The following is a 56,825-nucleotide window of genomic DNA, read 5'->3' on the forward strand; positions in this document are numbered from 1 at the left end:
TCAAGCGTGGGCCGGTCGGATTGATCGGGCACACCAAGTCCGACGCCTCCGAGACCGTCCGCCACCTCGTCGAGGACCTTGCCGACTCGCGCACGGCCACCCAGCCCGACCCCGACGCGATCATCGAGTTCCTGACCGAGCGCGGCGTGCACCTGGTCCAGTGGTCCGACTGGGAGGTCCTGGACGCCCACGAGCGCGCGCAGGGCGAACCGCACGGTCGCGAGCGCGTCAAGGTCGTGCCCCGTGAGGACATGATCCGCATCGCACGCCGCGAGGACGACGCCACGGCCTGAGGCGGACTCAGCCCCGGCGCCCCGCGAGGGCGAGGAGCCTCGTGAGCTCGGGCGCGTCGTCGGGCACGGGGAGCGGACCCGCGAACAGGCGGCTCGCCGCGAACATGCCCTTGCGGCGCTGGGCGTAGCCCAGCACGAACGCCACGAGCTGCGTGCCCAGGTCTGCGTCGACCCCCAGGCCCTGGGCCAGGTCCCACGCGTGGACCGTGAGGTCGAACGTCATCTGGTGCGCGTACTCGGTCGCCGGGGCGTCGCCGTACGACAGGTGCACCACGCGGTCCAGGGCGCCGGGAGCCAGGAACGCCTCGCGCGACTGCGTCGAGGCGTCGATCCACGCGTCGATCGGGTCGTCGCCCAGGACGTCGCCGTCGAACACCGACCCCACGTCGGCGACGGTCCGGCCCGCGAGCAGCTCGGGGGCCCAGAGCTGCTCCGAGACCAGGTGGTTGACGAGGTCACGGACGGTCCAGTCGTCGTCGGGCGTGGGCAGGTCCCACTGGTCGTCCTGGACCCGCCGGACCAGGTGGTCGAACGCCCCGATCGCGTCACCGTGCGCCGCCAGGAGGTGCTCGTGCGAGGCCACCGCGGTGCTCACGGGTTGCTCAGGATCGCGAGGACGTTGCGTGCCGGGTCCTTGAACCAGGCGATCGCCGGGCCCTCCGGACCGCGCGCGATGCCCTTGGCATCCTGGTCGAACCCCACGTAGCGCTCGAACTCCACGCCCTTGGCGACGAGCTCGTCGACCGCGGCGTCGACGTCGTCGACCCCGAAGTTGAGGAGCGTGAACGACGCCGCGACGTGGTTCGTCTTGGGGTAGACGAACACGTGGCCGCCCGACCCCAGGCGCAGGTCCAGGCCCATGGGGGTCTGGTCGACCTCGATGCCCACGACGTCCGCGTAGAACGTCCGTGCGGCGTCCAGGTCGTTCACCGAGAAGCTGCTGAATGCGTTCGTCGTCGAGACCATCGGGTGCTCCTTGTCCAGGTCGTGCGCAGTGGGGGGAGGCGCCGTGGGCGCCGCTTTCCACGATGGCACGGAACGAGGTCGCTGACGAGGGGAGCGTCAGGCCCGGTACGTGGTCGGGGCGGCCCGCTTGCCCCGCACCCCGCTCTCGCGCGAAGGTACCCGGGTGCCCCATGACCAGCTGATCCGCCATGTCCTGTTCCCGGGGCGCCACCACCTCGTGACCCGCTTCCAGGTGGACTACTTGCGCGCGCTGCGGGCCGGCCTCGTCAGCGACCTCGACGGCGAGCGCGTCCGGTGCTCGCCCGACGCCGTGGTCGTGTGGGCCGTGACGTCCGCGAACCACGCGGGCACGCGCCGCAACCCGGTGCCGGGGCACCGCCGCGAGGCGCTCATCGAGCACGTCACGGCGGTCGAGCACCTGCCGAGCCTCGTCGTGCCGGTCCCGGACGTGGCCCCGCACGCGCGGTTCGCCCACCTCGTGACGACCACGGTCCAGACCGCGACGGGGCACACCGTGACGCTCGACCCGCGTGAGACGGTCGTGGCCTGCTCGACCCCCGAGGTCATCGCGGCGTACCAGGACCTCGGCTACCGGGTCGTGGGCGTCGAGCTCGACGCGACCGACGCGGACGGAGACGTGCCCGCCCGCCCGTGGGACGCCGTCGGGCGCCTCGCTGCGGGCGACCCGACGTGGACCGACGTCGCCCACCCGGCCGTGCCGGGCTTCTTCCGGCGCTACGGCCTCGAGGCGCAGATCGTCCAGGTCTTCGCCGACCCCGTCGTCTCGGGCGACGGCGACCTGACCGCGACCCGCGACTACCGGACGTACGCCGCGGCGTTCGAGGACGCCTCGCGCCGCAAGTGGGAGCAGGTACGCCCGTACGTGCTCCCCGGCCGGATCGTCGACATCGGGTGCGCGACGGGAGGCCTGCTCGAGCTCGTCGCGGCCGAGCCCCGGCTGCACGAGTCGGACCTGTTCGGCGTCGACGTCGCGCGCCACCTCGTGGCCGAGGCCGAGCACAAGAAGACGCAGGGCGTGTTCGCGAACCCGAACGTGTGGTTCGTGCAGGCCAACATCCTGCGCGGCGAGGTCATGCCCGAGCGCAGCGTCGACACGACCGTCACGATCGCGCTCACGCACGAGATCAGTTCGTACGGCGACGGTGTGCCCGACGTCGAGCGGTTCGCTCGCCGCGTGCTCGTCCACACGCGTCCGGGCGGGGTGTGGATCAACAGCGACGTGTGCGGTCCCGCGGACGGTGACCGCCCCGTGCACCTCACGCTCCGCGACGACGACGGCACGCGGCCGGGCGTCGTGACGGATCTCGACGAGTGGGCACGGCCCGACGTCGCCGCGCACGTCCGCGGGCTGTCGACGGCTTCCCGGCTGCGCCAGTTCGCGCACGACTTCCCTCGGTTGTCGGGTGCGTCGTTCACGGTCGAGGAGGTCCTGCCCGGGACGTTCCGCCTCACGCTGCGCGACGCGATGGAGTTCCTCACGACCAAGGACTACGCCGACAACTGGCTGTCCGAGTGCCACGAGCGTTTCTGCGACCTGGACGGCGACGCGTGGACCGGGCTGCTGACGGGCGCGGGCTTCGAGCTGGGGCCCGAGAGCGGGGCGTGGCGCAACGAGTGGCTCGTCGAGCACTCGTTCGCACCGGTGGCGTCGCTGACCGACTCCGTGACGGGCGAGCACGTCGAGTGGCCCGACACGCACGTGCTGACGGTCGCGCGCCGACCGGTGCTCGGGGCGTAGGGACGCTCGATCCGTCGATCGGCACGCCGCCCCGCGCGGGGGACTACGATCCGTGCGTGGCAATGACGCGCACCGGGGCCCTGGGGGCCCGCACCTGGACGTCCCTCGTCCTCCTCGGCTTCGTCGGGCAGCTCGCCTGGACGGTCGAGAACATGTACCTCAACGTGTTCGTCTACGACACCATCACGGACGACCCGAACGTCATCGCGACCATGGTCGCCGTGAGCGCGGTCGCCGCGACGCTCGCGACGCTCCTGGTCGGCGCGCTCTCCGACAGGGTCGGGCGCCGCCGCGTGTTCATCGCGGCCGGGTACGTCCTGTGGGGCATCACCACGGCCGCGTTCGGGTTCCTGAGCCCCGAGTCCGTCTCGGGGTTGGTCCCCGCGGCGAGCGCCGTGGTCGTGGCCGCGGTCGCGGTCGTCGCGCTCGACGCGGTCATGTCGTTGTTCGGCTCGGGAGCCAACGACGCCGCGTTCCAGGCCTGGGTGACCGACTCGACCGAGCCGGCGAACCGGGGCCGGGTCGAGTCGGTGCTCGCGGTCATGCCGCTGCTGTCGATGCTCGTGGTGTTCGGGGCGTTCGACGGCATGACGCGAGCCGGGCAGTGGCGAGGGTTCTTCGTTCTCGTGGGGGCGATCATCGTGGTCGTGGGGGTCGTGTCGTGGTTCCTCGTCCGGGACCGCGAGCTCACGGTCCGCCAGGAGGACGGGTACCTGCGCTCGGTGGTCCACGGCCTGCGGCCCTCGGCGGTCCGCGAGAACCCGGGCTTGTACCTCGCGCTGTCGGCGTGGACGATCTGGGGGATCTCGACCCAGGTGTTCCTGCCGTACCTGATCATCTACCTCCAGCGGTACCTGCGGATCGACGGGTACGCGATCGTCCTGGCCGTGGTGCTGCTCGGCGCCTCGGTCGTGAGCGTGATCGGCGGGCGGATCGTCGACCGGGTCGGCAAGGTCCGCTTCCTCCTGCCTGCGGTCGCGGTCTACGGGACGGGACTGGTCCTCATGGCGTTCGCGCGAGGCATGGTGCCCGCGATCCTCGCCGGGCTCGTCATGATGTCGGGGTTCATGCTGGTCCTCACCCCGATCGGGGCGCTGGTTCGCGACTACTCGCCCCCGGACCGCGCGGGCCACGTCCAGGGGCTGCGCATGGTCTTCGCGATCCTCGTCCCCATGCTCGTGGGACCGTTCATCGGTGCGGCCGTGATCCGTGGGGCCGCCGAGACCTACGAGGAGCTGGGTGTCGTCAAGCAGGTCCCGAGCCCCCTGATCTTCGTCGCGGCCGCCGTCGTGCTACTCCTGATCCTCGTCCCCGTCACTCTTCTCCGTCGCAAGGAAACCGCTGCATGAGCACCCTCCGGCCCACCCGTTGGGCCGCCGCCCTCGACCGCCACGCCCCCCTGCCCGAGCACCCCCGTCCTCAGCTCGTGCGCGACAGCTACCTCAACCTCAACGGGCTGTGGGACTACGCGTTCACGGGCCAGGCGGCGGGCCCGGAGGGGTCGCTGGGTGGGTCCGCGCCCGCGGTCTTCGACGGCGAGATCGTCGTGCCGTTCTCGCCCGAGTCGGTGCTGTCGGGCGTGGGGCGCCAGCTCCAGCCGTACGAGGCGCTCTGGTACCGGCGCGAGGTGTCTCTCCCCGCGGGCTTCGTCCCGCGCGGCGGGCGGGTCCTGCTGCACTTCGGGGCGGTCGACCAGTCGTGCCGTGTCCTGGTCGACGGCGTCGAGGTGGGGCGCCACACGGGCGGCTTCCTGCCGTTCGCGTGCGACGTCACCGACGCGTTCGCCGGTTCCTCCGATGAGCCGCACGAGCTGCTCGTCGAGGTCACCGACGTGAGCGACATGGGCTACCACTCGCGCGGCAAGCAGAAGCTCGACCGGGGCGGCATCTGGTACACCGCGCAGTCGGGCATCTGGCAGACGGTGTGGGTCGAGGCCGTCCCGACGCTGCACGTCGACCGGCTCGTGCTCGTCCCGGACCTCCCGGGCGGCTGCCTCGAGGTGACCGTGCACGCGGGCGGCATGCCCGCGGGGGCGAGCGGCGCCGTCGGGCAGGACGCGCCCACGGCGCGCATCCAGGTGCACGACGGCGGAGCGCTCGTCGCGCAGGTCGACGCACCTGCGGGGACGGTCGCCCGCGTGCCGGTCCCGGACGCCCACCTGTGGACCCCCGAGGACCCGCACCTGTACGACGTGACCGTGACCCTCGGCGACGACGAGGTGCGCGGCTACGCCGGCATGCGGTCGTTCGGCGTCGGCCGGGACGAGCGGGGCGTGCCGCGCCTGCTGCTCAACGGCGAGCCCTACTTCCACGCGGGCGTCCTGGACCAGGGGTACTGGTCCGACGGGCTGCTCACGGCACCGACCGACGAGGCCATGGTCCACGACATCACGACCATGAAGGACCTCGGGTTCACGATGCTGCGCAAGCACATCAAGATCGAACCGCTGCGCTGGTACCACCACTGCGACCGGCTCGGGATCCTCGTGTGGCAGGACATGGTCAACGGCGGCGAGCGGTACCGATCGACGGTCATCACGGCGCCGGTGGCCGTGCCTCTCCGGATCAGCGACCGGTTCCACGGACTGTTCGGACGTGCCGACGTCGCGGGGCGCGCGGAGTTCCTTCGCGAGGTCGACGCGACCGTCGAGCACCTGCGCAGCATCGTGAGCATCGCGGTCTGGGTGCCGTTCAACGAGGGGTGGGGACAGTTCGACGCCGCTCGCGTCGCGGCCCGTGTCAAGGCGCTCGACCCGACGCGGACGGTTGACCACGCGAGCGGCTGGCACGACCAGCGCGCGGGCGACCTCCGGAGCCTCCACGTGTACTTCAAGCCGTTCCGGGTCCCGCGGCGGCGCGACCGGCGGGTGCTCGTGCTCTCGGAGTACGGGGGCTACAACCTGCGCGTCGAGGGGCGCGATTTCAGCGAGAAGGACTTCGGCTACAAGAAGCTCGACGACGCCGCCGCGCTCGGGGAGGCGTTCGCGGCGCTGCACCGCGACCAGATCGTGCCAGCGATCCCGCGCGGGCTCTCCGCGACGGTCTACACCCAGCTCTCGGACGTCGAGGACGAGCTCAACGGCCTGCTGACGTACGACCGCGAGGTCGCGAAGCTCCCGGCGGACCTGGTGCGGTCGGTCAACGCGGGGCTGCGGCTCGGGTGACCCGACGGCTCGGTGCCTGCCCGCTGCTCGACGTGATGCCGGTCCGTCCGGTGCTTCGTACGCTGAGGGCATGCTGCTGACCCGGCAGACGCTCAGCGGGCTCGAGGACGGCACGGTGTCGCTCGCGTTCCGCCGCTGGCTCGCGCCGCGCGTGCGCGCGGGCGGCCGGATGAGGACACGGATCGGGGTCGTGGAGGTCACCTCGATCGACCGGGTCCCGGACGTGGACGGGGTGCCCGTCCTGCCCGATGACGACGCCCGCGCCGCCGGGTTCCGCTCGACCGAGGCCGCGCTCGCCTGGGTGGCCGCGAAGGGCGAGGGGGACCTGTACCGGATCGGGCTGCGGCGCGTGGGGGAGGACCCGCGCATCGCGTTGCGCCAGGAAGCCGACCTGTCGGCCGAGGAGGTCGAGGGGCTGCGCACACGGCTCGCGCGCATGGACCGCGCGGCGCCAGAGCCGTGGACCCGGTCCTACCTGGACCTGATCGTCGCGCGGCCCGAGGTCGTGGCACGCGAGCTCGCGACCTCGATCGGGGTCGAGCGCGACTACTTCAAGGTCCGGGTGCGACGCCTCAAGGAGCTCGGGCTCACCGAGAGCCTGCCCGTGGGGTACCGCATCTCTCCGCGGGGGCGGGCGTACCTCGACGCGACGTGACGGTGCGCCCTGATGCTCTCGTCCCTGCGGGGCGCGTCCACCGGGTGGTCGCACCAGGCCGGGATGAGTACCTGAGCGCCCGCCGGGCTCCACCGGCACGGAGATACACTTCCGCGGACAGCAGGGTACGCCGCGACGAAATGAGCAGTCCGTGAAGATCGTCATCGTCGGTGGATCGAGGGGCACGGGGGCCCGCCTGGCTTCGCTCGCACAGGGAGAAGGACACGAGGTGACAGTCCTGTCGCGGAGCGGCGGCACCGTCACCCCGGGGGTCGAGACCCTGAAGGGGGACGCCGGCGATCCAGAAGTGGCAGCCCGAGCGGTCGCTGGGGCGGACGCCGTCGTGGTGACCGTGGGTGGCGCCAAGGGGACCTCTCGTCAACGGTCTGCGGTCACGCGGGTCGTCGTGGCGGCGATGCAGGAAGCGGGGGTGCGTCGGCTCGTCGTGCAGTCCTCCTTGGGGGCAGGTGGCTCGGCAGCGCAGATGCCCGCACTCGTCCGGGTCCTGACACGGGTCGTCCTTGCCTCGGCGCTGGCCGACCACGACGAGCAGGAGTCGGCCGTCGTGACGTCGGACCTCGACTGGACGATCGTCAGACCGGCCGGCCTGACGAACGGCCCGACGACCGGTGGCTGGACGGCGCGGGAGCTGACCAAGGGCGCCAAGGGATTCGGGTCGATCCCCCGCGGCGACCTCGCCGCCTGCCTGCTCCGCGTCCTGGAGGACGACTCGACCGTCGGCAGGGCGTTCGGGGTCAGCAACAGCTGAACCCTGGACCCAGGGACGTGCGTCGCCGGGGGCTCCAGCGTCCGGTGTGCTCAGGACAGCGGAGAGATGTCCACCCCGGGCAGCCCGTCGATGCTCGTCGCGTTCTTCTTCTGCCAGTACGCGTCGAAGAACTCCGGGTCCCGTCGTTCGTGGTCACGGTCCAGCACGTCGCGGTCGCCCACGAAGTCCATGAACGGCACCGAGTACCCGCACGAGTCCGAGACCCGGTCCACGTCGACCACGACGATGCCGCGCTGGCCGATCTCGCGCTCCTTGGCGAACAGCGGGCGCAGCTCGTCGAACTCGGGCGTCCGGGCGAGCACGTAACGGCCACGACCGTGGAAGCGCACGATGTTGGGCGGTCCCTCGAACGCGCAGAACATGACGATGCGCCCGTTCTCCTGGAGGTGGGCTGCGGCCTCGGCTCCCGAGCCCGTGTAGTCCAGGTACGCGACCCGGTGCGGGTCGAGCACCACGAACGTTCCGCCCATGCCCTTGGGGGAGACGTTGACGTGCCCGTCGCCCGCGAGAGGGGCCGTGCCCACGAAGAACACGGGCTGGGACAGCACGAAGCGGGAGAGCCGGGGAGTGATCTCGTCGTGGACGGTCGCCATGACGGCAGTCTGGCACCGAGGCGGGCGACGCTCAGGTGACGTCCACGCCTCGAGGCGAGCGGCGCCGTCGGGCCTTGCGCCGTGGCTACCAGCGCTGCTGGGCCTCCTCGGCCCACCCGACCAGGCCGTCGAGGTCCACCCACGTGCCCTCGTCGGTGCGAGCGCGGCCCGACCACGTGCCGAAGCACTGGTGCGTCTCCGTGCCGACCACGAGCATCTCGGTGCGTGCGACCTTCTCGTGGAAGGGCGTGAACACGGCCTCGACCTCGTCTCCCGAGATGCGCCACGGGGCGAGCCAGTCGTCGCGGTCGTACTGCCAGTCGAGCTTCTGGCCGATCTTGTGGAGGCGGCCGTCGACGAGCAGGGCGTTCTCGGTCGAGCCCGTGCCGTCCGTCCACTTGTCGCCGAGCTGGATGCCGCGGCCGTGCGCGCTGCCCGCCGCCCAGTTCCACGTCATCGAGTACGGCCAGCGGCCGCGCCCGTGGTCGAGGACCGCGAAAGAGTCCTCGGCGCTGACCTCGTGCCGGGTGCCGTGGACCGTGAGCGAGCCGGAGACGGGCCGGGCCACGTCCTTGACCGTGTACTGGAAGAGCCGGTCGCTCCACGGGACCACGACGCCCAGCGACTCGTGCCCCGGCGGGAGCGGGATCGTCAGGTCGAGGCTCACGTCGTGGGACGCCGCACGGATCCGCGTACCGGCCGGGTCCTGGTCGATGAGGATCGCGAGCTTCTTCGCGCGGGCCTCGGCGCGGCCGGCACCGCTGGTCTCCGGCATCACGACACCGCGGGCCAGGGGCACGACGACGTCGGTCGCGGTCTCCTCGCCCGTCGCCCGGTCGAGGACGTACAGGCCGTGGACCCCCGCGTAGTCGATCGAGGACGCCACGACGCCGATCACGTGCGAGGGCGTCACGACTCCCCAGTACTCCCACCGCTTGGTCCGACCCCACCCGCTCAGGTTGGCGCGGTGCAGCGGGGCGCGCGTCCACCCGACCGCGTCCGGGTTCAGGCGCCCGTCCGGCAGGCACAGGTCGACCGGGGCAGTGATCTCGCGCTCGTGCGTCGTCATGTCAGGAGGCTACTGGTCGGTAGAGGGTCGGTGTGCCGCGGGTTCCTGCGGACGACACTGCGACGTTCGGTGTTCGCAACACGGACGAAACGAGGGAGTCCGAGCATAGGAGGGCAAGGCCCCGGCGACGGGGCCGCGACGACTGGAGGACGACCCGTGACCACACAACGCCCCTACTTCCTCGCCCCGACCAGCCCGCACCGGAGCAACCGCGCGACGCGCTCGGCCGGGGCCAACGGACGCCTGCCCCGTGTCGTCGAGGCGGCCGAGGCCGGCGGCAAGCCCGTCCGGCGCGCCAACCCCGGCGACGAGCGGACGATCGACCCCGCGGACCGCAAGCGGCGTGCACGCGCCGCGCTGGGCGACCTGACGCGCGGCCTCGGGATCTGAACCTCGTCCGGCTGCTGACGGCGGGTGTCAACGGAGACACCGCTGCATCCCGGCGCCCGTACGCCGGGACCTCGCCGTCGCCGACCGGTGATCCGACCTAGGCCGGCTTGCGGGCCTCGATGAGGAACCGCGTCGTCGTCGCGACGAACGGCCCCTCGGCCTGGATCTGCTCGTGCAGGGCCTCGAGCCGGGGGCGGTACGCCTCGACCGTGAACCCCGGGACCATCCAGATCACCTTGCGCAGGAAGTAGACGACCGCGCCGACGTCGAAGAACTCGGTCCGCAGCTCCTCGAAGCGCAGGTCCACGACCTCCAGACCTGCTGCTCGGGCTGCTGCCCGGTCGTCGTCGGGGTGGCGACCGTTGCGGACCTCGTCGGGCTGCGGGCCCAGGAAGAACTCCACGAGCTCGAACACGCTGTACGGGCCGACGTGCTGCGCGAAGTACGTCCCGCCCGGCGCGAGCACCCGGGCGATCTCTTCCCACCACGGCCGGACCGGGTGCCGGCTCACGACGAGGTCGAACGCCTCGTCCGCGAACGGCAGGGGAGGCTCGTCCGGGTCCGCGACGACCGCGACCCCCAAGGGGTGCAGGAGGCGGGTCGCCTTCGCGACGTTCGGAGGCCAGCCCTCGGTCGCGACCGTCAGGCGGGGCAGGCGCGGGACGCTCGCGAGGACCTCGCCGCCGCCCGTCTGCAGGTCGAGCGCCGCGCTCGCAGCGCGCATGCGTTCGCCCATCGAGCGGGCGTAGCCCCATGAGGGGCGCTGCTCGGTCGCGCGCCCGTCGAGCCACGAGAAGTCCCAGCCGTCGACCGGGACGGATGCCGCCTCGGAGACGAGGTCGTCGAAGGTGCGGGTCATGTGGCGAGTCTGACAGGCGGGGTGGCGGGGCCGTCAGTCCTTTCCGGCGTGGTCGGCGACGAGGGCGACGATCACCACGACGGATCCCCAGAACGCGAGGCCGGCACCGAGGGCGATCCCCATGCCGTGGGCGCCGTTGCTCGCGCGCCCGCGCTGCTCACCCGAGCGGACCGACCACGCGGCGCGAGCGGCGAGCGAGACGCCGAGCACCACGAGGACCAGACCGACCAGAACCCATACCATCGCACCACTCTGCACACAGGTCTGAGGCGCCCGCAATCGGAAGAAGAATCCGGTATGTAGTGGTTTACGACAGGCTGAGGCTGCCCCGCACCAGACCCTAGCCGGAGGGCGGAAACCGTGGACGCGGTGCTCACGGGGCGGGATTCCGGTCGGCCGGATCCGCGGCCCGAGGAGCGGACGGGGAGGGCTCGGCGGGGCTGATCCGCGGCGTGGGACGGCCGCTCGCCGAGCCCTCGAAAGAGGCTGCGCGAGGCGAGGACTGGTTGAAATCGGAAGGACTTTCTCCCTTCGCCCGTCAGGCGAGAGCGATTCGTCAACGCCCGGGAGGAGGGGGTAATGTCCTCCTCGGTGGCGCGAAGTACCCCCTGCATCGCGCCACCACCTAACGTTCCACGAAGCCCCCGTTCGGCCCCGGCCGACGGGGGCTTCGTCGTTCGCGGGCACCGGTGCCCGTGCGCAGCGCCCACGGACCGTGATCGCCCAGGACGGCCGTCCTCGCAGGTGAGAGGTCGGAACCGGGCTAGGATCACCGAGGAGTCTGGAAGTAGGCCCGCTCCTTTCCCATGCCTTGGGGGCCTACTTGACCACTTCGTACAACCCGGCTCGACGATTCGACCCCACGCTCGCCGAGGCGCTGCTGCGCGGCGCACCGCAGCCCGTCGGCCAGTTCGTCCTCGACGTGTCGGACCAGTCCTGGTGGTGGTCGGACGAGCTCTACGCCATGCACGGCTTCCGTCCCGGCGACGTCCTGCCCACCACGGCCCTGATGCTCGCGCACAAGCACCCCGAGGATCGAGCGCGCGTCGAGGAGGTGCTGCTCGTCGCCGCGACGACGGGCGAACCCTTCAGCTCGGTCCACCGGATCGTCGACGCGCAGGGACGCACGCGGACGCTCGGCGTGGTGGGGCGCGGGCGGGTCGACCGCCGGACGGGCGAGACGACGCACGTCTCGGGCTACTTCCTCGACCTCACGACGACGCAGCGCGAGCTCGCCCAGCGGGAGGCGACGGCGGCGATCCGGGCGTCGTCCGCGAGCCGTTCGACGATCGAGCAGGCCAAGGGGGCGGTCATGGCGATCTACGGGCTCCCCGCCGACGAGGCGTTCGACCTCATGTGCCACCACTCCAGCGTGACGAACGAGCCGTTGCGCGAGATGTCGCGCCGGCTCGTCGTCGAGCTCACAGCAGGAGGGACAGACGGGGTGCTGCGACGGGCCGACCTGGACCGGTTCTTCGAGGGGAAGAGGCCGGTGCGGTAGCGCGAGACGGTGGGCCCCGTGGGACTCGAACCCACAACCTACGGATTAAAAGTCCGCAGCTCTGCCATTGAGCTAGAGGCCCGGGCACCGTGCGTCACCTCGCAGGAGGCGGCGCCAAGGCCCGCGGAGAGTCTACGCGCCGAGCCCCCGCACGCGGTGACGTGCCCGTGCGTGGTGGGTGGCGCCGTCGGGCACGCTGCGTGACGGGCGCGGAGTCCCCCGGTCAGCGCGGCGCGCGGGCGATCACGTCGAAGACGTGCCAGTGCTTGGGGCCGCTGAACGACGGGCCGTCCTCGTCCTCCTCGCGGAAGGCGAGGACGTCGAGGCCGTCGAGCAGCGCCTCGGCCTCCTCGCGTGTCAGGAAGGTCCCGTCGATCGTCCCGGCGAACGAGTCGTTCGCGCCGAACAGGTTCACGGCCAACCACGCACCCGGCCGCAGGGAGCGGCGGACCGCGGCCCAGACGCGCGGGAAGTCCCGTGGCGACGCGTACGGGAGGGCGTACCCCGAGTACAGGAGGTCGGTGGGCGGCAGGTCGGTCAGCTCTGCGAACGGCACGACGGCGACGCTCAGCCTCGTCTCCTCCTCGCCGCCCGTGGTGGTGCGGACGAGCCGAGGAGTGGTGGGGTCGCCGTCGAGCGCGTGGACGCGCCACCCGGCGCCCAGCAGCGCGGCGGTCTCGACGCCCGCGCCGCAGCCGAGGTCGACCGCCTGCCGGCCCGCGCCCGGGCCCGCGAGGGACAGGACCTCCTGGCAGAGCTCGCGCGCGGCACGGCCGGGCTGGGCAGCGTTGTAGTCGGCCCAGTGGCCGGGGGAGTGGAGAGCGGTCACGGGGCCATGCTCCCACCGACCTCCGTGCTCACCGGTGGCGACCCCACGCCCCCGCGTGCGCGGACCCTAACGCGAGCCCGGCCCACCTGTCGCGCCCGATCCCACTGGGTGAGAGACACGCCGTGGATCGGCCCGCGACCTTGCGATCGCGGCCGATCCTTGTTTGGTTGGAGGCAACCGAAAGGCGCACGTCGGGGATCGTCGCAAGGCGTCCCGTGCGTCCCCAGGCAACCGAGAGGAGCTCTCATGCTCACCCTGACCGACAACGCCCGCGATGCAGTCCAGGACCTCACCACGCGGGCCGGAGTGCCCGACGGTGGCGGCCTCCGGATCGCCGAGTCGGCGCCGCAGTCCGGCGACTTCGAGCTGGCCCTCGTCCCGAGCCCGCTGCCCGACGACACGGTCGTCGAGAGCGGAGACGCACGCGTCTTCGTCGAGCCGACCACCTCGATCGCGCTCGCGAACCTCACCCTGGACACCGATCCTCGTGCGACCGAGGGACCCGGGTTCGTCCTCACGCCGCAGGCCTGACCGGCCCGGCACCACCTGCGGGGCCTGACCGCCCGCACCAGCACTCGACCGGCTGCGCGGCCCGCCCGTCCCGGGAGCCGACCCCCCTCCTCCTCGGAAAGTTCCCGGCCCGGCAGGGCTACGCACCCGATCACCTCGACGGGCCGTCCGCACGCAGCGGGCGGCCCGTCGTCGTGCGCCCGCCCGGGCCTCCCGGCGTCCCGTCACCCGTCGCGGCCGGCCGCCCCGTCCGGCTCGTCCAGAAAACCCGGGTGTTGCACCTCGCGCCCCGCGAGCCATGAGCAGGGTATGAGAACCACTGCTCGCCCCGTGCGACCTCGTGCACTGATCGCCGGGCTCCTCGTGACCGCTGCCCTCGCGGGCTGTTCCGCTGCCGGCGCGGCCGACGGGCCGGAGCAGGGAGGGGACACCTCGCGCTACGGCTACGACGAGTCGACGGCGACGCTCACCCCCGTGTACGAGCTGGTCCCCCAGTTCAACGACCCGCGGGACGGGTACGCCCGCGACCTCCTCGCCCAGGAGTGCCTGCAGGGCGTCGTCGAGTACCGCCCGGCGGAACCCGGGGGCGAGCCCACCCTGTTCGACGCGCGCACGGGCCAGGCGCGCTTCGACGAGCAGATCGCGCAGCAGTGGGGGTACCCGCACCTGAGGTCCGAGCCGGCACGGGGCAGCGGGGTACCGGACGGCGTCGAGGTCACCTCCGCGATGCAGGACGCGATGATCGCGTGCGGGCAGAGGACCGACGAACGGCTGGGGGCCGTCCCGGCCCGCTACCTGAGCACGGTCGAGGCAGCGGGCTGGGAGGCGGTCGACGGGGACGCGCGGGTCCAGGAGGCGATCCAGGCGTGGCGCACGTGCATGGAACCGGCAGGGGTCGTCGACCTGCCGGAGCGCCCGGTCGAGATGCCGTCGGAGTCGGTGACCGGTCCGATCGGCAACGCCGACGGGATGGTCGTGGACACGGAGGTCCCGTTGTCGGACCGTGAGCGCGAGGTGGCCGTCATCGATGCGCGCTGCCGGGCAGAGGGGTACGACGAGGCGGTGTTCCACGCCCGGGTCGAGGGCGAGCTCGCCGCGATCGGACGAGACGTCGAGGGGTTCGAGGCGACCCGGGACGACTACCTCGAGTACCAGAAGCGCATCGACGCCGTCATCAACGAGCTGGGCTGATCGGGCGATGGGACAGACGGTGCCCTCGGGCAGAACGGTGAGAGAAGCATGAAACGTCTCGTGCTCGCCGTCGCGGCGATCGTCATCGTCGGGGTCGGGGCGTGGCTGCTCGCGGTCAGGATGGAGTCGCCTCAGCAGGCGGCGGCCCGCGCCGAGCCCCCGGCCCCCGAGCCCGTGGTCGTCGCGCTGGACCGTGGGTACCTGAACGGTCCGGTGTCGATGACCGTCGAGGCCCAGAACCAGCAGAGCGTCGTCATCACACCTCCGGCCGCGCTGACCGGCGTGGTGACGTCCGTCGACCGGTCCGCCGGCGACACGCTGTCGCCGGGGTCGGTCCCGTTCCGCGTCAACGGGCGACCGGTCTTCGTCCTCGAAGGGGCCTTCGCGCTCTACCGCGACATTCGCCCCGGGGACGAGGGCGACGACGTCCTGGCCCTGCAGAAGGGGTTGCTGGCCGCAGGGTATGCACTGGGCCGGCCCGACGGGAAGTACGGCCCGCGGACCCAGGCGGCCGTGCGGTCCATGTACCGGTCGGCCGGCTACGCGGCGCCCGAGGTCGCCTTCGGGACTCTCGACGCTGCGGCTGCGCCCTCGCCCGGAGCGAGTGCTCCGGAGACGGCGGCCCCGGGCGCCGCGGCGCCGTCGGACGGGACGACGGTCCCGGCGGCCGGTCCGGGGGCTGCGGCCACCGCGAAGGGCCCCGGGGTCCTGCAGTCCGAGGTGCTGACGGTGCCTCGGCTGCCGGCCGTGGTCGAGGGGATCACGACGGTCGGCACCGGCATCGCCGCTGACACGGGCCTCCTCACCCTCGGGACGGGGCAGGTCGTGCTCACGTCGACGCTGCCCCAGGGATCGGTCGGAGCGCTCGCGGTGGATGCCGCCGCTCGGTTCACGGACGACTCGGGCGCGGAGGCCACGGCACGTGTGACGGCGCTGTCGCCGACGGAGACGGGTGAGGTCACCGTCAGCCTGCTCACCGAGGGCGCCGTCCGCGCGGGCTCCTCCTACGTCCTGACGATCGACAACCCGGCAGCGGAGGACGGGGAGAGGCTGCTCGCGCCCGTGGCGGCGGTCGTGACACGTGCCGGGCGGACGTACGTGTACGTGCGCGAGGGGCGGGCGGGGCGGGGGGTGGGGGGCGCGGGCGCGGCGCGGGTGGGGGGGGGGGGGGGGGCCCGCGGGGCCGCCGGGGCGGGCGCCGGCGCGGGCGACGGCGATGCCGGTGACGGTGTCACGCTGGGTGAGGGGACGGAGGTGCGGGTTGGTTGACGTCGTGCTCGAGAAGGATCTGCTCGGTCCGACCGAATCGGCGGGGCGCCCGCTGATCGAGCTGCGGGGGATCACCCGCAGGTATGCGAACGGGACCACTGCGCTGGCCGGTGTCGACCTCGTCATCGGACCCGGGGAGCGCGTGGCCGTCGTCGGACGCTCCGGCAGCGGGAAGAGCACGTTGCTGAACGTGCTGGGGCTGCTCGACGCCCCCGACGAGGGGGAGGTGCTCATCGATGGGCACCCCGTCGAGGCCGCGCAGGACCGGGTGCGGGCGGAGTGGCGGTCCTCGGAGCTGGGGTTCGTCTTCCAGCGGTCGCACCTGATCCCCGCGCTGAGCGTGCGCGAGAACGTCCTGCTCGGGCTGCGCTACTCGAACGCCTCGCTCGACGACGCCGACCAGGTCGTCACCGGCTCGCTGCGCGCGGTGGGGCTCGAGCACAAGGAGCAGGCGCTGGCCCGGACGTTGTCGGGCGGGGAGATGCAGCGGGTCGCGATCGCACGGACCCTCGCCCGCCCGGCCCGCCTGTGGCTGGCCGACGAGCCGACCGGGAACCTCGACTCGGCCCAGTCGCTCGAGATCATCGAGGAGCTCAAGCGTCGCGCCGCGGAGCGTGGGGCGGCTCTCGTCGTGGTCACGCACGAGCCCGACGTCGCTGCGCGGCTCGACCGTGTCGTCACCCTGCGTGACGGCCTCGTCGTGGCCGACAGCGCCCACGCCACGACTCCGGCCCACGGGCCGGACCAGGACCGGGGAGACCTGCCGACGCGTGATCGCAGGCCGCGGACCCGGCTCACCGCGCGCCTCGCGCGCACTCTGCGGTTCGTGGCGCAGGGCATCACGTCCAACGCCGGGCGGACCGCGAGCGGCACCCTCGCGTCCGCGGTCGCGGTCGCCCTGGCCGTCACGGCGCTGGGGCTCGCGCAGAGCGCGTCAGGACAGGTGACCGAGCTCTTCGACGCGCAACGGGCGACGCAGGTCACCGCGGCGCTGGCCGCGGACGGGACCTCCGACGCCCGATGGCCCGTCCGGGTCGGCACCGTCGCCGAGTTCCCCGGCGTGACCGGGGTCGAGCACTGGCGGTATCGCACGGGGGTCCCCGTCGCGAACGGAGCGCTCGCGGCCCTGACGGTCGATCTCGTGGAGGTCGACGAGGCCCCGGGGGCGATCACCGACACCGCCGTGACATGGGCTCCCGGGGAGGACCGCGTCCTTGCCGAGGACGAGGTGCTGCTGGGCACGGACCTCGCCCGACGGCTCGGCGTCGCACAGCTGGACGTGAGCCCCGAGATCACGGTCCAGGGCGCCCCGCTCCGGGTCGTCGGGTTGGTCACCGCGTCGAGGTCCGGCACGGCGACCGGATCGGCCTTCGTCGGCCCGGGAGCGACCGGCGACCTGGCGGCGTCGCTCTCGAGCGAGCTGTTCGTCGAGACGGTCCCGGGCGCGGCGCGGAACGTCGCAGACCGCCTTCACGACCTGGCCGACCCGTTCCAGACCACCCGGATGACCATCCACCCGGTGCTCGAGCCGAACGCGTTCCGCGGAGAGCTCCAGGACAGCGTTTCGGCCTCCCTGCAGGTGCTCGCCGTCGTGGCCGCGCTCGCAGGGCTGGTCGGTGTCGTCTTCGTCAATCTCCTGAGCGTGAGCTCTCGCACGGCCGAGCTCGGCGTGCGACGGGCGTTCGGCGCGCGACGGAGCGAGCTCGTCACGCTCGTCGTGGGCGAGTGCACCGCGCTCGCCGTCCTCGGCGCGGTCGTCGGCCTCGCCGTCGGTTTCGTGGCGATCATGGTGGTGACCGCGGCCGCCAGGTGGCAGCCGATGTTCGACGAGCGCCTCCTGCTCGTCCCCCTCGCCGGTGCGCTCGTCTTCGGGCTCCTCGGCGGACTACCACCAGCGATCGCCGCCGGAAGGATCGAGCCCGCCGATGCCGTACGGTCCTGACGTGAGCCGCGACAGCGCCGTCGAAGCGGCCTTCGCCGGCATGTACCGAGAGACGTACCCGCACGTCCTGGCCTACCTCCGCCGGCGGGTCGACGACGACGCGGAGGACCTCGCGTCGGAGGTCTACGCCGTGGCGTGGCGCAGCCGGGGTCGCGTCCCGGCCGAGGAGATGCGGCCGTGGCTGTTCGGGGTGGCCCGCAACATCCTGGCGAACGGGCACCGTGCCACGGTCCGGCGACGGCGCCTCGAGCTCCGGGTGAGCGGCGAGCGTGCGCCGGTGGCCGACGACGGGGCGCTCGCGGACATGTCGATCGACCTCCGCCGTGCCTGGGCGCTCCTCGACGACACGGACCGAGACGTCCTCTCGCTCGTCTCCTGGGACGGGCTCACTTCGGCCGAGGCCGCTCGGGTGCTGGGCTGCTCGCGCGCCGCGTTCTCGATGCGCCTCACCCGAGCACGCCGACGCCTGCGACGGTCGCTCGACGCCGTCGAGCACGAGCCCGCCTCGAGCTCGCGGTCCGCCACCGAGGTGCGGCCCGCCCCGGACGCGAGGTCGGACCCCGATCTGCGGCCTCGCCAGGACGGTCGCTCGATGCCCACGCTCACCGAAGGGAGCACGCCATGAAAGACCCCATGGACGACCCGGTCCTGCAGAAGCTCGCGGCCGCGAACCCGGTCCACGTCGTCCCCCTGACCCCGGAGGAGTTGGCTCGGTCGGAAGCGGCCCTGCACCGGATCGTGACGACCCCGCACCAGGACCAGCGACGTCGGCCCGCGTCGATGCTGCGCCGATGGGCGACGGTCGTCGCGGCCCTGCTCACGTCCGTCGCGGTGGCCCTGGTCGCCACGACACCGGCCTCTGCGGAGCAGGTGCTGCTGGAGGCGGCGGAGAACGCCGCCAAGCAGCCACCCCTCAGCGGGCAGTACCTGTACATGCGCTCTCAGGTGGAGGACCCGTACTCGTTCCCCTACGAACGCGAGATCTGGTTGTCGAGGGACGACACGGTGCTCCGTGACGAGGGGGGCGTCTCCTTCATGGCCTTCTACGACGGCAAGGACGGTTTCGACCCGAGCCTCACGCGGGTCATGGACCTCGACGACGAGGGCGAGATGTCCACGTTCGGGAACGGTGAGTCGATCACGTGGGACGAGCTGGCCGAGCTGCCCACCGAGCCCCGGGCGCTCGAGCGGCGCCTCTCCGAGGGGCTCTCGCCCTCGGGTCACGGAGACGAGTGGGACCTGTGGACGCAGGTGGTGGGTCTCCTGCGCGAGAGCCCGGCCTCTCCTGACCTCCGCCGAGCGCTCTGGCAGGTCCTCGCCGCCGCCCCGGGCACCGAGCTGCTCGGGGCGATGACGGACTCGGCCGGTCGTCCGGTGACGGGCATCGAAGCGGACTTCATGCAGGAGATCGGTCAGCGCGAGGTGCTGCTCATCGACCCGAGCGACGGCACGCTGCTCGAGGTGCGGACCATCGATGCCGACGGCACTCTCGCCTACCGCGCGACCATGCTCGAGCGGGGCTACCGGGACGTCGCCCCGGACGTCGAGCCCTACCACTGCGGGCCTGGCTCGGTCCCGTACGTCTCGTGCTGATGACGGCCCGGGGCCGCGCGTGCCCGACCGCTCACGCCCCGACGGGCGACACGATCCAGTAGCCGCCCAGCGCGGCGGCGCCGACCGTCACGAGCAGGAAGACCCCGACCCACACGATCCCCGGGATGCCGGTGAGGCGTGCGAGCATGTCGGCGTCGGACTGGCGGGCCTTGCCGCGGCTGCGCGAGACCTGCAGCTCGAGGACGGGGCGGACGGCCCCCAGCAGCAGGAACCACGTGACGGCGTACGCGACCGCGCTCTGCACGGGCGGGGTCGCGGCCCAGGACACGAGCACGAGCGCGACGCCGCTCACGAGCACGGACCACAGCCCGAACCAGTTGCGGATCTGCAGCAGCATGAGGGTCAGCAGCAGCACGAGGAGCCACAGCAGCCCGACGGCGTAGCCAGCCCTGAGCAGCGCGGCCGCCCCGAGGCCCACGAGGCCCGGGCCGACGTACCCCATGAAGGCCGTGAGGACCATGCCGAACCCGCGCGGCTTGCCGTACGAGACCGTGAGGCCCGACGTGTCGGAGTGCAGGCGGATGCCGCTCAGCCGCCGACCCGTGAGGAGTGCCGCCAGGGCGTGGGCGCCCTCGTGCGCGATCGTCACGACGTGCCGCGCGACGCGCCACACGGGCGTGAAGACCACGACGATCAGGGCCGCGAGCGACATCGACAGCACGATCGCGGAGGCCGGCGCGGGCACCGGCGTGGTGGCGGCCGACCAGATCTGACCGATGACGTCGCCCACTGAGCTCATGAAGTCCACGGGCGACATTCCACCACGGTCACATGTGCGGTGGGTGAGGGGTTCGGGCGGGCCACGGGGGAGGTGAGAGTCCGGTGAGGGATGTGGAGACGTCGATCACCATCGACGCACGCACGCCCCAGTCATGAGAGAGTGGGGACCGTGGCTGCGCATCTCTGCGCGCCCAGCGTCGTGGAGTTCCCTGGATTTCTTGCGGCGAACCCCGACCCTACGCCCGAGAGGCAAACCCTTGAACAACCCCATTCGTGCTGCCGTGCGCCCGAACGCCGCAGCCCCCCGCACCAACCAGTCGCAGGGACAGCAGTCCCGCGACACCAACCGCCCGGCTCGCGACGACCGGGCCCGCCCGGCCCGCGACGAGCGTGACGGCCGCGACTCGCGTCCCGCCAAGGTGACCCGCGACGGTCGCCCCGTCCGTGAGCGCGACTCGCGCGACGGCCGCGGCGCCGGCCAGGGCCGCCCCGCGGGCGCCAACCGTGAGCAGCGCGCTCCTCGTGAGCAGCGCGAGCAGCGTCCCGCCCCCGTCCGCTCGTCGGTCCCGACCGTCGTGCCCGAGGGCCTGACGTTCGCCGACTTCGCGATCCCCACCACGGTGGTCCGCGAGCTCAGCAGCCAGGGCATCGAGTCGCCCTTCCCCATCCAGGTCGCCTCGCTCCCGGACACGCTCAAGGGCCGCGACGTCCTGGGCCGTGGCCGCACGGGCTCGGGCAAGACCCTCGCGTTCTCGCTGCCGGTCGTCACGCGCCTGTCCCAGTCGGACACGCGTCGCGCCGCCCGTCGCCCCCGCGCACTGGTCCTGTGCCCCACGCGTGAGCTCGCGAACCAGATCAACGCCACGATGGAGCCGCTCGCGAAGGCCCTGGGCCTGAACACGACGACCATCTTCGGTGGCGTCGCGCAGAGCCGCCAGGTCAGCGCCCTCAACGCGGGCGTCGACATCGTCATCGCCTGCCCGGGCCGCCTCGAGGACCTGCTCAACCAGCGCGTCCTGTCGCTCGACGGCATCGAGATCACGGTCCTCGACGAGGCCGACCACATGGCCGACCTGGGCTTCCTGCCCGGCGTCAAGCGCATCATGGACAAGACCCCGACGCGCGGCCAGCGCCTGCTGTTCTCGGCGACGCTCGACAACGGCGTGGACCAGCTCGTCAAGCGCTACCTGAGCAACCCGGTGAGCCACTCGGTGGACTCGGCCGAGTCGCCCGTCTCCAACATGACGCACCACATCTTCGCGGTCCGTGACGCGGACGCGAAGAAGGACGTCGTGCAGCAGCTCGCGTCGGGCACGGGCCGTCGTGTCCTGTTCACGCGCACCAAGCACCAGGCCAAGAAGCTCGCGAAGCAGCTCACGGCGCAGGGCATCCCGTCGGTCGACCTGCACGGCAACCTCGGTCAGGGGGCGCGCGAGCGCAACCTCGAGGCGTTCTCGAACGGTTCGGTCCGCGTGCTCGTCGCGACGGACATCGCGGCGCGCGGCATCCACGTCGACGAGATCGAGCTGGTCGTCCACGTCGACCCGCCGGCCGAGCACAAGGCGTACCTCCACCGCTCGGGCCGTACGGCCCGCGCCGGTTCCGAGGGCGTCGTCGTGACCGTCATGCTCCCCGAGCAGCGCAGCGACGTGAAGGACCTGACCCGCAAGGCGAAGATCACGGCGCAGCCGCAGTCGGTCGCCCCGGGTGACGCGGCGATCACGTCGCTCGTCGGCGAGGTCGCCGAGTACGTGCGCCCCGCGGACATCACGCCGCCGCAGACGCAGGCCCGTCGTGGCACGCCGTCGCGCAACGGTGGGACGCGTGCGACGCGCACGGCGGCCCCGGCCAAGTCTGCAGGCCCGACGGCGCAGCGCGCCCAGGGTGGGCGCGGCCAGTCGGCGCAGGGCGGTGAGGGCGGCGCTGGTGCGCAGGCTCGTCGTCGTGGCGGCCGCGGTCGCGCGCAGCGCGGTGGCGGCTCGGCGACGGTGTACTCGTCGTCGTCGTACTGATCCTTCGTCAGCCGGCCCGACGGGAGCCTCCCGCCGGACGCAGGTGAACGACCCAGCAGGGCCCCGGCGGTGATCTTCGGATCGCCGCCGGGGCCTTCTGCGTCCGGGGACCGGGCTCGTCGCGCCACCGGGAACACCTGCAGTCCGGCGACGGTTGTCGCTGTCGGAGGTGGAGCATGACCAACGAGACCCACGACACGACCAGCAGCCTGTTCTCGCAGAAGGTGTACCCGGTCGCCAAGCCCGAGGCCAAGTGGCGCGAGGAGCTGGCCCCCGACGAGTACGCGGTGCTGCGACAGGCCGGCACCGAACGCCCCTGGACGGGTGAGCTCCTGGACGAGAAGCGCGAGGGCATCTACCGGTGCCGGGCGTGCGGCCACGAGCTGTTCCGTTCGGACACCAAGTTCGACTCGCACTGCGGGTGGCCGAGCTTCTACGCGCCCAAGGAGTCGGACGCGGTCGAGCTCATCCAGGACCGGAGCCACGGCATGGTCCGCACCGAGGTGAGGTGCGCGAACTGCGGTTCGCACCTGGGGCACGTGTTCGACGACGCGCCCCAGACCCCGACGGGCGACCGGTTCTGCATGAACAGCCTCAGCCTGACGTTCGAGGACGCCGAGGCCTGAGCCGTCCCGGCAGCCGCGTGTCAGAGCGGGCGTGACCTCGAGGTCACGCCCGCTCTGGCGTCCACGACCAGGTCGAGGCCGACCGCGAGCAGCACGCCCAGCAGGTAGAGCAGCAGGTCACGCGCGTTGAACGTGCTCCCGAGCACCCACGCCGCCGCGGGCACGACGTCGAGCACCGCGCCGACCGCGGGCGTCGCCTGGAGGGCCTCGACGAGCCAGCACCACGCGAGTGCCACGGCCCCCGCGACCCACGGCCTCAGCCGCGGGGCCACGAGCACGAGCGCCACGTAGACCGCGACCGCGTACAGCAGGTCCCCGACCACGTCACCGACGGGGTCGGGGACCTGCGTCGTCACCACGAGGCCCAGGACGACCACGGCCGCGAGGACGGCCAGGACGCGCGGGCGGCTGCGGCGTCGGGCACCGTGCCACCACGGCGCGGAACCCCGCCGCCCCGCGGGCACCGCGTCCGGCCGACCCGTCATCTCAGCGCGTCGCCTGCCAGCGCACGACGTCCTCCGAGTAGCGGTGCAGCAGGCCCGCGAGGGCTGCGACGTCGTCGGAGGACCAGTCGCTCAGGGCCTGCGAGATCGAGTCGACGCGCCGCTCGTGCGTGGTCCGCAGCAGCGTCGCGCCCTCCTCGGTGAGGGTGATGATCTGGCCGCGGGAGTCGTCGGGGTCCACCTCGCGGCACACCATCCCCACGGACTCGAGCCGTGCGAGCTGGCGCGAGATGGTCGCGCGCCCCACGCCGAACTGCTGCGCGAGGTCCGACCCCCGCACGCCGGGGTTCACGGCGATGTGCGCGAGCAGCGGGTAGGCGCTCGCGTCGAGGTCGGGGTGGATGCGCTTGGCCATCGCGTTCGCGGACGATCCCGCGCGGCGGGTCAGGACGCGCAGCTCGCGCTCGAGCGCGAACAGGGGCGACTCGTCGCTGGGCGAGGTGGTGGGTGTTGAGGACACAGTCGGCTCCGGCTGGTCGGTCGGCGAGGGCGAGGTCACGGCCCCATCATGGCGTGCAGCGGGGCCGCCGTGGAACAAGCATCCACGACGGCCCCGGGTGAGGTCCGGCAGGTGGGCGGTCAGCGCGACGCGCTGCGCCCGGACGGGGCGCCGTCGCCGGCCCCCGCGAGGACGGCCTGCTCGGCGTCGAAGTCGCCCTCGTGCTCCTGCTCGATCTCGTCGGTCAGGTCCGTCAGGCCGGCCGCGAGCTCGCGCTCGAGACGCTCGTCGAGGCCCGACTTGGTGCCGAGCGGCACCTCCTTGAGGAACAGGACGCAGATCAGACCGATGACGGCGAGCGGCACGGCCACGAGGAAGATGTCGGCGATGCCGTCGCCGTAGGAGCGCTCGACCAGGTCACGCAGGGGGGCGGGCAGGGTGCTGACGTCGGGCACGGTGCCACCCGTCGCGTCGGTCGGCACGCCCATCTTGGCCAGGCCGTCCTGGATCGAGGTCGTGACCTTGCTCGCGAGGATCGCCCCCAGGACCGAGACGCCGATCGCGCCGCCCAGGGTGCGGAAGAACGCGACCGTCGAGGTGCCGGCACCCATCTCGGAGACGTCCAGGGTGTTCTGGACCGCGAGCACGAGGTTCTGCATGAGCATGCCCATGCTGGCGCCCAGGAAGAACAGGTAGACGCTGATGAGCACGAAGCTCGTCTGGTAGTCGATCGTCGACAGCGCGTAGAGCGACGCGACGAGGAACACGCCACCGGCGACCATGAATGCCTTGTAGCGCCCGGTGCGCGTGATGAGCTGGCCGATGAGCGTCGAGGCGACGAACGTCCCGATGATCATGGGGATCGTCAGCAGGCCCGACTCGGTCGCGGTCTTGCCGCGGGCCACCTGCATGTACTGGCTCAGGAAGACGGCCGTGCCGAACATCGCGACACCGACCGCGACGCTCGCGAGGACCGCGAGGACGAACGTGCGGTTCTTGAACAGGTGCAGCGGGATGATGGGCTCGACCGCGCTCTTCTCGACCAGGACCGCCGCGACCAGCGCGAGGACCGAGCCGACGACCATGACGGCGCTCTGCCACGAGACCCACTCGAAGTTGTTGCCCGCGAACGTGACCCACAGCAGCAGGGTCGAGACACCCGCGCTGATGAGCAGCGCGCCCCAGTAGTCGATCTTGACGATGCGGCGGGGGACGGGCGGCAGGTGCAGCGTGCGCTGGAGCACGACGATCGCGGCGATCGCGAACGGCAGGCCCACGAAGAAGTTGAGGCGCCAGCTCACGGTGTCCGTGAGGACACCGCCGAGGAGAGGGCCGCCGATCTGGCTCACGGCCATGATCGCGCCCATGAGGCCCATGTACTTGCCGCGCTCGCGCGGGGAGATGATGTCCGAGATCAGGACCATGGCCAGGGCCATGAGGCCACCGGCGCCGATGCCCTGGAGGGCGCGGAACGCGATGAGCGTGCCGACGTTCTGCGAGAGGCCCGCGAGGGCGGCCGCGACCACGGAGATGACGAGCGCGACCTGGATGAGGACCTTGCGGTTCGTCAGGTCGGCGAGCTTGCCCCAGATGGGCGTGGAGATGGTGGTCGTCAGCAGGGTCGCGGTGACGACCCAGGTGAACGACGACTGCGACCCCTCGAGGTCGCTGATGATCTTGGGGAGCGAGCTCGAGACCACGGAGGTCGCGAGGATCGAGACGAACATCCCGAGCAGGATGCCGGACAACGACTCCAGCACCTGCTTCCGGGTCATGGTGGTGGTAGCGCTCATACAGGTCTCACATTCATAGGTCGTGCTTCTTCGTCGAAACGTCGTGGCAAGGCCCGACGGCGGAGGTTGGGCCGGGTGGGCGGGGTCGCCCGGGGAGTGGTCAGGTGTGCGAGAGCGCCTCGGTGAGGCGCTCCAGGTGGCGGATCGCCTCCCGGAGCTGTTCGGGGGTCCAGCCCACGAACGTCTCGGCGGTACGGCTGGTGAGGAGCGCGAAGGTCTCCTCGACCTTGGCGCGTCCCGCGGGCGTGAGGGTCACGCTGCGGGCGCGACGGTCGTCGTCGCACGCGGTGCGCTCGACGAGGCCGGCCTCGGCGAGATGGGTCACCTGGCGGCTCGCGACCGACAGGTCGACCCGCAGGTGGTGCGCGAGCTCGGTGACCTGGAGGGGGCCGCAGCGCTGGAGGAGCCGGAGCGCTCCGAGCGAGGCCCGGGGGAAGTCGAGCTCGCGCGACAGGCGGGCCGAGACCTCGCGCTGGGCGCGGTTGAGCTCCTCGAGCGCGACCGTGAGCTCCATGACGGGGACGTCGAGGGGCTGGGTCGGGGAGGGGGTGGGGGGTGCCGCGTCGTCGAGGGGGGCGTCGAGCGACGGGGTGGTGGAGAGGGACACGCGAGAAGGCTCCTTAGTTGCTGCAAGCAACGATACTCCGAATGGTTGCTGAGGGCAATGGTTGCAGGGGGCATCTTCTGCGATCCGGTTCACGTGCGTCGGGCTGCTCCGCCGCGCCCGCGCGAGCCCCGCCGTCGGGCCCCTGCGTACGATCGAGAGGTGAGCGAACAACCGACCCCCACCCACCGCCCGCGCCGCCCCGCGATGCTCGACCCGCGCGACGCCGAGGAGCTCCCCGGGGAGATCGACCCCGCGCTGCGCGACCAGATCGCCCACACGACCGCGGCCGCGATCGTGCACGGCGCCCGCGCGTCCGAGGACCCCGAGGTCGTCGACCGGCTCATCCGGCTCGTCGAGACCGAAGGGCTCGACGTCGTCTCGGGACTCTGGGCCGACTCCGCCCCCTCGACGCTGCCCGGAGCCCTCTGGCGCCTGTACGTCCTGCGCGAGTGGGTGCGCCGCGACCCCGAGACCGTGACGCTGCGCTACCGGCTCGGCGTCGACGCGGCCCCCGTCCACGAGGTCGTCGCGGGCGTCGCGAGCCCGCCCGGACCCCAGGACGTGCGCGAGCTCGCCGACGCCGTGCTCTCGGGTGTGTTCGCCGGAGACCTCGCCGTGGCCCTCGAGCGGGCCGCCGCGTTCTGCCGCATCCTCGCCACGGGGGCCGCGTTCGACGCCGACACGCGCGAGGTCGCCGACCCGGACTCGGCGCTGCGCATGACGCGCGGCGCCTCGTCGCTGCTGCGCACCGCCGAGGAGCTCGAGCACGCCGCCGCGCTCTGGCGGGCCGACAAGCTGGACTGACGCTCCGCCGTCGGGCGTGCGGGAGCGGGGCGCGGTGCTCGCACGGTGCCGTCACCAGCCGGTTCGGAGGCTCCCGCCGAGCGGGCGTAGGATGAACGACGACGTCGGGTCGCGGTAGCCCCGGGCTCCAACATCAGCCGCTTCGAGCGGCCTTCGCGCCGACAGGCGCTCCCGGCCCGGCGTCGCCCCCCACCATGACGTGAGCCCCGTTCCGCCCTGCCCTGGCAGGCGTTCTCGGTGCTGCCGTCGGGGTGCCCGAGCGATTGAACGTTCAGGCGACAGTTCGGTTACATTTGACGGGCGTTAGGGATGCGTTAACGCGCACCTCGAGCGCTTCTCACCACAGCGTCACCTTCCAACAGAACACCTGTGACATCCAGGTGGCGATCGCTCTGAGCGGTCGTCATCTCGCCTGTGAAACCCCACCAGCGTCCAGCCCTTCCGGAGCCTCCCGTGCGCTTGCGCCTCACCCCGCGCGATACCTCGTTCTTCGACCTTCTCGCTGACTCCGCGCAGCACCTGGTCACCGGGGCAAACCTTCTCGCCGAGCTGCTCGGCGCAGACCGGCCCACCCGCAAGGAGCTCGCCAAGAAGCTGGCCGAGACCGAGCACCTGGCTGACGACGCGACGCACACGATCATGCGGCGCCTCAACCAGACGTTCGTCACGCCGTTCGACCGCGACGACATCTACGGCCTCGCCTCCGCGCTCGACGACTGCATGGACTACATGGAAGAGGCCGCGGACCTCATCGTCCTGTACAAGATCGACGAGCTGCCCGCACGCGTCTCCGAGCAGGTCCAGGTCCTCCAGCGCGCGGCCGAGCTGACCGCAGAGGCCATGCCGCGCCTGCGCTCGCTCAACGACCTCGCCGAGTACTGGGTCGAGGTCAACCGCCTCGAGAACCAGGCCGACAAGATCCACCGCAAGCTCCTCGCCGAGCTCTTCGACAACGTCGCCGACCCGATCCTCCTCATCAAGCTCAAGGAGGTCGTCGAGATCCTCGAGCAGGCCGCCGACGCGTTCGAGAAGGTCGCGAACACCGTCGAGACCATCGCGCTCAAGGAGTCCTGAGCTCCGTGGAATTCGCTCTTGTCGTCCTCGTCGTCGCGCTCGCGCTGAGCTTCGACTACACGAACGGATTCCACGACGCGGCCAACGCGATCGCGACGTCCGTCTCGACGCGCGCGCTCACCCCGCGCGCTGCCCTGCTCATGGCCGCGGTCATGAACTTCACCGGCGCGCTGCTCGGCACGGAGGTCGCGGAGACCATCGCGACCTCGATCGTCGACCTCCAGGACGTGCCATCGCACACGGCCCTGGTCGTGGTGCTGTGCGCCCTGATCGGGGCCATCGTCTGGAATCTCATCACCTGGTGGTTCGGGCTGCCGTCGTCCTCGACGCACGCCCTCATCGGTGGCCTCGTGGGCGCCGGCCTCGCCGGCGGGCTCGCGATCTACGGCCAGTCGATCATCGACAAGGTCGTCCTGCCGATGGTCTTCTCCCCGATCGTGGGCTTCGGCCTCGCGTTCGCCGTCATGGTCGGTCTGCTGTGGCTCTTCCGCCGCGCGGCGCCCTCCAAGACCACGCGCCGCTTCCGCCTCGCGCAGACCGTGTCCGCCGCAGCCATGGCCCTGGGCCACGGCCTCCAGGACGCGCAGAAGACCATGGGCGTCATCTTCATGGCGCTCCTCACGGTCGGCTGGGCCAGCCCCGACGAGGGCATCCCGCTGTGGGTCAAGCTCGCCGCAGCGGCCGCGATCTCCGCCGGGACGTACTCGGGCGGCTGGCGCATCATGCGGACCCTGGGACGCAAGATCATCGAGCTCGACCCGGCGCGCGGGTTCGTCGCCGAGTCCGTCTCCGCGATCGTGCTCTACGTCAACGCGTTCGCGCTGCACGCACCGGTCTCCACGACGCACACCATCACGTCCGCGATCATGGGTGTCGGCGCCACCAAGCGGCTGTCCGCCGTCCGGTGGGGCGTGGCGAAGAACATCGGCATCGCCTGGGTCCTGACCATCCCGGCCGCCGCCCTCGTGGCCGCGATCATGTACTGGATCCTGCACCCGATCCTGCTCTGAGGCTCCGCCTCGTCCGCGCGTTGCCAGGACCAGCGTGACCTTGAGGTCACGCTGGTCCTGCTGTTTCCGGGGGATCAGTTGTCAGAACTGAGCCGGGGGATACCCGGGTGTGCTTCTGACAACTTTGCTGGTGATGTGGCCTGACCGACGTTGCACTGCTTGGTTGTCAGAACTGAGCCGGGGGATACCCCGGTGTGCTTCTGACAACTACGCGGAAGTCTCCTGCGCTGCCGACCCGAGATGGTGCCGGAGGATGTCGTAGACCCGGTCCGGCTCCAACCGGACGGCACCAGCAGGGACCCTGACGACGATGTCCCGCCTGCTCGCGTCGAGCTCGGCCGTGCGCAACAGGTCCTCGTACCAACGGTCCGGATCGCTGTGGCCGATCCCGTCGACCTCGACCACCAACCGACGCCCGTCGCGGAGCCGCCACTCGATGTCGAGGTAGCGCTGGCGTCCCTGCGAGTCCTTGCGTCGCGCCTGCCGTTCAGGGGCGGGCAGGTCGCGCTCGCGGCAGAACCTGATGAAGTCGATCTCGGCCAAGGACTGCGAACCGCCGGCGATGTCGACGAGCGAGGTGCGCATGACGCTCCGGAAGCGGACGGCGCCCACCCGATCGAGCTGTTCGAAGAGCTCGTCGGTCGTGGCCAGCCCCTGCTGGACGGTGGCGGCGAGCAGACCGACGGCGGTGCGGGGGTGTCGTTGCCACGCAGCTGCGTCGACCGCAGCGCGCGGCGCCGTGTGGACAGGGAGCCCGAGGAACGGACGGATGTCCTCGGGCGCCGGGCGGCGAGACTCGTGGACGACGACGGCGGAGACTCGTGGGGGCCTCGCCCCACGAGCGACGACGATGTGGATCCCCGGCCGGGTCCAGCCCGTCAGCCCGCGCATCGACAGTGCGGACCACGAGCCGATGGCGACCGTCCCCTGTGCGCTCAGCACCGCGATCCATCGCCGGGCCGGCTCGGTGACAGGGCCGTTGTGAAGCAGGACGACATCGCGGGTTGCGAGCGTCCACCGTCGCGCAGCCAGCTGTGCGCTCACGTGGTCCCAGGAGACGCCCAGCCCCCGCAGCTGCTTCCGGGTCACCACTCCTTCCTGGTAGTGGTTGATCCGGTGCAGGCCCGGGACTGACTCCAACGCGTCCGACGTTCCGCTCATGCCGGGGATTCTTGGCGGCCGCGACGTCGGGCGTCAGGGGGGACGCGGTCGTCTGTGGACGAAGGACGCAGTGAGTGCGCGGTGCACGCCGTCGAACGGTGCGATTCCACCGCCGCCGGTTGTCAGAGCTCGCCCGGGGTATGGCCCGGCTCAGTTCTGACAACTGGAGCGGGTGAGCTGGGGATCACTGGGGTGCTCCGCCTGGGCATGAGTTGTCAGAGCTCGCCCGGGGTATGGCCCGGCTCAGTTCTGACAACAAAGCGGTGGCCGTCCCAGGTGCTCGGATTCGCTCCGAGCTTCCGAGCTTCCGAGCTTCCGAGCCTCCGAGCCTCCGAGCCTCTGGGCTCCCGAGGCGTACGAGCGAGCCCACTCCCTGGCTTCGACACAGGGACCGAGCACACACCACCGGCCCACCTCAGTGCAGCGGCGGCGCGACCTTCTCTGCCGCGAGCACGCGCGGCCCCTTGGGGGTGTCCGCGACGTGCGCCACGAGCATCTCTCCCGGCTCCAGGAACGGGTCCCGTGTCGGCAGGGCGTTGGCCACGGGGCGGCGTGAGTGCTGACCCAGGACGTCGAGGACCGTGGGCAGGACGGGCCGGTGCGTGCAGAGCACGGTCGACCGCTGCGACTCGAGCAGCTCGCGCACGGTGCGCGCAACCCGCGAGGGGGACCGCTCGTGCTGCGCCTCGGTCAGGTGGTCGATCGAGAGGGTCTCGAGCCGGGCGGCCTGCGCGTAGGGCGCGATGGTCTGGGCACAGCGGTCCCACTGGCTCGTCACCACGGTGTTGACCCCGTAGGCCGCGAGCACGGGGACCAGTGCGACGGACTGCGCGTGCCCGGCGGGCGTGAGCGGCCGGTCCTGCTCGGCCCCGTGCCATGCGGCCCGGGTCACGGCCTTGCCGTGCCGGGCGATCACGACGACGCGGGTCGAGAGCCGTCCGTGCGTGTACTCCTCGACGAGCGCGGCGAGCGGACCGCGGTCTGCCTTGCGGGTCACCCGGCGTGCGGCCTCCTCGACGCCGAGCCACTCGGTCGCGTCGATCTCGTCGGGCGACACCGGGGGCACGGGGGCGCGCGCGGCGAGCGGGCCCGCGTCGCGCACGCGCTTGGCCTGCTGCGCAGCCCAGTAGTGCACGCGCTTCACGCGCCCCTCCGGGGTCAGGTACTGCAGCCCGGGCAGCGGGACGCCGAGGATCACGGGCTTGCCGGTCTCCTCGGCGACCTCGCGCACGGCGGCGGTCTGGAAGGTCTCGCCCGGGTCGAGCTTGCCCTTGGGCCACGACCAGTCGTCGTAGCGCGGCCGGTGGACGAGCCGTACCTGCAGCTCACCGTCGCGCACGCGCCACACGAGCCCTCCCGCCGACTCGATCACGGGGGCGTGCGGGACGTGGGTGGGGCCGAGGGTGTCCACGAGCGGTGCGAACGAGGACGGAGAGCTCATTGACCCATGCCCAGACGACGGCGTTGTCGGGTGATGAGGGTCGACTGGATGTCGGTCAGGGCCCCGTCGGGTCCGGTCGAGTGCCGCACCCAGGTCCCGTCCGCCTGCAGGTGCCACGACGCGGTCCCGCTGTCCATCGAGATGTCGATGAGGTCGAGCAGGTTCGTGATCTGGTCCGGGTCGACGAGCCGCACGAGCGTCTCGACGCGGCGGTCGAGGTTCCGGTGCATGAGGTCGGCCGACCCGATGAAGACCTCGGGGCCGGACTCTGGGCCGTCCGCGATGGCCGGGCCGCCCGAGTTGGCGAACGCGAAGATGCGCGAGTGCTCGAGGAACCGGCCCAGGATGGACCGCACGCGGATGTTCTCGCTGAGCCCGGGCACCCCGGGGCGGATCGCGCAGATGCCGCGGACCACGAGGTCCACCTTCACCCCGGCCTGCGAGGCTCGGTACAGGGCGTCGATGATGGTCTCGTCGACGACCGAGTTGACCTTGAACTTGACCCACGCGTCGCGGCCCTCGCGGGCTGCGACGGCCTCGCGCTCGATCCGTTCGACGAGGCCCGAGCGCACCGAGCGGGGCGCGACGAGCAGCCGGTGGAACCTCGACTGGGGTGCGTAGCCGCTCAGCTGGTTGAACAGGCGCGTGAGGTCCTGGCCGACCTCGGGGTCCGCGGTGAGCAGCCCGAGGTCCGTGTAGAGGCGCGCGGTCTTGGGGTTGTAGTTGCCCGTGCCCACGTGGCAGTAGCGCACGAGCCCCTCGGGCTCCTGGCGGACCACGAGCGAGAGCTTGCAGTGCGTCTTGAGGCCGACGATCCCGTACACGACGTGCACGCCCGCCTGCTCGAGCTTGCGTGCCCACGAGATGTTGGCCTGCTCGTCGAAGCGCGCCTTGATCTCGACCAGGGCGAGGACCTGCTTGCCGGCCTCGGCCGCGTCGATCAGGGCGTCGACGATCGGCGAGTCGCCCGACGTCCGGTACAGCGTCTGCTTGATCGCGAGCACGTTGGGGTCCGCGGCAGCCTGCTGGAGGAACGTCTGGACCGAGGTCGAGAACGAGTCGTACGGGTGGTGCAGCAGGATGTCGCGCTCACGGATCGCGGCGAACACGTCGGTCGGGTTGGCGCTCTCCACCTCGGCGAGGAAACGGTGCGTGGTCGGCACGAACCGCGGGTAGTGCAGGTCCGCGCGGTCCAGGTCGGCGATGAGGTTGAGGCCCGTGAAGTCGAGCGGCGCGGGCAGCTTGTAGACCTCGTCGTCCGCGACGTCGAGCTCGCGCACGAGCAGCTGGCGGATGCGCGGGCTGATCCCGTCGGCGATCTCGAGGCGCACGGGCGGGCCGAACCGGCGACGCAGCAGCTCCTTCTCCATGGCCTGGAGCAGGTTCTCCGCGTCGTCCTCCTCGACCTCGACGTCCTCGTTGCGGGTCACGCGGAACGTGTGGTGCTCGCGCACCTCCATGCCCGGGAAGAGGTGGTCGAGGTGCTGGGAGATGACGTCCTCGAGCGGCACGAACGACGTGGGGCCCTTGTCGGGGTCTGCGGCCTGCGTGCTGGGTGCCGACGGGCGGCCGCGCGAGTCGACCGCGATGAAGCGCGGCAGCAGCGGCGGCACCTTGACGCGCGCGAAGTGCTCCTTGCCCGTCGTCGGGTTCACCACGACGACCGCGAGGTTGAGCGAGAGCCCCGAGATGTACGGGAAGGGGTGCGCGGGGTCCACGGCCAGGGGCGTGAGCACGGGGAAGATCTGCTTGCGGAAGAACTTGTGCAGGCGCTCCTGCTCGCGCGTGTCGAGGTCCTCCCAGCGCAGCAGCGAGATGCCCTCGGTCGCCAGCGCGGGCTGCACCTGGTCGGCGAACACCGCGGCGTGGCGGGCCATGAGCTCGTGCGCACGCTCGCTGATCGCGTCGAGCACCTGGCGCGGCGTGAGACCGGAGGCGGCCGTCACGGCGAGCCCGGTCGCGATGCGTCGCTTGAGCCCTGCGACCCGGACCATGAAGAACTCGTCGAGGTTCGACGCGAAGATCGCGAGGTAGCGCACGCGCTCCAGCAGGGGCTGGTTCTCGTCCTCGGCGAGCTCGAGCACGCGCTGGTTGAACGCGAGCCAGCTCAGCTCGCGGTCCGCGAACCGGTCGGCGGGCAGGGGCTCGGCACTGAGCACCTCCTTGTCGACGGTCCCCGTGACGGGCTCCTCCTCGGCGATGTGCTCGGCGATGTGCGCCGCGAGCTCAGGGTCGAGGGCGGGCCGGGGACGGGCGTCGCGAGAAGCCTCCGGCTGCTGGTCCGGGCGCGCGGGGGTCCGGACGCCGGGACGGACGGTGGAGTCGGTCATGGCTTCATGGTGGCATCACTCGGTGAACTTTGGGTGACGGGATGCACAGCCGCCGGGCCGTACTGCACGTCCACGGTGTCCTTGCCGAAGCCCGCGCCGAGGTAGGTGCGGGTCGCTGCGGTGTTGTCGCCGTCGACGTAGAGGACCGCGCGGTCGAGGCCCTGGGCCGCGAGGTGCGCGAGCCCGACGGCGGTCAGCACCTTCCCGAGCCCCTCGCCCTGGGCGTCGGGGTCGACGCCGACGACGTAGATCTCACCCTCGCGCACGGGCGCGTCCGAGGACCCGGCCTGGTCCGTGGGCACCTTGGTCCACAGGAACCCGGCGAGCGACCCGTCCTCGCGCTCGAGCAGGAAGAACCCCTCGGGGTCGAACCAGTCCTCGGCGAGCCGGGCGTCGAGGTCGGCCTGGGTCAGGCGGCCCTGCTCGGGGTGGTGCGCGAAGGCGCGCGCGTTGACGCGGAGCCAGGCCGCGTCGTCGGGCCCGGGGCGGAACGTGCGCAGTCGCAGGCCCGCGGGGACCTCGGGACGCTCCCACGTCCCCGGGCGCAGGTCCAGGCCCATCTTCCACAGCTCGCGCACGACGACGAGCCCCGCGTCGGCCGCGAACGCGCGCGCCGCGGGGAGGTCGCCGTGCGCCCACACGTGCAGCGTGCGGCCGTGCTGGCCGGGCTCGCCCGAGCGGGCGGGCAGGGTCGCGTCGCGCTGCGCGGTGCGCAGCAGCATGCGGCCGGTCCGACGCCGGCGCGCGGCCGGGTGCACCACGAGCTCGGCGCTCGCGACGTCCCCGCCGCGGTCGATCTGTGCGTACCCCGTGACGGTGCCCGCACCGTCGTACGCGACCACGTGCGTGAGGTCCTCGTCGTCGACGCCGAGGCGCAGGAGCGGCTGCTCGGAGAGGGGGGCGACGCCGTCGGACTCGCGGGCGGCGGCGGCCAGAGCGCGGACCTCGTCCGCGGTGGCCGGGTCGAGCGGGCCGATCTCGAGAGGGGAGTGCATGGCTCCATCCCATCACAACCGGGCGGACGCACCGGCTCAGGGCTGGGCCAGGTGCTCCGAGACGAACTCCAGCCCGTAGGGCAGACCCGCGTGGACCATGGCCCACGTGTGCCCCTGGCCGGGCTCCTCGCGCAGCGCGACGGTCTGACCGCGTTCGGTGAGGGCGGCGGCCAGCCGGCGGTTCGCCTCGCGGTCGAACCGCGGGGCCTCGGAACCGCCGTCGAGGAAGACCGCGACGGGCGCCGTGAAGTCCATGGTCGGGATGTAGCGGCTGGGGGAGTTGGCGTCGAGCTCCTCCTGGGTCGCGAGCATCGCGCGCCCGCCGCCGCCCGGGTCGCCGTAGGGCTCGAGGGCCATGATCGCGCTGAACGTGTCGAGGTGACGCAGGCCCAGGTTGAGCGCGCAGAACCCGCCGGACGACGCCCCGCCGATCGCGCGGTGGTCCCGGTCCGGGACCGTCGGGAAGGTCTTGTCGACCCACGGGATCACGACGTCGGTCACGTAGGTCTCGACCTGCGCGCCGCCCGTCGTGGAGTCCAGGCACTCGGTGTCGCGCGGGGAGGGACCGGTGCCGTTGACGTCGACCGCGACGAGGATCATGGGCTGGACGAGCTGCGCCGCGAGCAGCGTGTCCATGACGTTGGCGCTGTCGGCCGCCGCGAACCAGTCGCTCGGCTGTCCGGGGCTGCCGTGGAAGAGGTAGACGACGGGGTAGCGGGTCGGGGCTGACGGGTCGAAGCCCGGCGGCGTGTAGACCCACGTGATGCCGTCGGCCATGCGCAGGTCCGGGGCCGGCAGCGGCGTCGAGCTCACCGATCCCGTCGCCGACGAGCCCGTGCGCTCCGCGGGCTTGTCGCGATGGCTCGGCGGTGGATCGACGATCCCCCAGCCCGCCATCGTGGTGCGGAACGCCGCGGCGTTGGGGACGTAGCCCGCGTACGCGTTGACCGCGACCGTCACCGACAGGACCACGAGGAGCCCCGAGGCGACCGTCCCGACCCAGGCGCGCCACACGCCGCGCGGTCTGCCCGGACCACCTGCGTGGCGTGCTGTCCGTCGCCGCCGGTCCCAGACCACGAGCCCGGCGACCAGGACGCCGGCGGCCGCGAGCAGACCGACCGTCCACCACGAGGACACCCAGTCGCTGCGCCCCGCGAGCTCGCGCAGCACGGCAGGGGGGAGGGTCGGTGCGGTGTCGGGCTCGGGCAGCGGGACTGCGCCGGGGAGGGCGTAGGACGGACTCACCCCTCCAGGGTGCCCGCCGTGCACAGGTTCCACCGGGCGAACGCCCAGGTGGCCGCCAAGGTCCACGGGACGTTCACGGGGTGTCCCCACGCGTGCCGTCGCGCTGTGCGGTGCGTCACGGCCGTGCCGTGGATGAGTCCCGCGGCCCGCGCGGTTGGTACGGGTGTGAGCACCTCTGCACCGGCACACCACCTCTCGACGACCAGGCACATCGACCGGTCCCAGCCCGTCGACGTCGACGTCCTCGTGGTGGGCGCGGGGCAGGCCGGGCTCTCGGCCGCCTACCACCTGCGGCGGCGCGCCGGAGAGCGTCGTGTCCGTCACGGGCCTGCCGCTCACGCCGGTCTACGAGGCGGGGATCGCCTCGGGCGTCCTGCGTCGCCTGCCCATGTTCTCGCGCGTCGTGCCCGACGGCGTCGCGTGGGACGAGGGGGTCCGTCCCGACGGCGTGACGCACCAGGGCGCCGACGTGATCCTGTGGGCCACGGGCTTCCGGGCCGCGCTCGACCACCTCGGGCCGCTGGGGCTGCGCGGGCCGGGCGGCGGGATCGTCATGGACGGGCCGACCGTGGTCGCCGACCCGCGCGTCCAGCTCGTCGGGTACGGGCCGAGCGCGTCGACGATCGGGGCGAACCGCGCCGGCCGCGAGGCCGTGCGGGCCGTCCTGCGGGTGCTCGAGGGTGCCGCGCCTCGCGACGGTGCGGTGCCGCACGACCGTGCCCGGCCGGTGGTGCCGGGACGGGCGTGAGCCCCGCGCCGATACGCTGCCCGGGTGACTCCTGATCCTCTTCCCGGACCTGACGGCCCCCCCGTCGACCGCATCCAGCGGCGGACCGTCTCGGTCCTGGCCGCGAGCCAGGTCTTCGGCGGGATCGGGGTCGCGACCGGGATCTCGGTGAGCTCTCTGATCGCGTCCGAGCTGTCCGGCTCCGACGCGATCGCCGGGCTGGCGCAGACGACGGCCGTGGTCGGCGCCGCGCTCGTCGCCCTGCCGCTCTCGCGCCTTGCCGAGCGCCACGGCCGACGCCGGTCGCTCACGACGGGCTACGTCGTCGCCCTCCTGGGGGCCGCCCTCGCGGCGACCGCGACCCTGCTCCAGACCTGGCCGCTGCTGCTCGCCGGGATGCTGCTGTTCGGGGCGGGCTCGGCGACGGGTCTCGCCTCGCGCTTCACCGCGACCGACCTGGCCCGGCCCGAGCGGCGGGCCACCGACCTGTCCGTGGTGATCTGGGCGACGACGATCGGTTCGGTGCTCGGCCCCAACCTCGCCGGGGCGACCGAGAAGCTCGGTCTCCTGCCCGGCCCGGCCGGGGAGCACGGCGCGCACGGCACGTCGGCCGCACCCCTCCTCGTCGCAGCCCTGGCGTTCGCCGCGGCCGCCGCGTCCGTCTGGGTCCTGCTCCGTCCCGACCCGCTGCACGTGGCGGCCGCGCGAGCAGCGGCCGGATCCGCCGAGACCGCCGAGTCGCGGCCCGGGACGAGCGGGACCGGTGCGGGCGCTGCCGAGGAGGCTGCGCCGTCGGGCGGCGAGGAAGCACCTCCCGAGGCGGACGTGGTCGCCGCCCCGACCCCCGCGCGCCCCGGCTTCCGCGCGGGCCTCGCGGCCGGGTGGGCCGTGATCCGCGCGTCGGCGACCGCGCAGCTCGCGCTCGCGGCGATCGTCGTGAGCCACCTCGTGATGGTCGGGCTCATGTCCATGACCCCGGTGCACATGGGGCACGGCGGTGCGAGCCTCCAGGTCATCGGGATCGTCATCAGCGCGCACATCGCGGGCATGTACGTGCTCAGCCCCGTGATCGGGTGGGCTGCCGACCGGGTGGGGCACGCGCGCGTCCTCGCGGTGGGCGGGGTGGTCCTGCTGGCGTCGGCCGTGGTCATCGCGGGCGCGCCCCGCGACGACTCGGGACGGCTCACGGTCGGGCTCGTGCTGCTGGGCGTGGGCTGGTCGTGCGGGCTCGTCGCCGGCTCGGCGCTGCTCATCGACGCGACGCCGGCCGGGGACCGGACCCAGGTCCAGGGGCTCTCGGACTTCGCGATGAACCTCGGCGGCGCGCTCGGCGGGGTGCTCGCGGGGATCGTCATCGCGGTCTCGTCGTACGGCGCGCTCGCGTGGGGCGCCGCGGTGCTGCTCGTCGCGTACCTCGTGCTGGTCGCGGGACGGCTGCTGCGCGCGCCGCGCATCGCGGTCTGAGGCGCTGCGCAGCTTTCGCGCCCGGCGCGTCCGTGCCCGTGGGGGCTCGGCAGTCGTCTGGGCGTGGCAGGGAGGTGCTCGGGGCGCCCTTGCCCCTGGCAGGAGCCGTCAGCGCGCGCCGAGCTGCTTGTAGAAGATCGTCGTCGACACCAGTGCGCCGCCCGCGACCTTGGCGAACCCCGGGACGGCGCCGACCTCGGACCAGCCCCACCGGCGGTACAGCGACTCGGCGAGGCTGCCCGTCTCGGTGTCGAGCGTCAGGAGCGAGAGCCGCTCGGCCTTCGCGAAGCGCTCGATCGTGGCCATGAGTCCCGGGGCGAACTTGTTGCCGCGCGCCTGACGGTGGACCAGGAGCTTGACGACCTCGGCGCGGTGCGTGCCGTTGGCCTTGGACGTCAGGGCGAGCGACGCGGTCGCGACGATCCGACCCGAGTCGTCGCGCCCGACCCACGTGCGGTGGTCCGGGTCTGCGAGGAACGCCGACCACCACGCGGTCGCCTGCTCCTTGGTCGGCGCCTTGACCCAGCCGACGCTCGCGCCGCCCTGCACGCAGTCGATCAGCACGTCGGCGAGGCACGACAGGTCGGCCGTCCGGGCGGCGAGGCTGTCGAGGAGCGAGAGGCCGGCCGCGGGGGCTGCCGCAGGGCCCGGCCTGCCGGGCGCGCCCGGGCGGCCCGACCGGACGGCGGTCCCGCCGCGGGCGTTCGAGGAGACGAGTGCGCCACCACCGGGCGCGGGGAAGGTGAGAGGTTCGATCCGCATGGCCGTCACGGTAGCCACGGAGCGTTTCGGCCCCGTGAACGGCAGGGACTGTCCCTGTGTCCGGACGACCGTGAGTCCGAGGTCACTGCGGACCTGACGGCTCGTCGCCGCGCGCGGCGCGCACCGCGCGGGAAGACTGGGGCTCAACCTTCAGGAGGTCCCGTGTTCCTCAGCCTGCTCGCCGCCATCACCGCCGCGATCGGTTACGGCGTCAGCACCGTCATGCAGGCCGTCGCGGCCCGCCGCGCCCAGGGGCTCGCGGTGGTGCGGCAACCCCTCGTGATCCTCGCGTTCACGGTCGACCTCGTCGCGTGGCTCTTCTCGCTCGTGGCGCTCGACCACCTGCCGCTCTTCGTGGTCCAGGCCGTGCTCGCGAGCTCGCTCGTCGTGACGGTCCTGCTCGCCAAGGTGTTCCTCTCGGTGCCCATGCGACGGATCGACGTCGCCGCGATGGCGGCCATCGTGGCCGCGCTCGTGGTGCTCGGGATCGCGGGCGGGGAGCAGCCCGCGCCCGTGCCGCCCGACTGGTTCACGCCCGTGCTCATCGGGGTGGCCGCGGGCCTCGCGGTCATCGCGCTGATCTTCTACAAGGCCGGGACACCCGTGCTGCTCGCCGTGATCGGGGCCCTCGGGTACTCCGGGGCGGCCGTCGCGGCTCGAGGCGCGCACGCCTCGGGGGACATCTGGGACACGATCTTCCAGCCGCTCGCGATCGCGATCGTGCTGTTCGGGGTCGTGGGGGCGCTCGCGTACCTGCGCTCGCTCGAGCGCGGCAAGGTTGGGACGAACGCCGCGATCCTCTCGGTGGTCGAGGTCGTCGTCCCCGGGGCCGTGGGCATCGCGGTGCTCGGCGACACGATCCGCTCGGGCTGGGACCCCGCGGTCGCCGTCGCGGCGCTCGTCGCGCTCGCGGGCTGCGTGGTCCTCGCGACGAGCCCCGCGAACGAGGCGGCCGAGTCCGGGGAGGCGAGCGACGGCGTCGGGCCGTCGAAGGACGCGGCGGCAGAGCCCGCGTAGGGCGCTCTCGTCGAGGCCGGCGGGGCGCCGCGGCCCGACGGCAGTGCGCCCCACGTGTAGTGGCGTCACCCGGGGTGCGTCGGGGCCCCGGTCCCGGTGTGCCCGGCGCGCCGCCCAGCTCGGCGCGCCGGGCCGGGCTCAGTCCTCCGAGCCTGCCGGCTTCGCGAGCCCCGACGCGATGAGCGTCATGACGGACGAGTCCGCGAGCGTCGTCGCGTCCCCGACCGTGCGGTTCTCCGCGACGTCGCGCAGCAGGCGGCGCATGATCTTGCCCGAGCGCGTCTTGGGCAGCTCGGGGACCACGAGGATCTTGCGGGGCTTGGCGATGGGCCCGATCTCCTTGGCCACGTGGTTGCGCAGCTCGAGCTCGACGGCCGCGGCACCCTCCGGGTCCGCCGCGCGGGCCGCGTGCTCGCTGCGCAGGATGACGAACGCGACGACGGCCTGGCCGGTCAGCTCGTCCGTGGCGCCCACGACCGCGGCCTCGGCCACGAGCGGGTTCGAGACCAGCGCGGACTCGATCTCCGTGGTCGACAGGCGGTGGCCCGAGACGTTCATGACGTCGTCGACGCGGCCGAGCAGCCAGATGTCGCCGTCCTCGTCCTTCTTGGCGCCGTCGCCCGCGAAGTAGATGCCAGGGAACCGGGACCAGTAGGTGTCCTTGAAGCGCTCGAGGTCTCCCCAGATGCCGCGCAGCATGGACGGCCACGGCTCGGAGAGGACGAGGTAGCCCCCGCCGCCGTCGGGCACCGGCCGCGCGTTGTCGTCGACGACGTCCGCGACGATGCCCGGAAGCGGGACCTGCGCCGAGCCCGGCTTGGTCGCCGTGACGCCCGGCAGCGGCGAGATCATGATCGCGCCCGTCTCGGTCTGCCACCAGGTGTCGACGATCGGGGCCTTGTCGCCACCGATGACGCGGCGGTACCACATCCACGCCTCGGGGTTGATGGACTCCCCGACCGAGCCCAGGACGCGCAGGCTCGTGAGGTCGAACTTGTTCGGGATCTCCTCGCCCCACTTCATGCAGGCGCGGATCGCGGTGGGGGCGGTGTAGAAGATCGAGACCTTGTACTTCTCGATGATCTCCCACCAGCGGCCCTGGTGCGGGGAGTCGGGCGTGCCCTCGTAGATGACCTGGGTCGCGCCGTTGAGCAGCGGGCCGTAGGTCACGTAGGAGTGGCCCGTGACCCAGCCGATGTCCGCGGTGCACCAGTAGACGTCGGACTCGGCCTTGAGGTCGAACACGTTCTTGTGCGTGTACGCGGCCTGCGTCAGGTAGCCGCCGGTCGTGTGCAGGATGCCCTTGGGCTTCCCGGTGGTGCCGGACGTGTAGAGGATGAACAGCGGGTGCTCGGCCTCGACCCACACCGGGGTGTGCTGGATGTCGGCCGCCTCGAGGGCGTCGTGCCACCAGACGTCGCGTCCCTGCGTCCACTCGACGTCCTGCTCGGTGCGGCGCACCACCAGGACGTGCTCGACCGTGGTGGGCTCGGCGCCGTCCTTGGCTGCGAGGGCCTCGTCGACCGCGGGCTTGAGGGCTGACGCGGACCCGCGGCGGTAGCCACCGTCCGCGGTGATGACGACCTTGGCCTCGGCGTCGGCGATGCGGCTGCGCAGCGCATCGGCAGAGAACCCGCCGAACACCACCGAGTGCGGGGCGCCGATGCGGGCGCAGGCCAGCATGGCGACGACGGCCTCGACGATCATGGGCAGGTAGATGACGACGCGGTCGCCCGTGGTGACGCCGAGCGCGCCCAGCGCGTTGGCCGCGCGCGAGACCTCGCGCTGCAGGTCTGCGTACGTGACGGTGCGGGTGTCGCCGGGCTCGCCCTCGAAGTGGATCGCGACGCGGTCGCCGTTGCCGGCCTCGACGTGGCGGTCCACCGCGTTGTAGGCGGCGTTGAGCGTGCCGTCGCCGAACCAGCGCGCGACGGGTGCGTTCGACCAGTCGAGCGTCTCGGTGAACGGCGTCTTCCACGACACGAGCTCGGTGGCCTGGCGTGCCCAGAATGCGAGACGGTCGGCCTTGGCCTCCTCGTACAGCGCCGGCCGGGCGTTGGCCTGGGCGGCGAACTCGGGGCTCGGCGGGAAGCTGCGCTCCTCGTGGAGGAGGTTCTCCAGTCCCGTGGACTCGGGCTGCCCGTCGACCTGGTTCTCGGTGGCGGTCACATTCTCAGGCACTCTTACCTCCGGTGCGCATCGACTCTGGTGCGGGGGCTCATGACGTGAGATCCCCTCGGCCTGCGAGCGGCGCGGAGGGGTGCGAGACACGTCGAGCGACGGGGCCTGTCCTGCCCCGACTGGGCGAGTCTAGACCCGATCGGGTGACCGGCGTCACTGCTTCTCGAAATGGGCGAGGGTGCTGACAAAAGGGTGAGCGGCGTCGTCCGGCGCGGGTTCCTCATACGACAACGTCGCAGGAGTGCCACGATGGCCGGAACCCGAACTACTGACCAGGTGAGCACCCTGTGCTCGCTGCGAAAGGAACGTCGTGGCGCGATCTCGAGCAGTACGTCCTGTTCTCCCGGTGATCGCCCTGACCGGCGTCCTGGTCCTCACGGCCTGCACCACACCGGGCGGGAGCGTCGACGGCGCGAGCGCGGCGGGGGCCGACGGCACCGACGGCATAGTGCTCGCCGACGGCTACGAGCTGGGCGGGTACAACCCCGTCGCAGGCTTCGGGGCCGCAGGCGAGGCCAAGATGTACGACGGCCTGGTCCGCCTCACGGGAGGCGAGGGGATGCCCGGGTTCGAGCCCGCGCTCGCCGCGGAGCTCCCCACGGCCAACGAGGACGCGACCGTCTGGACCGTGAAGATCCGCCCCGACGTGACGTTCTCCGACGGCAGCACGTTCGGCGCCGAGGACGTGGTCGCGACGTACGAGGCGATCCTCGACCCGGCGTCCGCGTCCGAGGCCCGGTCGTCGTTCGACATGATCGAGGAGGTCGTCCAGACCGGCGACGACACGGTCGAGTTCCACCTCGCATACCCCTACGCGCCGCTCCTGACGAAGATGCTCATCGGCGTCGTGCCCTCGGAGTCCGTCGCGACGCCGGGCCTCGCGGCCGAGTCCACGCTCAACACCGCACCGATCGGGACCGGGCCGTACACGCTCGTCGACCTGTCCCCGGACCGCGCGGTCCTCGAGGCCAACGAGGACTACTGGGACGGAGCACCCGAGGTCAAGAAGCTCACGCTCCTCTACGTCCCGGACGACAACACGCGCGCGCAGCGCATGGCCTCGGGCGAGATCGACGGCACCAACCTGCCGCCGCTGCTCGCCAACACGTTCGAGGGCAAGGACGGCATGACCGTCACGGCGCACACCTCGGCCGACTGGCGCGGCCTCTCGCTCCCCACCGACAACCCCGTCGCGGGCGACCCCGCGGTCCGCATGGCCCTCAACCTGGCCGCGAACCGGCAGTCGATGATCGACAACGTCCTGGGCGGGCACGGACGCGTCGCGGCGACCCCGATCCCCGAGGTCTACGGCGACGCCTACGAGCCCGGCGCGATCTTCACCTACGACCCCGCCCGGGCCGAGCAGATCCTCACGGACGCGGGCTGGATCGAGGGCCCGGACGGGATCCGGGTCAAGGACGGGCAGCGCGCGCAGATCGCGCTCATGTACAACTCGGTCGACACGGTCCGCCGGGACCTCGCGCAGGCCTTCGCGTCCGACGCGCTCGCGGTGGGCGTCGAGGTGAACCTCGAGGCGCTGTCCTGGGACCGGATCGACCCGCGCATCAACACCGACTCGACGCTCCTGGGCGGCGGCGACGAGCCGTTCGACCCGGACACGCAGGCCTACGGCGCCCTGAGCTCGGTGTTCGTCCAGCCCGACGTCGGCAGCATCTACGACAACCCGAGCGACTACCAGGACGCGACGGTCGACGCGGCCCTCGAGGTCGGGCGGCGCAGCCTCGACCAGGCCGAGCGCGACGCGGCCTACCGCGAGGTCCAGGACGCGTACATCGACGACCCGGGGTACGTGTACCTCGTGTTCCTCGACCACACGTACGTCTCGAAGGACGCGGGCTGGACCATGTCGGGACCCGTCCTCGAGCCGCACGCGCACGGCGTGACGTGGGGGCCGTGGTGGTCTCTGCAGTCCTGGACGCGGGACTGATGACCACGGTCCAGGCGGGGCGCGAGGAGCGCCCGGCCGGTACCGGTCAGGACGCGGGGCAGGCAGGCACGGTGCCCGACGACGCCCCCCGCCCCTCGGAGGGCCAGGCACCCTCGGTGCAGGACCTGCGCCGGGGGCGCCACCGCGACATCTGGGCCATGGTGGGGCGCCGCCTGCTCTTCATCGTGCCGGTCACGGCGGCCGTCTCGGCGGGACTGTTCGCGGCGGCCAAGTACTCGCCGTTCGACCCCCTGGTCGGGTACCTCGGCACCCGGTACATGACCACGAGCGACGCCGACAAGGCGATCATCTCGGAGCAGCTCGGGTTCGACCGGCCCTGGTACTCGACGTACTGGGGATGGGTGCAGGACCTGTTCGGCGGGGACCTGGGGCTGTCTCGGTCGTTCAACCAGCCCGTCGCTCAGGTCATCGGCGAGCGGCTGCCGTGGACGCTGCTGCTCGCGGGGACCGCGCTCGCGCTCGCGGTCGTGGTCGCGCTCGTGCTGGGGATCGCGGCGGGCGTGCGCAGCGGCGGGATCCTGGACCGGGGCGTCACGGCGCTGTGCGTCGTGGTGCAGGGGCTGCCGCCGTTCGTCATGTCGCTCGCGGCGATCGCGGTGTTCGCGCTCGCGCTGGGATGGTTGCCCGCGGCAGGGCTCACGGACGGGGGAGCGGACCCCACGGTCGGGGGCGTGCTGCGGCACCTGGTCCTGCCGGTCGTGGTCCTCGCGATCTCGCAGGTGCCGTGGCTGCTGCTCGCGGTGCGCGAGTCGGTCGTGACGTCGAAGGGCGAGGACTTCGTGGCCGGCGCGGTCTCGCGCGGCATCCCGACACCGACCATCACGCGCCGCCACATCGTGCCGACGTCGCTCGCGCCGTTCGTCAACATCGTCGGGGTGCGCCTGCCCGAGCTGGTCGTGGGAGCCGTCCTGGTCGAAGAGGTCTTCAGCTGGCCCGGCGTCGCGGGAGCGATCGTCACGTCGGCCCGCGACCTCGACATGGCGCTCCTGGCGTTCCTGACGATCGGGACGACGGTCGTGGTCATGGTCGGCTCGCTCCTCGCGGACGTCGTCGTGGCCCTGATGGACCCCCGGGTGAGCACCGATGGCTAGGCGCAACCTCGTGATCGCGGGCTCGGTCCTGGCGGTCGTGGTGCTCTACGCGGTCCTGGTCCCGTGGCTCGCGGGCGTCGACGACCGGGTCACGGACTTCGCGCAGGCCCGCCAGGCGCCGTCGGCGGACCACCTGTTCGGCACCGACTCCGCGGGACGCGACCTGTTCGTCCGCATCGCGTCGGGCATCCGGACCTCGCTCGTCGTGGCGCTCCTGTGCGCGCTGCTCGCGACCGTGATCGGGGTCGTGGTCGGTACCGCCGCGGGGTTCTGGGGCGGGTGGCCGGACCGGATCATCATGCGCAGCACCGACGCGGTCAACGCGCTGCCGCACCTGCTGCTCGGGATCGTGATCGTCGCGATGTTCCGCGGCAGCCTCCTCGCGATCGTCCTGTCGATCGCCCTGACGCACTGGACGCAGGTCGCGCGCATCATCCGCTCGGAGATCCTCAGCCTGCGCCAGCGCCCGTACATCGACGCGGCGGTCCTCGCGGGCGCGAGCCGCCGGCAGGTCGCGGTGCGCCACCTGGTCCCCGCGACCGCGCCGCAGGCCATGATCGCCGTGGTCCTGCTCCTGCCGCACGCGGTGTGGCACGAGTCGACGCTGTCCTTCCTGGGCTTCGGGCTGCCTCCGCACGAGCCGAGCCTCGGCACGCTCCTCGAGGAGGCGCGCAGCTCGCTGCTCCTGGGTGGCTGGTGGACGCTCGTCTTCCCCGCGGCCGTGCTCGTGATCGTCACGCTCGCCGTGGCGTTCGCGGGACAGGCGCTGCGCAAGGTCATCACCCCACCCCAACCCTCGGAGCTGAGACTGTGAGCCTGCGCGTCGAGAACCTGACCGTGCGCCTGCCCCTGCCGAACGGGTCGGTCGTGCACGCCGCGAGCGACGTGAGCCTCGACGTCCCGCGGGGCACGATCACGGCCCTCGTGGGCGAGTCGGGCTGCGGCAAGTCGATCCTCGCCTCGGCCGTCATGGACCAGCTCCCGGCAGGGGCGCGCCGGAGCGGGTCGATCACGGTCACGACCCCGCAGGGCGCTCTGGACGTGTTCGCCGGCGAGCCCTTCCGGGGTCTGCATGCCGCGCTCGTCCCGCAGTCCGCGGCCACGCACCTCACGCCCGTGCGCACCGCGCGCTCCCAGCTCGACGAGACGATCACGACGCTCGGCTCCCCGCGCACGAGCGACGAGCTGGCTGTGCGCGTGGGCCTCGACCCGTCGGCGCTGGACTGCTACCCGCACGAGCTCTCGGGCGGGATGGCCCAGCGGGTGGCCGTCGCGGGGGCGCTCGCGGGCGACCCCTCGGTGATCGTCGCGGACGAGCCCACGGCGAGCCTCGACCGGGCCCTGACGGACAGGGTCCTGGGGCTGTTGCGCGAGTGCGCCGACGACGGTGCGGCGGTCCTGCTCATCACGCACGACCTCGCGTCCCTGGTCCGCACGGGCGTGGCCGACCGGCTCGCCGTCATGTACGCCTCGCGCCTCATGGAGACCGGCCCGGCGGCCGAGGTGTTCGACGACCCCTGGCACGACTACACGCGCGACCTCCTGGGCGCGCTGCCTTCACGCGGGCTGCACCCGCTGCCGGGCTCGCCGCCGCAGCTCACCGACCTGCCCGACGACTGCGTGTACTTCCTGCGCCGCCCCGAGACGCGGCAGTCGGGAGGCCCGACAGCCCTGGTCCAGGTCGGCGACCGTTCCTACCGCACGTTGCGCGAGGTGGCCTGATGAGCCTCGAGGCGCGCGGCGTCGTGGCGGGATACCGCCGCAAGCCCCCGGTCCTGACCGACGTCTCGATCAGCGTCCCGGCGGGCACGATCGTGGGACTCTCGGGGCCCTCGGGCACGGGCAAGACCACGCTCGCCCGTGTCCTGGCGCTGCTCGACGCACCACGCGCCGGGACCGTGACCATCGACGACCAGGTCGCGACGGGCACGCGGTTCGCGGTCCAGGGGGACCTGCGCGGATCGGTCGCGATGCTCTTCCAGTCGCCGCGAGCCTCGACCGACCCTCGCCTGACGCTGCGCTCGATCATCGCCCAGCCCGCCGAGGTCGCCCGTCGCCCGGTCGACGTCGAGGGGGTCGCGGCGCGCGTCGGCCTGACCCCCGACCTGCTCACGCGCAGGCCCTACCAGGTCTCCGACGGGCAGCTCCAGCGGGCCTGCCTGGCCCGGGCGCTCGCGCAGGAGCCGCGCTACCTGATCTGCGACGAGGCGACCGCGATGCTCGACGCCGCGACGACCGCCACGCTCGTGCGCCTCGTCGAGGCCGAGGTCGCCGCGCAGGGCGTGGGGGTCCTGCTCATCAGCCACGACGAGGAGCTGCTCGCCGCGTGCTGCTCGCAGGTCAGCGCGCTCGCGGACCTGCGGCGGGCGCCGGTCCAGCGCTGAGCGGTCCGCGCCCGGGCGGGGCGGCCGGGCGAGAGGCGTCCTGCCCGACGGCGGTGCGCGGCGCCGTCGGGCACGTCGCCCCGACGAGAGGTCCAGCCGGGCCGGGTGTGGCTCAGACGACGGACGTGGCGGCCTCCTCCGCACGTGCCGCGGCCTCGACGGCCGCCGCGACGACCGTCGTGACCTCGGGGTTGAACACGCTCGGCACGATGTAGGTCGGGTTGAGCTGGTCCTCGTGGATCGTCGAGGCGAGCGCCCGGGCCGCCGCGAGCAGCATGGTGTCGGTGATCTTGTGCGACTGCGCGTCGAGCAGACCGCGGAACACCCCCGGGAACGCGAGCACGTTGTTGATCTGGTTCGCGAAGTCGCTGCGGCCCGTGCCGACGATCGCGGCGTGCTGCGCGGCGTCGACCGGGTCCACCTCGGGCTCGGGGTTGGCCATGGCGAACACGATCGAGTCGGGTGCCATGGTCGCGATGTCGTCGCCCGTGAGGATGCCCGGCGCGGAGACGCCGATGAAGACGTCGGCCCCCGCGAGGGCCTCGACGAGCGTCCCGCTCACGCGCCGCGGGTTGGTGCTGATCGCCGTCCAGGCGAGCGCGGGCGACAGGCCGGGCCGGTCGGGGTGGATCACGCCGTCGACGTCGGCGACCACGACGTCGTGCGCGCCCGCGGCCAGGAGCAGCTTGAGGACCGCCGTCCCCGCGGCCCCCGCCCCCGACAGCACGATCCGCACCTCGGCCAGGTCCTTGCCCACGACCTTGAGCGCGTTCGTCAGGGCCGCGAGCGCGACGATCGCGGTGCCGTGCTGGTCGTCGTGGAACACCGGGATGCTCAGCTCGGCGCGCAGGCGACGCTCGATCTCGAAGCAGCGCGGCGCCGAGATGTCCTCGAGGTTGATGCCCGCGAAGACCGGCGCGATGGCCTTGACCGTGCGCACGATCTCGTCGACGTCCTGCGTGTCCAGGGCGATGGGGAACGCGTCGATGTCCGCGAACCGCTTGAAGAGCGCGGCCTTGCCCTCCATGACGGGCAGCGACGCGAGCGGGCCGATGTCGCCCAGCCCCAGGACCGCCGACCCGTCCGTGACGACCGCGATCGTGTTGCGCTTGATCGTCAGGCGCCGCGCGTCCTCGGGGTGCGCCGCGATGGCCTCGCAGACCCGCGCGACGCCCGGCGTGTAGATCATCGACAGGTCGTCACGGTTGCGGATGGGGACCTTGGACTCGATCTGGAGCTTGCCGCCCAGGTGCAGCAGGAACGTGCGGTCCGAGACCCGGTCCACCGTCACGCCGTGCAGGGTACGCAGCGCCGCGACGATCTCCGCGGCGTGCGACTCGCCGCGCGTCGCGACCGTGACGTCCACGGTGATGCGCTCGTGCCCCGAGGCCGTGACGTCGAGGGCCGAGACGATCCCGCCCGACTGCTCGATCGCCGTCGTGAGCTCGCTGACCGCGGTGGGCCTGGCCTCGACCTGGAGGCGGACGGTGATGGACGAGGAAACGCTCGGCGCTGAGGTCATGTGGTCAGCGTATTCGCCTGTCGTGCGCAGCTGGTGCACCGAGCAGGTGAGCGGCGGACCCGGCGTGGCGATGGCGCCGGAAGAGGCCCCGGGCACGGGAACGGCGCCCCCGGAGGGGCGCCGTGCTCGCCAGCGGGACGGGGGTTAACAAGCGTGCTGCGAGGGTAGGTGCTGCAACGGGGCGAGCCCGGTCAGCCAGTCCTATGCGTGGACTTCTCGCGCGTGGGTTCCGCCCGTCCCTGATGCTGTTGTTCCTCAGTGATACGCCGCTCCGGGACGCCGCGCAAGGGGTGGCGGGGAGAACGGGAGAACCTCCACCGGGTGTTCGATCCCGAGCCGGGAGGAGCCGGACAACGGGGACCCCGCGGGTTCGAACAGGCCACGTTCCGGCCCGCTCGTGCGGACCGCCGGGAGAGCCCGGGGCATCGCTACCCGGCACGCCCCGAGCGCTTGCGCACCGCGCGCCACACGAGCCAGCCGACGACCGCGACCGCCACGGCCCCGCCGACCACGACCGCGCCCCGAGGCGGCGCGAGCTGGGTGCGCAGCGTGACGGGGCGTACGAAGGTGAGCGTGCCCCAGCCGCTCTCGCCCGCGAGGCGGCGCAGCGTCCGGTCGGGGTTGACCGCGAACCCGTGGCCGACCTCCGCGAGCATGGGAGCGTCGGTGATCGAGTCCGAGTAGGCGTAGGACGCGTCGAGGTCGTAGCCGTGGGTCTCCGCCAGCTCGCGGATCGCGAGGGCCTTGTTCTCGCCGTACGCGTAGAAGTCGATCTCGCCCGTGTAGCGGCCGTCGACGATCTCCATGCGCGTCGCGACGTAGTGGTCCGCGCCGAGCACCGCGGCGATGGGCTCGACGACCTCGGAGCCCGAGGCCGAGACGATCACGACGTCGTGCCCCCGGTCGTGGTGGCTCACGATGAGCTCGACGGCCTCGGCGTAGACGACCGGGTCGATGTACTCGTGCAGCGTCTCCTCGACGATCTGCGAGACCACGCGCACGTCCCAGCCCGTCACGAGCGAGCTGAGGTGTGCGCGCATGCGCTCGGTCTGGTCCGCGTCCGCGCCGCCGACCATGTAGAGGAAGTGCGCGTACGCGCTGCGCAGCACGTCGCCGCGGCTGATGAGCCCGCCCGCGTAGAACGGCTTGGAGAACGCGGCGGTCGACGAGGTCGCGATGATCGTCTTGTCCAGGTCGAAGAACGCGGCGACCTTGCGCGGGCGCGTCTCGCGGGCGCCTGGACGGGGAGGCGCGAGGGGCGCGCTGCGCGGACCGGTCTGCGGTGAGTCCTGGGGCTGGGTCACCCGGTGAGCCTAACCGGCGAGCGCACGAGATGTCCCGGTTCGGCAGCGTCGTCGTGCCGCGGGTGCCGTGCGGTCCCGGGCAGATCCACCCGACGGGATGTCGTCGTGCCGCCCGCGCGGTACGTTCGGCCGGACGGACCGTGGCCCAGCCCCGTGGGAGGCACGCATGATCACGCTCGACGAGCTCCGCGCCATCACGATCTTCGAGCCCCTTCCCCCCGAGCCGCTCGAGTTCCTCGTCGGGGCGGTCGAGGACATCCGGCTCCTGCCGGGCGAGTACTTCGCGCACGAGGGCGACGAGCGCGCGTTCTTCGTCGTGATCGAGGGGCGTGCGGAGATCACCAAGATGATCAACGGCGACGAGCGCGTGATCGGGGTCCGCACCCCGGGCATGTTCTTCGGCGAGGTGCCCATGACGCTCAGCACGAGCTTCCCGGCGAGCGGGCGCGCGACCGAGGCCACGCGCATCATGAAGCTCGACGCGACGGTCTTCTACGGTCTCGCGGCCATGGCGCCGGCGGTCCCGGCCCACGTCGCGACCCTGGCGCGCAGCTACCTCGATGCGCTCCAGGCGCACGCCTCGGAGAAGCCCGTGGCCGAGGCGCACGTGATCGGGCCCCGGCTCGACGCGGGCGTCCGGGACCTGGCGACGTTCCTCACGCGCAACCACGTGCCGTTCGACCGGGTCGTGGTGGAGGCACCGACCGAGGTCGCGGCGAGGGTCGCGCTGCCCGCGCACCCGGTCCTCGAGCTGCGCGACGGGTCGCGGCTCGTCGCGCCGACCATGCGTGAGGTCGCGCACACGGTCGGTCTGGCAGTGGAGCCCACCGCACCGGACTACGACGTCGTGATCCTCGGCGGAGGGCCCGCGGGGCTGACCGCAGCGGTCAACGCTGCGGCCGAGGGCTTGCGCACGCTCGTCGTCGAGAGCCTCGCGCCGGGCGGCCAGGCAGGGACCTCGACGCGGATCGAGAACTACACGGGGTTCCCCTACGGCATCTCGGGGGACGACCTCGCGAGCCGCGCGCTGACCCAGGCGCAGCGGTTGGGCGCCGAGATCGTCGTGACGCGCACGGTCGAGTCGATCGACCCGGGATCGCACCGGGTCGTGCTCGACGGCGAGGACGCGCTCGGGGCGCAGGTCGTGATCGTCGCGACCGGGGTCGAGTGGCGCACGTTCGCGCTGCCGGCCGTGGACCGCTACCTCGGCAACGGCCTGTACTACGGGGCCGCGCGCAGCGACGCGGCCCTCGCCCAGGGGCAGGACGTCTGCATCGTCGGCGCGGGGAACTCGGCAGGGCAGGCGGCGATCTTCTTCTCGCGGCACGCCCGGTCCGTCACGATGCTCGTGCGTGGCGAGTCGCTCGCTGCCAGCATGTCGCGCTACCTGATCGACCAGATCGCCGCCAACCCCGGGATCCAGGTCGAGACCCGGGCCCAGATCGTCGACCTGCACGGTGACGAGGGACTCGAGCACGTCGACGTGCTCGACGCGCGGACGGGGGAGACCGCTCGCCGTGCGCTCCCGGTCGTGTTCGTGATGATCGGCGCGGACGCCGTGACGGGCTGGCTGCCCGCGGAGGTCGCGCGCGACTCGCACGGGTTCGTGCTCACGGGGGCCGAGGCCGCGGCCGCACCGCAGTGGACCGCCGAGCGCCGGCCGTTCGCCCTGGAGACGAGCGCCCCGGGGGTCTTCGCGATCGGCGACGTGCGCTCCGGGTCGGTCAAGCGCGTCGCGGCCGGGGTGGGCGAGGGCGGGATGGCGATCGCGTACGCGCACCAGTACCTCGCACTGGCTCACTGACGTCGGGCTCGTCCACAGGGGCACGGCGGGCGCGGTCGTCCACAGGCCCGACGGCGCAGCCCCCGCCCTCGGTCGTCTCGCCCCAGGATGAGGGTCGGCCCGTGCGGACGGGCCGGTGCGGAGGAGGTCCGCGGCCCGCTCGTCGGGCCCACGGCTGCCCTGCGCGTCGCGACGAGAGGGGGAGCCGTGGGACGGGAAGAGGCCGACGTGGTGGGGGTCGTCGGGGCGTGCGGCGGGGCCGGGGCGAGCACCGTGGCAGCAGCGCTCGCGGACGGGCTGCGGCGGGCCGGTCGACGACCGGTCCTCGTGGACCTCGCGACCACGGGTGCAGGGATCGACGTGCTCCTCGGGATCGACCATCGGGACGGCCCGCGCTGGGCGGACCTCCGCGACGCCCGGGGCGAGGTGGACGGCCGAGCGCTCGTGGAGCTGCTGCCGACCTGGTCCACCGTGCCGGTCCTCAGCGCCCTCCGCGCCGACCCGGTGGCCCTCGACCCGGGCGTGGTCGTCGACGTGTGCTCGGCGCTCGCGGACGCGTGCGACGTCCTGGTGCTCGACCTGCCGCGCGCAGCGCTCGCTGCGGGGGCGGTCGCGTCCGCGCTGACCGGGGCCGGGGCCGGGGCGGGAGCCGGGCCCTGCGAGAGGGGGGACGCCGACCATGCTGCGCTCGTCGGGGCGTGCGACACGCTGTTCCTCGTGACCCCGCTCGAGGTGCCCGCGGTCGCGGGAGCCGTCGCGGCCGTCACGCTCGCGCGCCGCACCGGAGCCGACCGGTCGATGCGCCTGGTCGCACGGCGACCCGCGCCCGGGCGGCTGGACCCGTGGGAGGTGAGCGACGTCGTCGGGCTCCCGCTCGCGTGCGTCGCCGGATGGGACCGGACCCTCGCGGCGCGCGTCGACCGCGGGCAGGGCCCACCCGTCGGAGCACGTCGCCCCCTGGGACGCGCAGGACGCGAGCTCGCGGCGCTCGTCACCGCCCGGACGGTCACACGAAGCCCGGTCCTTGCGTGAGCCCGATCGACGACGGGCTCCTGGCCGAGGTGCGCGGCCGGCTCGTCGGGGGCACCACGGCCGACGACTCCGAGCTCCGGGCGGCGCTGCGCGGCACCGGGCGCGTGCTCGGCAGCGACGCCCTGACCGACCTGACCCGGCGCGCACGTGCCGAGCTGTACGGGGCCGGACCGCTCCAACCCTTGCTCGAGGACCCTGACGTCACCGACGTCCTGGTCAACTCGCCCGCCGAGGTCTGGGTCGACCGCGGGGCAGGCCTCGAACGTGCGCCCGTGCACCTTGGGAGCGTGGCCCAGGTCCGGGCGCTCGCGGTCCGGCTCGCTGCCGCGGGCGGACAGCGGCTCGACGACGCGAGCCCGCTCGTGGACGCGCGGCTGCCCGACGGCACCAGGCTGCACGCAGCGATCGCTCCCGTGTGCGAGTCGGGGGCCGTGATCTCGTTGCGCGTGCTGCGCTCGCGGGCTTTCACGCTCGACGAGCTCGTGGACTCGGGCGGGCTGCCCGCCCCGTGGGGCCCGGTGCTGCGGCGCCTCGTCGCGGCGCGCGCCAACATGCTCGTCTCGGGCGGCACGGGGACGGGCAAGACGACGCTGCTCGCCGCGCTGCTGTCCCTCGTGCCGGGGCACGAGCGCGTCGTGTGCGTCGAGGAGGCGCGCGAGCTCGTGCCCGACCACCCGCACGTCGTCCCCCTGACCGCGCGGCGCCCCAACGTCGAGGGTGCAGGGGCGGTCGACCTGGCGGACCTGGTTCGTAACGCCCTGCGCATGCGCCCGGACCGGATCGTCCTGGGCGAGTGCCGTGGTGCCGAGGTCCGCGAGGTCCTCATGGCCCTCAACACGGGTCACGACGGCGGGCTCGCCACGATCCACGCCAACTCCGCGTCGGTCGTCCCCGCGCGGCTCGAGGCCCTCGCTGCGTTGGCGGGGATGACGCGCGAGGCCGTGGCCGCCCAGGCAGCGGGGGCGCTCGACGTGGTGCTGCACCTGCGCCGGTCCGGGCGGGTCCGGTACCTGGCGGAGATCGGTGCCGTGCGCGACGTCCGGGGTGAGCTCGTGGTCGAGCCCGTCGCGACCTGGGACGGCGTGCGGGAACCGGTCGCGGCCGAGGGATGGGACGCGTTCGCCGACCGGTGGAGCGGGGTGTGAGCGGCGATCTCGCGGTCGCGGTCACGGTCGGGTGCGCGGTCTGGGTGGCCGTGGCTCCTGCGGGTCGGCGAGCCGCAGAGGTGACGGCCGGTCATCGGGTGCGGTCGGCGGGGTGGCGAGAGGGCTCCGGGGTGGTCGTGCGGGCTCTCGGTCGACGTCCGGTCGCCGGGCGTTCGGTGCGCGTGCTCGTCTCGCACGTCGCGTCGTTGGTGCGCTCGGGGAGCGCGCCCGGCCACGCGTGGGCGACCGCGGCCGGCGTGCGGGTGGACCCCCGGGGTGTCCCCGAGACCGCCGACCTGCGCGTGGTCGTGGGCGCACACGGCTCGGACGAGGCGTCGGGGCAGGTCGCGGCGGTCGTCGCGGCGAGCCGGTTGGCGGCCGACGTGGGGGCACCCCTCGGGGCGGTCCTCGAGTCGATCGCCCAGGCGCTGTCCGCAGAGTCGGAAGCGCGGGCCGACCGGGAGGCGTCGCTCGCCGGCCCTCAGGCGACGGCGCGCGTGCTGCTGTGGCTCCCGGCGGTCGGGGCGCTGCTCGGCGTGGTGCTGGGGGTCGATCCTGTGGCGACCGCGCTGGGTGGTGGGGTGGGATCTGCTGGGCTGCTGGCGGGCGGGGTGCTGCTCCTCGTGGGTCGCCGGTGGTCAGGTCGACTGGTCGCGAGGGCCAGGGCGGCAGGGGCACCGCCGTGAGCGCCGACTGGCCGCTCGCGGTGGCGTTGTCGTGCGGGTTCCTGGTCGCGGCGAGCCCGTGGTGCGTCGCCCGGGCGGGAGTGCGGGCTCGGCTCGGTGACCTCGTGGCCGTCGCGGCGGCTCCCGGCCGGACGCCGGCGACGGGCGGGCCGGTCGAGATCGGTGTCCTGCTCGAGCTGCTCGCGGCTGCGGTCCGCGCGGGGACGAGCGTCCCGCGTGCGCTCGAGGCGGTGGGCCAGGCGGTCGGAGGGCCCGACGGCGTCGCCCTCCACCGCGCCGGGGCGGCGGTCGTGCTCGGGGCCGGGTGGGCCGAGGCGTGGTCCGGGGCGCCGACGCGGCTGGACGTGGTGCGTTCGGCGCTGGCACCCGCCTGGGAGCAGGGAGCCGCTCCGGGGGAGTCGTTGCGCGTGGCGGGCGAGCAGCTCCGGCGAGACCAGCAGGCGGCCGCACGGCAGGCCGCAGCGAGGCTCGCGGTGCACCTGGTCCTGCCGCTGGGCGTGTGCTTCCTGCCGGCGTTCGTCCTCATCGGGCTGCTACCCGTGCTGCTGTCGTTGGGCGGTGGGGTGCTCGGTGGTGGGTGAGGGGTGGCTGGTGCTGGTGCTGGCCGAGCTCGGCGGCGGGGAACGGATGCCGCGTGATGGTGCGGACGGTCGTGCCGAGGACGCGGGACTGGCGGCGTGGTAGCCGAGGGTGGGGGTCAGCGGCGCCCACGCTGCGAGCCGTCGTCGAGGAGGTCGTCGACTGGACAGCCGAACGCTGCGGCGATGGTGCCGAGGTCGTCGAGCGACCAGGCGACCTTGCCCGTGAAGCGCTGCGAGATCGCGCTGCGCGACCGACCGAGCAGCTCGGCGAGGTCCTCCTGGCTGATGTCGCGCCGTGCGGACTCGAGCCGGATCGCGCCGGCAGCGACCCGGCTGAGCGGTACCCCGTACCCGGAGGTCAGGGGGAGATCGTCGAGCGGCCACGACGGGCCTTCCGGGATCATGTGGGCGAGTGGTCGGGGGAGCATGTGTGCCTCGCAGGGGTGTGTGGGAATCGGGAGTCGTGTTCGATGAGCGGGCCGTGGTTTCGCTGAGCGAACAGCGCTCGCCACAACCCTTGGGGGACTCGCCAGACGTTCCTGGACTGCTCGCCGCGGGGTCCTGAACCCGTGGAGTCTCTGAGGCAGCCAGCCACGTGGACGAGGTTCAGCGATGCTGCTGATCGGATGCCATTGATTCATGCTGGCCGGTCGGCGGGCCATGGGTCAGGCTTTCCACAGGTCCACAGGTCCACAGGTCCACAGGTCCACAGGTCCACAGGTCCACAGGTCCACAGGTCCACAGGTCCACAGGTCCAGTCCGCCCGAGCTAGCCGACCAAATCCTCACGGACCTCCGCGAGCCGCCGCGTCAGATGCTCTCGCTCGGCCGCGTTCCCGCACCGGCCGATCGCCTCCTCGAACGACGCCACGGCCTCGGCAGGTCGGCCCGCACGCGCCAGCAGCTCGGCACGGGTCGCGGGTAGCCGATGGTTGGTCCGGAGCGCCTCGTCGATCCCCTCGAAGTCGTCGATCAGCGCGAGCCCGGCGGTCGGCCCCTCGGCCTCCGCGACCGCGACCGACCTG

The 56,825-nt window shown here is 72.7% G+C and carries 53 protein-coding genes, 1 tRNA gene and 2 pseudogenes (1 of these 56 running past the window's edge); 32 read left to right on the forward strand and 24 right to left on the reverse strand.

Annotated features, from left to right (window positions below; translation table 11 throughout):
* Positions 1-293, forward strand: a pseudogene (locus H9641_RS02155) (pyridine nucleotide-disulfide oxidoreductase); the annotation flags it as partial.
* Positions 294-300: 7 nt separating this feature from the next.
* On the opposite strand, the gene H9641_RS02160 reads toward H9641_RS02155, so the two are convergent.
* Together H9641_RS02160 and H9641_RS02165 are read right to left on the reverse strand one after the other, a co-directional pair.
* Complete coding sequence (locus H9641_RS02160; RefSeq protein ID WP_318244331.1) at positions 301-888, reverse strand: TIGR03086 family metal-binding protein; 588 nt, start codon at positions 886-888, stop codon at positions 301-303.
* On the reverse strand, positions 885-1,259 hold the full coding sequence (locus tag H9641_RS02165; protein ID WP_191800638.1) for a VOC family protein: 375 nt from the start codon (positions 1,257-1,259) through the stop codon (positions 885-887). Before H9641_RS02165 ends, H9641_RS02160 begins: the two co-directional genes overlap by 4 nt.
* 163 nt (positions 1,260-1,422) lie before the next feature.
* Here H9641_RS02165 and H9641_RS02170 point away from each other — a divergent pair, with 163 nt between their 5' ends.
* From H9641_RS02170 to H9641_RS02190, 5 genes are all read left to right on the forward strand, one after another.
* Positions 1,423-3,018: a methyltransferase domain-containing protein gene (locus H9641_RS02170; protein ID WP_318244332.1), complete on the forward strand. Its 1,596-nt coding sequence runs from the start codon at positions 1,423-1,425 to the stop codon at positions 3,016-3,018.
* A gap of 62 nt (positions 3,019-3,080) precedes the next feature.
* Positions 3,081-4,367, forward strand: coding sequence for an MFS transporter (locus H9641_RS02175; RefSeq protein ID WP_191801095.1), 1,287 nt, complete (start codon positions 3,081-3,083; stop codon positions 4,365-4,367).
* Complete coding sequence (locus H9641_RS02180; protein ID WP_191800640.1) at positions 4,364-6,181, forward strand: glycoside hydrolase family 2 protein; 1,818 nt, start codon at positions 4,364-4,366, stop codon at positions 6,179-6,181. The genes H9641_RS02175 and H9641_RS02180 overlap by 4 nt, the downstream gene beginning before the upstream one ends.
* A gap of 70 nt (positions 6,182-6,251) precedes the next feature.
* Complete coding sequence (locus tag H9641_RS02185; RefSeq protein ID WP_191800642.1) at positions 6,252-6,836, forward strand: hypothetical protein; 585 nt, start codon at positions 6,252-6,254, stop codon at positions 6,834-6,836.
* Positions 6,837-6,987: 151 nt separating this feature from the next.
* The gene (locus H9641_RS02190) at positions 6,988-7,605 is read left to right on the forward strand and encodes an NAD(P)-dependent oxidoreductase (protein ID WP_191800644.1); all 618 of its coding nucleotides are present in this window, start codon (positions 6,988-6,990) and stop codon (positions 7,603-7,605) included.
* 50 nt (positions 7,606-7,655) lie between these two features.
* On the opposite strand, the gene H9641_RS02195 is transcribed toward H9641_RS02190, so the two are convergent.
* Together H9641_RS02195 and H9641_RS02200 are read right to left on the reverse strand one after the other, a co-directional pair.
* The gene (locus H9641_RS02195; protein ID WP_191800646.1) at positions 7,656-8,219 is read right to left on the reverse strand and encodes a pyridoxamine 5'-phosphate oxidase family protein; all 564 of its coding nucleotides are present in this window, start codon (positions 8,217-8,219) and stop codon (positions 7,656-7,658) included.
* A gap of 85 nt (positions 8,220-8,304) precedes the next feature.
* Positions 8,305-9,288 carry a DUF2804 domain-containing protein gene (locus H9641_RS02200; RefSeq protein WP_191800648.1) on the reverse strand — a complete coding sequence of 328 codons (984 nt, stop codon included), beginning with the start codon at positions 9,286-9,288 and terminating at the stop codon, positions 8,305-8,307.
* Between the two features lie 156 nt (positions 9,289-9,444).
* Between H9641_RS02200 and H9641_RS02205 the strand changes: the two genes are divergently transcribed.
* Positions 9,445-9,678 carry a hypothetical protein gene (locus H9641_RS02205; protein ID WP_191800650.1) on the forward strand — a complete coding sequence of 78 codons (234 nt, stop codon included), beginning with the start codon at positions 9,445-9,447 and terminating at the stop codon, positions 9,676-9,678.
* 97 nt (positions 9,679-9,775) lie between these two features.
* Here the strand turns inward: H9641_RS02205 and H9641_RS02210 are convergent, their stop codons facing one another.
* Together H9641_RS02210 and H9641_RS02215 are read right to left on the reverse strand one after the other, a co-directional pair.
* A complete protein-coding gene (locus H9641_RS02210) occupies positions 9,776-10,537 on the reverse strand; it encodes a class I SAM-dependent methyltransferase (RefSeq protein WP_191800652.1) in 762 nt (253 codons plus the stop codon).
* A 33-nt stretch (positions 10,538-10,570) separates the two neighbouring features.
* On the reverse strand, positions 10,571-10,780 hold the full coding sequence (locus tag H9641_RS02215; protein WP_191800654.1) for a hypothetical protein: 210 nt from the start codon (positions 10,778-10,780) through the stop codon (positions 10,571-10,573).
* Between the two features lie 580 nt (positions 10,781-11,360).
* Between H9641_RS02215 and H9641_RS02220 the strand changes: the two genes are divergently transcribed.
* Entirely contained in the window at positions 11,361-12,038 is a 678-nt protein-coding gene (locus H9641_RS02220; protein ID WP_191800656.1) for a PAS and ANTAR domain-containing protein, read from the forward strand.
* 10 nt (positions 12,039-12,048) lie between these two features.
* Here H9641_RS02220 and H9641_RS02225 read toward each other — a convergent pair.
* Positions 12,049-12,120, reverse strand: a tRNA-Lys gene (locus H9641_RS02225).
* Positions 12,121-12,261: 141 nt separating this feature from the next.
* Positions 12,262-12,867 carry a class I SAM-dependent methyltransferase gene (locus tag H9641_RS02230; protein WP_191800658.1) on the reverse strand — a complete coding sequence of 202 codons (606 nt, stop codon included), beginning with the start codon at positions 12,865-12,867 and terminating at the stop codon, positions 12,262-12,264.
* A 246-nt stretch (positions 12,868-13,113) separates the two neighbouring features.
* Here H9641_RS02230 and H9641_RS02235 point away from each other — a divergent pair, with 246 nt between their 5' ends.
* From H9641_RS02235 to H9641_RS02260, 6 genes are all read left to right on the forward strand, one after another.
* Positions 13,114-13,398 (forward strand): Fe-S cluster assembly protein HesB, encoded by a 285-nt coding sequence (locus H9641_RS02235; RefSeq protein WP_056649148.1) that lies wholly within the window; start codon positions 13,114-13,116, stop codon positions 13,396-13,398.
* Between the two features lie 288 nt (positions 13,399-13,686).
* Positions 13,687-14,568, forward strand: a complete 882-nt coding sequence (locus H9641_RS02240) for a hypothetical protein (protein WP_191800660.1) — start codon at positions 13,687-13,689, stop codon at positions 14,566-14,568.
* Positions 14,569-14,616: 48 nt separating this feature from the next.
* The gene (locus H9641_RS02245) at positions 14,617-15,837 is read left to right on the forward strand and encodes a peptidoglycan-binding domain-containing protein (protein WP_191800662.1); all 1,221 of its coding nucleotides are present in this window, start codon (positions 14,617-14,619) and stop codon (positions 15,835-15,837) included.
* Between the two features lie 4 nt (positions 15,838-15,841).
* Positions 15,842-17,779: an ABC transporter ATP-binding protein/permease gene (locus H9641_RS02250; protein ID WP_191800664.1), complete on the forward strand. Its 1,938-nt coding sequence runs from the start codon at positions 15,842-15,844 to the stop codon at positions 17,777-17,779.
* A 1-nt stretch (position 17,780) separates the two neighbouring features.
* Complete coding sequence (locus H9641_RS02255; protein ID WP_318244333.1) at positions 17,781-18,404, forward strand: RNA polymerase sigma factor; 624 nt, start codon at positions 17,781-17,783, stop codon at positions 18,402-18,404.
* Entirely contained in the window at positions 18,401-19,372 is a 972-nt protein-coding gene (locus H9641_RS02260) for a CU044_5270 family protein (RefSeq protein WP_191800668.1), read from the forward strand. Before H9641_RS02255 ends, H9641_RS02260 begins: the two co-directional genes overlap by 4 nt.
* A 31-nt stretch (positions 19,373-19,403) precedes the next feature.
* Here H9641_RS02260 and H9641_RS02265 read toward each other — a convergent pair whose 3' ends face one another.
* On the reverse strand, positions 19,404-20,150 hold the full coding sequence (locus H9641_RS02265; RefSeq protein ID WP_056649170.1) for a M50 family metallopeptidase: 747 nt from the start codon (positions 20,148-20,150) through the stop codon (positions 19,404-19,406).
* Between the two features lie 538 nt (positions 20,151-20,688).
* On the opposite strand from H9641_RS02265, the gene H9641_RS02270 reads away from it, so the two are divergent.
* On the forward strand, positions 20,689-22,125 hold the full coding sequence (locus tag H9641_RS02270; RefSeq protein ID WP_318244364.1) for a DEAD/DEAH box helicase: 1,437 nt from the start codon (positions 20,689-20,691) through the stop codon (positions 22,123-22,125).
* Positions 22,126-22,301: 176 nt separating this feature from the next.
* Positions 22,302-22,751: a peptide-methionine (R)-S-oxide reductase MsrB gene (gene msrB, locus H9641_RS02275; protein WP_191800672.1), complete on the forward strand. Its 450-nt coding sequence runs from the start codon at positions 22,302-22,304 to the stop codon at positions 22,749-22,751.
* A gap of 20 nt (positions 22,752-22,771) precedes the next feature.
* Here msrB and H9641_RS02280 read toward each other — a convergent pair whose 3' ends face one another.
* From H9641_RS02280 to H9641_RS02295, 4 genes are all read right to left on the reverse strand, one after another.
* Positions 22,772-23,236, reverse strand: coding sequence for a DUF2809 domain-containing protein (locus H9641_RS02280; protein WP_191800674.1), 465 nt, complete (start codon positions 23,234-23,236; stop codon positions 22,772-22,774).
* Position 23,237: 1 nt separating this feature from the next.
* Positions 23,238-23,714, reverse strand: a complete 477-nt coding sequence (locus H9641_RS02285) for a MarR family winged helix-turn-helix transcriptional regulator (RefSeq protein WP_318244334.1) — start codon at positions 23,712-23,714, stop codon at positions 23,238-23,240.
* 119 nt (positions 23,715-23,833) lie between these two features.
* Positions 23,834-25,486, reverse strand: a complete 1,653-nt coding sequence (locus H9641_RS02290; RefSeq protein ID WP_225219866.1) for an MDR family MFS transporter — start codon at positions 25,484-25,486, stop codon at positions 23,834-23,836.
* Between the two features lie 100 nt (positions 25,487-25,586).
* The gene (locus tag H9641_RS02295; RefSeq protein WP_191800676.1) at positions 25,587-26,093 is read right to left on the reverse strand and encodes a MarR family winged helix-turn-helix transcriptional regulator; all 507 of its coding nucleotides are present in this window, start codon (positions 26,091-26,093) and stop codon (positions 25,587-25,589) included.
* A 204-nt stretch (positions 26,094-26,297) separates the two neighbouring features.
* Here H9641_RS02295 and H9641_RS02300 point away from each other — a divergent pair, with 204 nt between their 5' ends.
* The 3 genes from H9641_RS02300 to H9641_RS02310 all read left to right on the forward strand — a co-directional run bounded on the left by H9641_RS02300 (position 26,298) and on the right by H9641_RS02310 (position 28,981).
* Positions 26,298-26,897 (forward strand): hypothetical protein, encoded by a 600-nt coding sequence (locus H9641_RS02300; protein ID WP_191801101.1) that lies wholly within the window; start codon positions 26,298-26,300, stop codon positions 26,895-26,897.
* A gap of 453 nt (positions 26,898-27,350) precedes the next feature.
* Positions 27,351-27,971, forward strand: coding sequence for a DUF47 domain-containing protein (locus H9641_RS02305; RefSeq protein ID WP_056649187.1), 621 nt, complete (start codon positions 27,351-27,353; stop codon positions 27,969-27,971).
* Positions 27,972-27,976: 5 nt separating this feature from the next.
* Positions 27,977-28,981 carry an inorganic phosphate transporter gene (locus H9641_RS02310; protein ID WP_191800678.1) on the forward strand — a complete coding sequence of 335 codons (1,005 nt, stop codon included), beginning with the start codon at positions 27,977-27,979 and terminating at the stop codon, positions 28,979-28,981.
* A gap of 207 nt (positions 28,982-29,188) precedes the next feature.
* Here H9641_RS02310 and H9641_RS02315 read toward each other — a convergent pair whose 3' ends face one another.
* The 5 genes from H9641_RS02315 to H9641_RS20565 form a co-directional block, all read right to left on the reverse strand.
* Positions 29,189-30,142 carry a PDDEXK family nuclease gene (locus H9641_RS02315; RefSeq protein ID WP_191800680.1) on the reverse strand — a complete coding sequence of 318 codons (954 nt, stop codon included), beginning with the start codon at positions 30,140-30,142 and terminating at the stop codon, positions 29,189-29,191.
* Positions 30,143-30,557: 415 nt separating this feature from the next.
* Positions 30,558-31,583: an NUDIX hydrolase gene (locus H9641_RS02320; protein ID WP_191800682.1), complete on the reverse strand. Its 1,026-nt coding sequence runs from the start codon at positions 31,581-31,583 to the stop codon at positions 30,558-30,560.
* Positions 31,580-33,913, reverse strand: a complete 2,334-nt coding sequence (locus tag H9641_RS02325) for an RNA degradosome polyphosphate kinase (RefSeq protein WP_191800684.1) — start codon at positions 33,911-33,913, stop codon at positions 31,580-31,582. Before H9641_RS02325 ends, H9641_RS02320 begins: the two co-directional genes overlap by 4 nt.
* Positions 33,910-34,908, reverse strand: coding sequence for a mycothiol synthase (gene mshD, locus H9641_RS02330; RefSeq protein WP_191800686.1), 999 nt, complete (start codon positions 34,906-34,908; stop codon positions 33,910-33,912). The genes H9641_RS02325 and mshD overlap by 4 nt, the downstream gene beginning before the upstream one ends.
* Before the next feature lie 36 nt (positions 34,909-34,944).
* Positions 34,945-36,153 carry an alpha/beta hydrolase gene (locus H9641_RS20565; RefSeq protein WP_191800688.1) on the reverse strand — a complete coding sequence of 403 codons (1,209 nt, stop codon included), beginning with the start codon at positions 36,151-36,153 and terminating at the stop codon, positions 34,945-34,947.
* Between the two features lie 292 nt (positions 36,154-36,445).
* On the opposite strand from H9641_RS20565, the pseudogene H9641_RS02340 reads away from it, so the two are divergent.
* A pseudogene (locus H9641_RS02340) lies at positions 36,446-36,901 on the forward strand (hypothetical protein); the annotation flags it as partial.
* A gap of 24 nt (positions 36,902-36,925) precedes the next feature.
* The gene (locus tag H9641_RS02345; RefSeq protein ID WP_191800690.1) at positions 36,926-38,344 is read left to right on the forward strand and encodes an MFS transporter; all 1,419 of its coding nucleotides are present in this window, start codon (positions 36,926-36,928) and stop codon (positions 38,342-38,344) included.
* A gap of 108 nt (positions 38,345-38,452) precedes the next feature.
* On the opposite strand, the gene H9641_RS02350 is transcribed toward H9641_RS02345, so the two are convergent.
* A complete protein-coding gene (locus tag H9641_RS02350; RefSeq protein ID WP_191800692.1) occupies positions 38,453-39,106 on the reverse strand; it encodes a GNAT family N-acetyltransferase in 654 nt (217 codons plus the stop codon).
* Positions 39,107-39,268: 162 nt separating this feature from the next.
* Here H9641_RS02350 and H9641_RS02355 point away from each other — a divergent pair, with 162 nt between their 5' ends.
* Positions 39,269-40,123: a hypothetical protein gene (locus H9641_RS02355; protein WP_191800694.1), complete on the forward strand. Its 855-nt coding sequence runs from the start codon at positions 39,269-39,271 to the stop codon at positions 40,121-40,123.
* Positions 40,124-40,261: 138 nt separating this feature from the next.
* Here the strand turns inward: H9641_RS02355 and acs are convergent, their stop codons facing one another.
* Complete coding sequence (acs, locus tag H9641_RS02360) at positions 40,262-42,292, reverse strand: acetate--CoA ligase (RefSeq protein WP_191800697.1); 2,031 nt, start codon at positions 42,290-42,292, stop codon at positions 40,262-40,264.
* 358 nt (positions 42,293-42,650) lie between these two features.
* Between acs and H9641_RS02365 the strand changes: the two genes are divergently transcribed.
* The 5 genes from H9641_RS02365 to H9641_RS02385 are packed head-to-tail and all read left to right on the forward strand — an operon-like array spanning position 42,651 to position 47,748.
* Entirely contained in the window at positions 42,651-44,252 is a 1,602-nt protein-coding gene (locus H9641_RS02365; RefSeq protein WP_191800699.1) for an ABC transporter substrate-binding protein, read from the forward strand.
* Positions 44,219-45,364 (forward strand): ABC transporter permease, encoded by a 1,146-nt coding sequence (locus H9641_RS02370; RefSeq protein ID WP_318244335.1) that lies wholly within the window; start codon positions 44,219-44,221, stop codon positions 45,362-45,364. The genes H9641_RS02365 and H9641_RS02370 overlap by 34 nt, the downstream gene beginning before the upstream one ends.
* Positions 45,357-46,178, forward strand: a complete 822-nt coding sequence (locus H9641_RS02375) for an ABC transporter permease (protein ID WP_191800701.1) — start codon at positions 45,357-45,359, stop codon at positions 46,176-46,178. The genes H9641_RS02370 and H9641_RS02375 overlap by 8 nt, the downstream gene beginning before the upstream one ends.
* Entirely contained in the window at positions 46,175-47,086 is a 912-nt protein-coding gene (locus tag H9641_RS02380) for an ATP-binding cassette domain-containing protein (protein ID WP_191800703.1), read from the forward strand. Before H9641_RS02375 ends, H9641_RS02380 begins: the two co-directional genes overlap by 4 nt.
* Positions 47,086-47,748, forward strand: a complete 663-nt coding sequence (locus H9641_RS02385; protein ID WP_191800705.1) for an ABC transporter ATP-binding protein — start codon at positions 47,086-47,088, stop codon at positions 47,746-47,748. The genes H9641_RS02380 and H9641_RS02385 overlap by 1 nt, the downstream gene beginning before the upstream one ends.
* 112 nt (positions 47,749-47,860) lie before the next feature.
* On the opposite strand, the gene H9641_RS02390 is transcribed toward H9641_RS02385, so the two are convergent.
* A complete protein-coding gene (locus tag H9641_RS02390; protein ID WP_191800707.1) occupies positions 47,861-49,270 on the reverse strand; it encodes an NAD-dependent malic enzyme in 1,410 nt (469 codons plus the stop codon).
* Positions 49,271-49,698: 428 nt separating this feature from the next.
* The gene (locus tag H9641_RS02395; RefSeq protein ID WP_191800708.1) at positions 49,699-50,574 is read right to left on the reverse strand and encodes an HAD family hydrolase; all 876 of its coding nucleotides are present in this window, start codon (positions 50,572-50,574) and stop codon (positions 49,699-49,701) included.
* A gap of 166 nt (positions 50,575-50,740) precedes the next feature.
* On the opposite strand from H9641_RS02395, the gene H9641_RS02400 reads away from it, so the two are divergent.
* From H9641_RS02400 to H9641_RS02420, 5 genes are all read left to right on the forward strand, one after another.
* Complete coding sequence (locus H9641_RS02400; protein ID WP_191800710.1) at positions 50,741-52,378, forward strand: FAD-dependent oxidoreductase; 1,638 nt, start codon at positions 50,741-50,743, stop codon at positions 52,376-52,378.
* A gap of 186 nt (positions 52,379-52,564) precedes the next feature.
* Positions 52,565-53,389, forward strand: coding sequence for a septum site-determining protein Ssd (gene ssd / locus H9641_RS02405; RefSeq protein WP_318244336.1), 825 nt, complete (start codon positions 52,565-52,567; stop codon positions 53,387-53,389).
* Positions 53,386-54,534 carry a TadA family conjugal transfer-associated ATPase gene (locus tag H9641_RS02410; RefSeq protein WP_191801177.1) on the forward strand — a complete coding sequence of 383 codons (1,149 nt, stop codon included), beginning with the start codon at positions 53,386-53,388 and terminating at the stop codon, positions 54,532-54,534. Before ssd ends, H9641_RS02410 begins: the two co-directional genes overlap by 4 nt.
* A complete protein-coding gene (locus tag H9641_RS02415; protein ID WP_191800714.1) occupies positions 54,531-55,220 on the forward strand; it encodes a hypothetical protein in 690 nt (229 codons plus the stop codon). Before H9641_RS02410 ends, H9641_RS02415 begins: the two co-directional genes overlap by 4 nt.
* On the forward strand, positions 55,217-55,801 hold the full coding sequence (locus tag H9641_RS02420) for a type II secretion system F family protein (RefSeq protein WP_318244337.1): 585 nt from the start codon (positions 55,217-55,219) through the stop codon (positions 55,799-55,801). The genes H9641_RS02415 and H9641_RS02420 overlap by 4 nt, the downstream gene beginning before the upstream one ends.
* Before the next feature lie 116 nt (positions 55,802-55,917).
* Here H9641_RS02420 and H9641_RS02425 read toward each other — a convergent pair whose 3' ends face one another.
* Together H9641_RS02425 and H9641_RS02430 are read right to left on the reverse strand one after the other, a co-directional pair.
* Positions 55,918-56,229 carry a helix-turn-helix transcriptional regulator gene (locus H9641_RS02425; protein WP_191800716.1) on the reverse strand — a complete coding sequence of 104 codons (312 nt, stop codon included), beginning with the start codon at positions 56,227-56,229 and terminating at the stop codon, positions 55,918-55,920.
* Between the two features lie 340 nt (positions 56,230-56,569).
* Positions 56,570-56,825, reverse strand: partial view of an RNA polymerase sigma factor gene (locus tag H9641_RS02430; protein WP_191800718.1) — the 3' portion only. It continues 1,022 nt past the right edge of the window; the window shows 256 of its 1,278 coding nt (coding positions 1,023-1,278); its start codon lies off the right edge, out of view; its stop codon occupies positions 56,570-56,572.

Source organism: Oerskovia merdavium (genome assembly GCF_014836755.1).
GTDB classification, from domain to species: domain Bacteria; phylum Actinomycetota; class Actinomycetes; order Actinomycetales; family Cellulomonadaceae; genus Oerskovia; species Oerskovia merdavium.

What these genes read in the sequence shown, in the direction of transcription:
- H9641_RS02165 (WP_191800638.1), bottom strand. Translation starts at nt 1,259, where the DNA reads ATGGTCTCGACGACGAACGCATTCAGCAGCTTCTCGGTGAACGACCTG.
- H9641_RS02175 (WP_191801095.1), top strand. Translation starts at nt 3,081, where the DNA reads ATGACGCGCACCGGGGCCCTGGGGGCCCGCACCTGGACGTCCCTCGTC.
- H9641_RS02180 (WP_191800640.1), top strand. Translation starts at nt 4,364, where the DNA reads ATGAGCACCCTCCGGCCCACCCGTTGGGCCGCCGCCCTCGACCGCCAC.
- H9641_RS02185 (WP_191800642.1), top strand. Translation starts at nt 6,252, where the DNA reads ATGCTGCTGACCCGGCAGACGCTCAGCGGGCTCGAGGACGGCACGGTG.
- H9641_RS02195 (WP_191800646.1), bottom strand. Translation starts at nt 8,219, where the DNA reads ATGGCGACCGTCCACGACGAGATCACTCCCCGGCTCTCCCGCTTCGTG.
- H9641_RS02200 (WP_191800648.1), bottom strand. Translation starts at nt 9,288, where the DNA reads ATGACGACGCACGAGCGCGAGATCACTGCCCCGGTCGACCTGTGCCTG.
- H9641_RS02210 (WP_191800652.1), bottom strand. Translation starts at nt 10,537, where the DNA reads ATGACCCGCACCTTCGACGACCTCGTCTCCGAGGCGGCATCCGTCCCG.
- H9641_RS02215 (WP_191800654.1), bottom strand. Translation starts at nt 10,780, where the DNA reads ATGGTATGGGTTCTGGTCGGTCTGGTCCTCGTGGTGCTCGGCGTCTCG.
- H9641_RS02235 (WP_056649148.1), top strand. Translation starts at nt 13,114, where the DNA reads ATGCTCACCCTGACCGACAACGCCCGCGATGCAGTCCAGGACCTCACC.
- H9641_RS02240 (WP_191800660.1), top strand. Translation starts at nt 13,687, where the DNA reads ATGAGAACCACTGCTCGCCCCGTGCGACCTCGTGCACTGATCGCCGGG.
- H9641_RS02245 (WP_191800662.1), top strand. Translation starts at nt 14,617, where the DNA reads ATGAAACGTCTCGTGCTCGCCGTCGCGGCGATCGTCATCGTCGGGGTC.
- H9641_RS02260 (WP_191800668.1), top strand. Translation starts at nt 18,401, where the DNA reads ATGAAAGACCCCATGGACGACCCGGTCCTGCAGAAGCTCGCGGCCGCG.
- H9641_RS02265 (WP_056649170.1), bottom strand. Translation starts at nt 20,150, where the DNA reads ATGTCGCCCGTGGACTTCATGAGCTCAGTGGGCGACGTCATCGGTCAG.
- msrB (WP_191800672.1), top strand. Translation starts at nt 22,302, where the DNA reads ATGACCAACGAGACCCACGACACGACCAGCAGCCTGTTCTCGCAGAAG.
- H9641_RS02280 (WP_191800674.1), bottom strand. Translation starts at nt 23,236, where the DNA reads ATGACGGGTCGGCCGGACGCGGTGCCCGCGGGGCGGCGGGGTTCCGCG.
- H9641_RS02290 (WP_225219866.1), bottom strand. Translation starts at nt 25,486, where the DNA reads ATGAGCGCTACCACCACCATGACCCGGAAGCAGGTGCTGGAGTCGTTG.
- H9641_RS02300 (WP_191801101.1), top strand. Translation starts at nt 26,298, where the DNA reads ATGCTCGACCCGCGCGACGCCGAGGAGCTCCCCGGGGAGATCGACCCC.
- H9641_RS02315 (WP_191800680.1), bottom strand. Translation starts at nt 30,142, where the DNA reads ATGAGCGGAACGTCGGACGCGTTGGAGTCAGTCCCGGGCCTGCACCGG.
- H9641_RS02320 (WP_191800682.1), bottom strand. Translation starts at nt 31,583, where the DNA reads ATGAGCTCTCCGTCCTCGTTCGCACCGCTCGTGGACACCCTCGGCCCC.
- H9641_RS02325 (WP_191800684.1), bottom strand. Translation starts at nt 33,913, where the DNA reads ATGACCGACTCCACCGTCCGTCCCGGCGTCCGGACCCCCGCGCGCCCG.
- mshD (WP_191800686.1), bottom strand. Translation starts at nt 34,908, where the DNA reads ATGCACTCCCCTCTCGAGATCGGCCCGCTCGACCCGGCCACCGCGGAC.
- H9641_RS02350 (WP_191800692.1), bottom strand. Translation starts at nt 39,106, where the DNA reads ATGCGGATCGAACCTCTCACCTTCCCCGCGCCCGGTGGTGGCGCACTC.
- H9641_RS02375 (WP_191800701.1), top strand. Translation starts at nt 45,357, where the DNA reads ATGGCTAGGCGCAACCTCGTGATCGCGGGCTCGGTCCTGGCGGTCGTG.
- H9641_RS02385 (WP_191800705.1), top strand. Translation starts at nt 47,086, where the DNA reads ATGAGCCTCGAGGCGCGCGGCGTCGTGGCGGGATACCGCCGCAAGCCC.
- H9641_RS02390 (WP_191800707.1), bottom strand. Translation starts at nt 49,270, where the DNA reads ATGACCTCAGCGCCGAGCGTTTCCTCGTCCATCACCGTCCGCCTCCAG.
- H9641_RS02400 (WP_191800710.1), top strand. Translation starts at nt 50,741, where the DNA reads ATGATCACGCTCGACGAGCTCCGCGCCATCACGATCTTCGAGCCCCTT.
- H9641_RS02425 (WP_191800716.1), bottom strand. Translation starts at nt 56,229, where the DNA reads ATGCTCCCCCGACCACTCGCCCACATGATCCCGGAAGGCCCGTCGTGG.